This is a genomic window from Ohtaekwangia sp., from assembly GCF_036786105.1.
GTDB lineage: Bacteria > Bacteroidota > Bacteroidia > Cytophagales > Cyclobacteriaceae > Ohtaekwangia.
Genome location: NZ_DAIQRQ010000025.1, coordinates 1 through 40,604 on the forward strand (window position 1 = coordinate 1; position 40,604 = coordinate 40,604).

Sequence of the window (40,604 nt, forward strand, 5' to 3'; positions counted from 1 at the left end):
TAACGATTAACGTGTAACGGATAACTACAGCACAGAGCGTATCAACGCCACCATTCCCTCCGGGCTAACGCCAATCCAGAATAACGACAGCGCGAGTATAGCCATGGTAACACTGCTCACAATATATACCAGCGGACGAAGTTCTTGTACAGGGCGTGACTCCTGTTGCTGATCGAACATGACAGCAACCAATCGTATATAGTAATACAAACCGATAACGCTGTTTATCACCAACGCCACTACGAGTAGCCAGCGGTGTGTATGTATACCGGCGGCGATCACATAAAATTTACCGACAAAGCCTGCGGTGAGTGGTATACCAGCCAATGAAAGTAATGCTGCACTGAATACAATGGCGGTGAGCGGGCGTCTCCAGAGTAAGCCGCGGTAATCTTCGAGTCGTTCGGCATCACGTTCTTTGTCCGACAAGGTTGCCAATATACCGAAAGCTCCCAGCGTAGTGATAAAATACGCTACGAGGTAAAAGATCATCGCTTCTATACCGAGCTTTTCTCCGGCCAGAAATGCTACCAGTAAATATCCCAGGTGTGCGATAGACGAATAGGCCAGCAGGCGTTTGATATTGGTTTGTCGTAAAGCCAGCACATTGCCGATGAACATGGAAGATATAGCGAGTATGGTAAAGATCAGGGTGAAAGAGCTATACTGATAGCCGTTGAGTGCATTGAAGAAGCGCACCAGCAACGCTACCATCCCTCCTTTTGATACGGTAGCTATAAAAGCCGTTACAGGGGCGGGCGAACCTTCGTATACATCGGGCGTCCACATGTGGAAGGGTACTACACCGAGTTTGAAGCCGATCCCTACGATCATCATGCAAAAACCCACTACAACCATCAGCGGCATTTCATGTGCCTGTGTGAGCCACGCCGCTATACCGGAAAATTCCATCGATCCTGTGGTGGCATATACCAGCGCCATACCGAACAACAAAAATGCTGATGAGAATGCTGCCAGGATGAGATATTTTATACCGGCTTCGTCAGAACGTTCTCTTTTGCGCAGGTAAGCGATCAATGCATACAACGATACGCTGAGAATTTCGAGCCCGAGAAAGAGTGATACAAAGTGATTGCTGATTACCAGTATAGCAGAGCCCATGGCGGCCAGAATAATCAATATATAGTATTCTTCCTTTCGCTCTTCGCGTTGCTCAAAGTAAGCATACGATATCAATACCACTACGAGTGTTGTGAGCAATATAAGGCCAATATTAAATATACCGAAGCCATCGATGATAAGCAGCGGCTCCACAGACTGCAGGTGATGCCGGCTATACGTGGTGAGGAAGAAGAAATCGACCAGGAGTGAAAGCACGGTGATCACAAAAATTACTTTGTGATTTCGCTTTACCGAGATCGAAAAGAAAATGAGGATGGCGGCACTGGACAGTATCCACAGGGGAATGAGGCTTAGCAAATCACTTTTGTTCATGGCGGCTGGATTGAGTCGTTAATGCAGTTTCAAATACAGTGTGCTTATCAACAGCGCGGTGTAGCGCAGCATGATTGCCGGCATGCAGGTTGTTGGCAACGGTCGGTCGCGCCGTATCAATTACCGGCTGAGGAAAAAGCCCGAGCCAGAGTATAACAATACATAATGGCACCAGTATAAATTTCTCGCGAAGCGAAAGATCATGCAATGCATGGCCGCTCGCTTTTCCAAGAAATACTTTTTGCATAATGCGCAGTGAGTATGCTGTAGCAATCACCAACCCCGCTGTAGCAATAATGGTAAGGGTGTGGTTTGCCTGCCAGCTACCGATCAGTGTGAGAAACTCCGCTATAAAATTTCCGAGTCCCGGAAGTCCGAGCGAAGCCATGGCAAATATCATGGCGATAACGCCCATGAAGGGAGCGCGTTTCCATAAGCCTCCCATCTGTTCAAGATCGCGGGTATGGATACGTTCGTATAGCGCACCTGCGAGTATAAACAATGCACCGGTGCTGATGCCGTGCGTGATCATCTGCATGACTACACCCTGCATGGCTAGCTCCCGAAAGGCAAATACACCGAGGATGACAAAGCCCATGTGACTGACGCTGGTATAGGCGATGAGTCGCTTGAGATCGGTTTGTCCGTAGGCCTGCAACGCACCATATACTATACCGATTACACCAGCCAACATGGCCCAGGGTGCTATAGCGGCTGAGGCAGCAGGGAACAATGGCACTACAAAGCGAATCAATCCATACGCACCCGTTTTCAAGAGTAGGCCTGCCAGCAACAAACTTCCGGCTGTAGGTGCTTCCGTATGTGCATCAGGGAGCCAGGTATGCAGTGGCACTACGGGTAATTTCACTGCGAAGGCGGCAAGAAATCCCAGCATCAGCCAACGCGAAGTCTCTGGCGACATGGTTGTTCCCAACAACGTAAAGTAATCGAAACTATAGGTATTGGTCTGATCGCCATGAATGAAATATAGCGCCAGAATGGCAAGCAGCATCAACAAGCCGCTGGCTTGCGTAAAGATGAAAAATTTATAGGCAGCATATTGCCGGTTTTCATGGCCCCATATACCAATGAGAAAATACATGGGTATCAGCATCACTTCCCAGAAGAAATAAAACAGAAAGAGATCCATGGTAAGAAATACTCCGGTTATACCGGCCAGTACCCACAGGAGATTGAAATGAAAAAATCCGATACGGTATTGTATCTCATTCCAGGAGATCAACACAGCCAGCATACCGAGAAAGAACGTGAGCACCAGCATCAGCAGACTGAGTCCATCCAGTGCCAGGTGAAAATTTATACCGAAGCTCGGTATCCAGGGTATATATACATCACGCAGCCATGAATTTGTGAGTGTCATGGAGAGGCCTTCCTGTATCCATATCGTGAGAATGATCGCGAAGTCGGCTGTAACAGCAAGCAAGGAAAGCCAGCGGCATGCAGCAGCATTCCAGCGCGCTGCAATTCCGGCTGCGATTCCTCCCACCATGAGTATTACGATCAGCAATATCAGCATCATAACATTCGTGTTTTAAGGTTGAATGAACAGACTGATGGTAATGATCAGGATGGCGCCTGCTACAATACTCATAATATACCAGCGGAGTATTCCGTTCTGCGTTCGCACGAATGTGCTGTTAAAATATTCGGTAATGCGAACGATCAGGGTATAGAACTTGTCTATCACATCATGCTTATTCCACTGCGACAGGTATACGAAAGGGCGCACGAATACAATATCATACAGAGCATCTATATCCCAGCCGCGCAGCCAGAACTGATGCACACCAAGCGTGGCGCTCTTCAGTTCATCGGCAAGCTTCGGTTGCTTTATGTAAAATATATAGGCTACATATACGCCTCCCAGCGACAATGCCATCGCAATCAACTGTAAAGTCCATTCCGTGCTTTCCACACCTTCACGCAACGGTGCAGCAGGCAACAACGGACTGAGTATATCCGAGAAAATCGTAACGTGCCCTAATGTATGAGGCAGTTCGATGAAGCCTCCTGTCAACGATAGCACGGCAAGGATCATGAGCGGAACCGTCATACGCTTCGCCGGTCGATGACTTATGTGTGTTTTTGCCTCACCGAAAAAAGTGATGAACACCATGCGAAATGTATAGACTGCGGTGATGAATGCACCTGTTAACGCAGCGAGGAAGAACCAGAGATTGCCTTTCTCACCGGCCCAGGCAAGCCAGAGTATCTGATCTTTACTATAGAATCCTGCGGTAATAAAAGGCAGCGCAGCCAGCGAAGCCGCACCGATCAGAAATGTATAGTATATCACGGGCATCTTGTTGCGTAAGCCGCCCATGCGGAACATATCGTGTTCATGATGAAGCGCCATAATTACCGCGCCTGCTGCGAGGAATAAAAGCGCTTTGAAGAACGCATGAATCATAAAGTGAAATACAGCGGCTGACCACGCTCCCACGCCCAGCGCCAGAAACATATAGCCAATCTGGCTAATGGTAGAATAGGCAAGCACGCGCTTGAGATCGTATTGTGTTAATGCGCTACACCCCGCCAGTAACAACGTAACAGCACCAATGATGCCCACCCAAAGCTGGGCCAATGGCGCCAGTTCATATATACCATGCATGCGTGTTATCAGGTATACTCCGGCTGTTACCATGGTAGCAGCATGGATCAATGCACTAACCGGTGAAGGGCCAGCCATCGCATCGGGAAGCCAGGTTTGCAACGGAAGTTGTGCCGATTTACCAACAGCACCTCCCAGTAACAGAAAGCCAACAAGCACAGCGGTGGAAGCACCTACCGTCCACACCTGCGGTGCCTGCAAAAGTATATCCTGTATATTCAATGTATGAAAGACACTGAACAGTATAAATAACCCGATGGCCATGGCAGTATCGCCTACCCGCGTCATGATAAAGGCTTTGCGTGCGGCATAGCCGTTCTTCTCTTCGCTATACCAGAAGCCAATGAGCAGATAACTGCAAAGCCCTACTCCTTCCCAGCCAAGATATAGCAGCACGAGGTTATCGGCCAGCACGAGTATGAGCATGGAGCAGACGAATAAATTCAGGTACGCGAAGAAGCGTGTAAATCCTTCATCCGTCTCCATAAATTCTGTAGAGTATATGTGAATGAGAAATCCAACGAAGGTGATTACAAAAATGAACACCAGCGATAATGAATCGAGATAAAATGAAATTGCTGTGGACAGGCCTTCTACCTGGAACCAGTTCCATGCTGTAAATCTATAGAACGCCTGGCCGGAAGAAAGAAATTCATAGCCGGTAAGCAACGTGATTACGGCGGAAAGTCCTACACTGCCTGCCCCGATCCGCGCGGCAACACGATGGGATATCCGCGACCCGGTAATGATGAGAATCAATGCCCCGAGAAATGGCAAGGCGGGAATTAGCCAAAGTATATTGAGCATACACGATGATTTAGATCGAACTACTGCGTGCCATATATATTAAGTCACTCCTTACTATCCGTGCATCTTGTCGGCAGCATCACTGTCGAGTGTCTTCAACTGATGATAGATCTGAAGTATCAGCGCCAGGCCCACTGAAACTTCAGCGGCAGCCATCGTTAGTATAAAGATGAACATCACTTGTCCATCGGCTTGTACCCAGCGCGAACCTGCTACGATAAAAGCAAGACCTGCGGCATTCAGCATGATCTCCACTGAGATCAGCATAAAAATGATGTTGCGCCTGACCAACACACTGATCAGACCGAGCATGAACAACACACCCGCAAGCAACAATCCGGATTCTATTGGTAATGCATTCATTCTTCTACTTTTTCAAGAAAACGATGTACTACTTTTCTTCTTTGTCTTCCGAGGTGATAGGCACCTACTATACCGGCCATCAGCAACAACCCGCTAAGCTCCACACCTATAATATAGGGGCCATACAACGAAATGCCCACAGCCTTGGCGTCTACTGCCTGGTTTGCAATCGGCACCGTACCGGAAGATATCAGTACATATACCAGCTCTCCCAGTAACACGACCGAAAGTATACCGGGGCCAATCCATATATTTTTAGAAAACCATTTTTTCTCCTGCTCCACTGACTCTTCTTTAAGATTCAGCATCATGATTACAAAAATGATCAACACCACAATAGCACCGGCATAAATGATAACTTCCAACGCTGCTACGAATGGAGCGCCCAGCATAAAGAAAATTACCGCCACGGCCAGAAACGATACCACCAGGTATAGCAGTGCATGAATCATATTATACCGCGTAATCACCATGATGGTGGCGAGTATAGCGATGGCTGATGTAATGTAGAAGGTCATGGGATGTTCTGTTGGTTGCGTTAACTGCTTTAAAATGTGATTGTCTTTTAGGAGCTGCTGGCTTCTGGCTGCCAGCTGCTAGAGGTGTGGGAGTGAGGAAAGCCGCCAGCCACAGGCTACTCGCTTCTGGAGGGTGAGTGAGGTGAAGTGCATACGAGCTTTTTAAACTTTAAACCAAATCCTTATATCAAAAATCAATCGTATCCTCAGCACCAACTACTAGCAGCTAGCAGCATGAAGCCAGCAGCTTCTACGGAAGTATACTCTTCACGTCCACCGGCTCCAGTTCATTCTCGGCTTCACCTTTGTCTTTGCCTCCTATAGCCATACCGGCTACTTTGTAGTAATTATAGCCGGGATATTTACCCTGACTATTGATGAGTAGATCATTTTTTTCATAGACAAGGTTCTGGCGATTGTACTCTCCCATCTCGAAATCAGGGATGAGTTGTATCGCATACGTGGGGCATGCTTCTTCGCAGAAGCCACAGAAAATGCAGCGGGAGAAGTTGATGCGGAAAAACTCCGGATAACGTCTGCCGTTTTCATCTTCGGTTGCCTGCAAGGAGATGCAATCTACGGGGCACGCGGCTGCACAGAGGTAACATCCTACGCAACGTTCACCCATATCGGGATCACGCGTTAGTACGATGCGACCGCGCCACCGTGCCGGTAATTTTGCTTTCTCTTCAGGGTATTGAATGGTGGCACGTTTGTGAAACATGTGCAAAAACGTGAGCCACATGGTACGGATGATGCTGAACATATATAGCCTGCTGAATTTTTTATACTATATACTATTGCTCGTTCCAGAGAATGATACCGGCTGTTATCATCAGGTTAAGTAATGACAGCGGTAACAGTATCTTCCAGCCAAATTCCATGAGCTGATCGTAGCGCGGGCGCGGCAGCGAGGCACGCAGCAAAATAAAGAGCGCTATAAAAGCAAACATCTTTACTACAAACCACACAATGGGAGGAAGAAATGCCGGCCCGAGCCAGCCACCGAAGAACAGACAGGTTACCATGCAGGAGATGAGCATGATACCGATATACTCGCCCACGAAGAACATTCCGAACTTCATTCCGGAATATTCGGAGTGAAAGCCGGCAATCAATTCACTTTCTGCCTCCGGTATATCAAAGGGCAGTCGATGTGTTTCGGCTATACCGGCAATTAAAAAAATCACGAACCCGAGAAACTGCGGTATAACAAACCACATCCCTTTCTGTGCATTGACGATATCCTGTAAACTGAATGAGCCGGTCATCAACACCACGCCCATCAGCGACAATCCCATGAACACTTCGTAGGAGATCATCTGTGCGGCGCCACGCATGGCACCGAGCAATGAATATTTATTATTCGATGCCCATCCGCCCAAAATTATACTATACGCGCCCATCGATGACATGGCGAGGAAAAACAGTAAACCTATATTCAGGTCAGCCACAATAATGCCGGGTGAAAAGGGTACGATCACAAAGCTCATCAGTACACTGATCACAACTATAGCGGGCGCGAGTATAAATACTTTTTTATCGGAGAATGGTGGCACCCAGTCTTCCTTGAAGAAAAGTTTCAAGGTATCCGCCAGCACCACGAGTACTCCCAACGGGCCTGCGCGGTTCGGGCCATAACGGTCTTGCCATACGGCCAGCAGCCTGCGTTCCAGCCAGATCAAGCCGGGCGCTACAAGCAGTAACCCTCCCAGCACAGCAACAACAATTAATAATGGCGACATTACTTTACGTGTTTAAGTGTTTATGTTTTTATGTGTCTGGGTTGGGGAGTGGGTATATAGGTAGCGGTAGATGGGCGTGTGGTTGCCCACTCCGGCAACTCTGCATACGGTATACCTTCGAAGCCATAGGGAACGCCTGCCACTCCGTGTGGTATCTCCGTTGTTATTCGTACAGGTAGTGAGTAGGTATGCGCACCAATATGTAACGTGAGCAGGTCGCCATCCTGCAATTGCAGGTTTAAGGCATCATCCAAATAGACCAATATATAGGGCGCTTCAATGCGCTCCGCCACCGAAGGTGAACGCGCACTCAATTCTTCCGATCCGAAAATATGATATACCGGCATCACCCACAGGTGGTCTTCCATGGGACGAAATGCTTCGGGTATACCTTTGAAATACTCAACTATTTTTCCAGCTACCGGATTCAGCAATCGTATACCCGGATCACCACCGCGCAATGATGCGCCTATCTCCTGCTGATATTTATTAACAGCTTGAACCGAGTTCCACCCCGGTGACCAGAAGAAAGGTATCATGGAAGAAGGCGGTTGGCCTCTATAACCTTCCATGGTATACGAGAGTGGTGAATCAGGGTCTTCCGGTGGCCTGGGCTCGCTTACATTCTTGTTGGCATTCATCGCGGTGCGGCCACTATAGCGATGTGGCTCACGCGGTATACGTTGTCCGGCCAACCGGAAGCCGGGAGGCGGAGATATAGTTTCAATGCCTTTGAGCAGCGCCTCTTCAATTGCCATAGCATTGGTTACATCTTCATAATTCTTCCAGGCATTCATGCGTTTGTTACCGGCACTGCATCCTATATTGAGCAACCAGCGCCAGCTCTCCTGAATTACATCGGTGGCTTCATATACCTGGAAGAAGCGCTGTGCTCTTCCTTCGTTGTTTACCAGTATACCATCCGACTCGGCAAATGTACCCGCCGGTATTACTACTTCTGCACGTGCGGTAGTAGCATGTACAGAATGATCCAGTACAACAACATGTTTGCAGGCATTCAGAAAAGCATCTATATCTGCTGCGTGACCGTGGCGGTATAGATCGTTCTCTAACACAATCACAGTATCGGCATGACCGTTCAATACAGCATTGAATGCAGCATTCAGCCGGTGACCGCCCATCATGGCGAGTCCGAGGGAATTACATTCAAGCATGGTAAACACGAGGCCCGTCTCTGTATTCTTTTTATGAAGCGCTCCGGCAATGTTAGCAGCAGCTTTCATGAGCACATCGCTCTGGCATCCGGCACCGGATATAATGACAGGCTTTTTCGCAGCCGACAATGCCTGGGCTATTTGTCTTGCGAGGACTTCTATGTCTTCGGAAATAGACTCTACTTCCGGAGACTCATTATCTATAGCATGTGCAACGGCCATGCCGAGTCTGGCAATATCATCCGGCGTTGCATGATAGGTAGTGGTGGCCAGTTCATCTAATTTTGTTGTATGCAGGCTGGCTATATATAGCGGTCCCTTTTTATCCTGTACAATGCCACGCACGGCAGCATCATTCCACAATGGCACATGTATCTGTGCCGCAGCTTCCGATGGCTGCTGGCGCACCGCCTGTCGTACGGCCAGCGCCAGTATAGGAGCTGTGTTGGTTATATCTTCACCCAGAATAAAGATTGCATCGGCATCTTCCACTTCGCGCGTAGATGGTGTTCGCACGGGCCCTTCGCCCAATATGCGAATGGCAAGCTCTGCCAGGTCGTGTTCATTATCTGAAACACCGTGGTAAAAATTCTGATCGCCTACCAACGCCTTTAAAGTAAAATTAGCCTGCAGCGATGCACGCGGTGAACCTATACCAATGACGTTGGTATTTTTCAACAGCGCAGACACTTCTGTCAGCACCGCCTGCCGGTCAACAACCTGCTGACGAATGACTGGCTTCCGAATGCGCTCGCGTGTATTGACAAATTCATATCCGAATCGTCCGCGATCACACAGGAAGTAGCCGTTTACTTCACCATGGTAGCGGTTGGCAATCATTCGCAAAGTACCGTAACGTTCCCCCGCGATGGTGTTGCAACCGATGCTACAATGCTGGCAAATGGATGGCGCCATGGTAAGGTCCCACTTGCGCGTATAGTGTTGCTTGAGTGTTTTGTCTGTAAATACACCGGTGGGACAAACTTCTGCGAGGTTACCGCTAAATTCATTTTCAAGCACGCCATCTTCCGCCCGGCCAAAGTATACATTGCTGCGCGATGCAAATACATCGAGGTCTTTACCGCCTGCATAGTCTTTGTAGAATCGCACACAGCGATAACATTGTATACAACGATTCATTTCATGATTGAGGAACGGACCGAGATATTGATTTTGATGCGTGCGTTTCTTAAACCGGAACCTGCGATAGTTATGGCCGGTCATTACCGTCATATCCTGTAAATGACAGGAGCCACCTTCATCGCATACGGCACAGTCGTGCGGATGGTTGGTCATCAGCCACTCGATTACGGTGCTGCGAAATTCTTTCGCTTCAGGATCATTGACTGATATATACTGGTTGTTCGCAACGGGCTCCATACACGACATCACCAGTCTGCCCTTCTGGTCATTTTCATCTTTATATAGTTTTACAGCACATTGCCGGCATGCTCCTACAGAACCCATGGCAGGGTGCCAGCAGAAGTATGGAACATCGAATCCCAAAGTAAGGCACGTCTCCAGCAGGTTTTTGCCGGAAGGGATTTCGTAAGGTTTATGGTCAATGTATAGTGTCATGTTTCGGAAGTGTTGATGTGTTGGAGTGTTGAAGTGTTTGCGTGTGTGCGTGTTTAGGTGTGTACGTTCGGGAGATAAAACGTGTGTTTAGTCATCGCTATAGTTTAGAAATGTCGGTTATGAGGTTTTGTTTTTTGGGGAGGCCGGTGGTTAGGGATTGATTTTTCAGGGCTTCGGAAATATAGTCTTCGAAGTCTTTGCGAAAATATTTGATGGCACTTTGTAAAGGCTCCATGGCTCCGGGGGCGAGCGCACAGAAAGTGTTGCCGGGGCCTAAATATTTAGTATGAAACTCAAGCAGGTTTATATCACCTGCTTCTCCCTTCCCTTCCTGCAAAGCATGCAGTATCTTTTCAATCCACGGCAATCCTTCGCGACAAGGAGTACAAAAGCCGCACGACTCTTGTGCAAAGAAGTGTATCAGGTTTTTGACGAAGCCTACTACGGAAGTTTTATCATCCAGTACAATCATGGTGCCTGTACCCAGGCGACTGCCGGCGGCTGCAACCGAAGCATAATCCATCTTTACATCCAGGTGCTGTTCTACTAAAAAATCAGTAGAGGCGCCACCGGGTAAAACACCTCTGAATTTTACCCCGTCTTGCATGCCACCCGCATGCTCTTCGATCAGCTCGCGTACGGTAACTCCCATCGGTAATTCCCACAGGCCGGGATGTTTTACTTTACCACTTACGCCATATAGCTTGGTACCTGCATCATTCGTGCGACTTAATTTCTGAAACCAGTCGGCTCCTTTATTGACGATGTGCGGTATACAACTCACCGTCTCTACGTTGTTTACAATAGTAGGTCTTCCGAACAATCCACTCACTTGTGGAAAGGGTGGCTTAGCGCGTGGTGTAGCCCGTTTTCCTTCGAGAGAATTCAGTAATGCTGTTTCTTCGCCGCACATATAGCGGCCTACACCGGTATGCAAATGCATTTCGAGGTGATAGCCCGTACCAAGTATATTTTCGCCAAGGTAGCCGGCATCGTAGGCTTCCTGTATAGCAAAGCGCAATGTATTCGCAGCTTCCTTATAAGCCCAGCGTAAGAAGATAAACGATATATCAGCCTGCAAAGCAAATGCCGATACAATCATTCCTTCAATCAATTGATGAGGAGCACTCTCCAGCAGCAGACGATCTTTAAATGTACCGGGCTCCATTTCATCGGCATTCACAATGAAATATTTAGGCGATGGCGCATCCATCGGCACAAAGCTCCATTTCAGTCCTGTGGAGAAACCGGCTCCTCCTCTGCCCCGCAGATTCGATTCCTTCACTACAGTCTGTATATCTTTAGGAGTCATCTCTTTCAACGCTTTCCGCACAGACTGATATCCACCCATCTTCTCATACTCTCCCAGCGATAGCGGCCTGCGGTCGGCACGAATATGTTCTGTTAGCGGTCGTTCCATATTGAAAAATAGTTATGAGCTTTTAGCTGTGAGCTGCGAGAGTCTCATCTAAAACCTTTCTCCTTTGGAGAAGGGTTTTAGATGAGGCTACATTCGCTAAGTATATTTCTCCAGTATCTCTTTTACCTGTTCAACTTTTATATCACTGTATAGATCGTGATCGATCATCAGCGCGGGGGCATGATTGCATATACCGAGGCATGGATTCGGCAAGAGCGTAAAGCGATTATCGGCTGTCGTCTCGCCATACTTGATGGACAGCTGCTGCATGATAGCTTCGCGTATATTCTCGTATCCCATTACCCAGCATGATATACTGTCGCATATCAGTATAATATGCCTTCCTACCGGCTTGCGGAAAATGAGATTGTAGAATGTAGCTACTGAATCCAGTTCCTCTGCCGACATGTGCAGATACTCGGCTATATCTTTGAGACTATCATCCGATATCCACCTTCGGTGCTCCTGCACTACCTTCAGCGCCTCAATACAAGCCGCCTTCCGATACGGCACCACCCGAATCGCTTCTTCTATTTCGTGTACTTCTTCGAGGGAAAGCATTTCTTTATGTGTTGATGTGTTGGGGTGTTGAAGTTAGTGGTTTCGGGTATTTCACTTAAATACCTGAACACATCAACACTCCAACACGATTAACGGTCAATATCAGCAAGCACATAATCCATCGCTCCGAGGATGCTGAGCATGTCGGCTACGGTATAGCCTTTGCTGATGTAGGGCAGCATCTGCATGTGGGGGAATGATGGCGTGCGGACTCTTACACGATAGGGCGATGTGTTGCCATCACTTATCGCATAATAACTGTTGGCTCCTTTGGTTGCTTCAATGCAACTCATCGCTTCGCCTGCAGGAATAACCGGGCCCCAGCTCACACCGAGAAAGTGTGTGATGAGGGTTTCGATATCCTTCATGGTATGTTTCTTTACCGGAGGTGTTGCCAGCGGATGATCAGCTTTATAGTCACCATCGGGCATATACTTCAGGCATTGTTCAATAATGCGCAGGCTCTGGCGCATCTCTTCCACACGCACTACAGCCCGATCGTAGCAATCGCCGTTGTGCGCAATGGGTATATCAAAATTGAATTTATCGTAGCCGGAATAAGGTTGCTTCTTCCGGAAGTCCCATTCAAAACCACAGGCGCGGAGTCCTGGTCCGGTAACGCCCCACTCGATGGCTTCTTCTTTGGTAAATATACCGATGCCTACGGTACGGGCCTTGAATATACTGTTCCTCATGACCATGGCATCGTATTCTTTCAATCGCTTCGGGAAGTAGTCGATAAAGTTTTTCACTAACGTCTCCCAGCCTTTCGGCAGATCCTGCGCTACACCGCCTATACGAAACCAGTTCGGGTGCATGCGTCCTCCGCATACTGCTTCTACTACATCAAAGATTTTTTCACGATCGTTGAACATATAGAACACCGGAGAGAGCTGCCCTATATCCTGTGCAAAGGTTCCATACCACACCAGGTGACTGGCGATGCGAAAGAACTCACACATCATCACGCGAATTACCTGGGCACGCTCGGGCACTTCTATACCCGCCAGCTTTTCTACGGCAAGCAGGTAAGCCAGATTGTTATTTACACCACCGAGATAATCGACACGATCGGTATACGGTATATACGTATGCCATGATTGCCGCTCTGCCATCTTCTCTGCACCGCGATGGTGAAATCCTATATCCGGCACAGCATCCACTATATCTTCGCCATCGAGTTGCAATACAATGCGCAGCACACCGTGTGTGCCGGGGTGTTGCGGGCCGATGTTGAGGAACATGAAATCAGAATCTTCCTGTTGTGTTTTCATGCCCCAGTCTTCCGGACGGAATTGCAATGCAGCCTGCTCGCGATCCTGTTTCTCATCAAACAGCCGAAAAGGTCCCATCTCCGTTGCACGTGCCGGATGTTCTTTACGCAGCGGATTACCTTCCCACGATTCCGGCATCAATATCCTGCGCAGGTGCGGATGACCATCGAAGCGTATACCAAACATATCGAACACTTCACGCTCATACCAGTTCGCATTCGCCCACAGCTTCGTGATGCTGGGCACGGTAGGAAACTCTCCCTTGAGGGCAACTTTTAAGCGAATGAAACTATTCCGATCAAATGAAAAGAGGTGATATAACAAAGTAAAATTATCGGAGGGATAATCGGAGTCACGTTTACGACTTCGTTCGTCAATGGCCGAGAGATCAAATAACAATATATAGGGCTTGGGAATGCCCGTTTTCAGGAACTGTAGTATATCTTTTATTTTGCTGAACGGAATCCATACCGTAACGATATCGTCTTTTGCGGCTTGTACGGTAACGGCATCGTCACCAAACTGCCGCTGCAAAAGTTCTGTTGGATTACTGCTTGTTTCCATGGCGAAGAGAATTTTAAATTCACTCCGGCTGCGCTTAAGAAGAAAATTTTGCAAAGAGAAGATCGATCCTATAGACAAGCTTCAGTCCCCTCCTTGCAAAATAGATGGGCCGTATGTAGCGAAGTCGGAACGCTATATTTCCTCGGGTGTACGGAACGTTACCATTTGTTGCCGTGCTTCCCGTTTGGTTTCCTTCACTGATATTTTTTCAGGCTTGATTACACCTTGCTCGCCGATCACCCAACTCAATGGGCGTTTTTCTTGACCAACACTTTTTGAAAGCAACACCAGGCCTTCCATAAAAGCATCGGGCCGCGGAGGACATCCCGGTACATATACATCTACCGGCATAAATTTGTCAACTCCCTGTACTACACTATATATATCGTACATGCCACCGGAATTGGCGCACGATCCCATTGAAATTACCCAGCGCGGTTCCATCATCTGTTCATAGAGTCGCTTGATAATTGGTGCCATTTTGATGAAAACAGTTCCGGCAATGATCATAACATCTGCCTCGCGCGGTGTGCCCCGAATTACTTCTGCACCAAAGCGCGCCACATCATATTTAGGCGTCATGCTCGTAGCCATCTCCACAAAGCAGCACGATAGTCCAAAGTGAAAAGGCCACATCGAATTACGCCTTCCCCACGCCAACAGGCTTTGCATGCTGGTAAGCATTACACTTTGCTTTACCGCTTCTTCCATTGAGCTCGTGCCTTGCACGGCAGCACCGGAACCATTTCCATTTGTATGTGAAAGCCACCAGTTCATGTTTTTCTTGATAGTTCTATGTTCGTAGTAGTAACGTGTGGGGAAGCTGCTGGCTACCGGAGTATAGTTTTACATTCGTTGATCGGTGTTCCTTGTTCGTTATTCGGTTAAGAGCTGCTAGCTACTAGCTGCTAGCTTCTAGAGGTCCGAGCCAGCGGTATAGTGTGTGTCCTTGATATATATACTTCTACTTTCGTTGATCGATATTATTTGTTCAATGTTCAACGTTCACTGCACTATTCTTTTCCTCTCGCAGCTCATGGCTCAAAGCTCGCAGCTATTTCAAGCAGCCAGTGGCCTGTAGTCAGCAGCTACCTACTGTCCAGCGCTCATCTTCCTATATGCTTTCAATATCTTTTTCCCATCGGGGCCGAAGTCGAGAGCGCCTGCACGCCACTCGTATATAAGTACTACTACCAGCAGGATCAGGAATACGATCACGCCAGTATAGCCATACCATCCCAGTTCGCGGAAGGCTATTGCCCACGAGAAAATAAAAATCGTTTCGACATCGAAGATGACGAAGAGCATAGCAACCAGGTAGAACTGGGCAGAGAAACGGATGCGTGCAGAGCCGGTGCTGAGTATACCACCTTCGTACGGATCGTGGGTGGCGCGTTCGTTATGATGTTGGCCTAATATATAGGAGAGTCCGAGCATGGCTCCTACCAGACTCAATACGATCAGCCCGTACACGAATAAAGGCCAAAGCGAAGCACTATGTTCTGTTGGAGTTTCCAACGTAGTGGCTTTTTAAGAACCTTATACCGAATACTTTTTCGATCTGCGGGCGTATGTCTGCAGAGGGAAGTGCAAAAGAAAACGCGAGCAATTCAGATTACTCGCGTCACGTCAGGCTTACTGATGATGACCTGTGATGTAAAATTCCAGGTCTTCGATGATGCCACGTTGTTCCTCCATGATGAAACGAACAACGTCACCAATCGAGATCATGCCTACCAACTCCCCATCGTCTACCACGGGTAAATGACGAATGAAACGGTTGGTCATAGTCTTCATGCAATCTTCGATGCTGGTGTCGGGAGAAACCGTTACCGGGTTTTCAGTCATGATCTCTCCTATTAACGTATCTTTCGAAGATTTACCTTTCAGAATCAGCTTGCGGGCATAGTCACGTTCTGTGAAAATTCCCATCAAGTGTCCCTGAGCATCGGTGATCAGAAGTCCACCGATATTCTTGAGCGACATTAACTCTATAGCTTTATAGACAGTTACCGAAGGAGCAACGGAAAAGACAACACTTCCCTTGCTCTGAAGGATGTTTCTAACTTTTCCCATACGAGTGTCTGTTTGATTGGAGTAATTGAAGATAACACTTTTACAGATACTAATGCAAGCGTTTGAAATACTATATTTTCAGCGATTATACCATAATGCCCTGTATTCGTGCAATTCGGCACTTTGAATGCCCTGGCGTTGAGAAGTTGTTAGAACAGTAATAAGACTGGAATTAAATGCGGGAAGAAAAAGAGTAATGCCCAAGTCGGAAGTTTCCCACCTGACAGGTGAAGAATGAATGAACGTATGCAGAAGTCTCAACCCCTTCCAGCGGTTGGTAGCAAATAGTTCACAACTCAAAAAATTAACCAACGCAAAAAGTATACAGGGCCAACACACCACTCCCGGCTTGCCATTAACGGCCCTGCATTAAAATGTCAGGAAGCAGGCCAACAGGCCACACGTACATATCGGTTTACGTTATCATACTTAAATATATACCTCCATAGGCGGTACTGTTATGCGCACTATAGGTCTTCACAACCTCAAAACTTAGCAATGATGTACTTTTCCTTGTAAAACAGATTTTTTAACACTCGCCCTGCATTTTATTTTTATACCTTGGAAATTTAAATGTTATAACTAAGGTTTGAAGCATTTTTTGAATTTGTCTATGCAGCAGAAAACCACCACACCAGTACCATTCACACCTGTATTATCTACCGCGCTGGTAATTTTCCTGCTTATGGCTTTACCTGTCCTCGCAAAAGCGCAGGCTGAGCTGAACCCACAAGACACCATCAGCATTCTGGCGATGATTGAACAGGCAGATAATACCTTTCCGGTATCGCTTGACCAGGCTTTATTAATAAATGAATCAGCCTACCAGAAGTCAGTAGCTATACAATATCAAAATGGCATCGCCTGGTGCCTTACTCAAAAAGGATATATGCTCTCACGCGGTTTGTCGAAGCACGAAGAAGCCCTTGCATTATTTACACAGGCATTGCAGATCAATGCCTGCACGCCCGTTAAAATGAAAACGAAGCGCGAGATTGGCCGCATCTTCGCCAGACGCGGGCTGTATGAAGAAGCGATGCTTTATTCGCAGGAAGTGTTGCGTTATTCAATCGGGAAAAATGATGCCGATGCTGCCAAATATAAATCTGACATAGCTTTATGTTATTGGAAGATTGGCAATTTCCCCAAAGCCAAGAGATTGCTGCTGGAATCAACGGATTACTTTTCACATCGCAATTCTCCTTACGATATTCTCCGAACCAGCATCAACTACCAGAATCTGGCCGAGCTCTATACATTGATTAACGATGATGACAGTGCACGTATTTTTATACACAAGGTTGATTCGATCGAGAGTCTTCAGGGCAATCATCACCTCACTACTTCCACTAATCTTACGCTGGCCGATATACACTTGCGCGCGGGCAACCGCGACTCTACCCTCTACCATCTGCAAATTGCCAGGCATATTACGGCGGAAGAAAACTCTGCATCAATCTTCAATGCGCTGGCGTCATTTTATATAGGGCATCGGCCCGACAGTGCAATGTACTATAATAATAAAGCACTGGGGCTGGCCGATCGCGAACCTGATGATCACTATAATGCACTCAAAATCCGCTCACATTTATTTCAATCACTTAACAAGCCTGATTCAGCTATAGCCTATCTGTCCAAAGCAGAATCTTTTCAGGACAGTATATTGAACGTAAGACGAAAAGCGCTGAGTGATATTCTGCTGCGCACATCACAGCAGGAAGACCAGCTCTTCAGTCTCACCAGGTTGCAGGCACGCTCGCGCCAACATCTGTACTGGCTGTTGAGTGGTATTGTTGCTTTACTGCTCCTGTCTTTTGCACTGTACAGATTATTGAGGCGCTCGAAAAAAGAAGTAGAAGAAAAGCGTTTGCAATTGCAGACCGCTGCACTGGAGCTGATGGAGAAAACACGGCTGGTGGAAGAAGCACAGCGTAAGATCGAATTGCAGGAAGCAAAACCGAACGATGACGAAACTTTTCGCAAGTACAACCAGATTCTGCAAAGCAATATTATTACGGAAGAGGACTGGAATAACTTCCGCACACTCTTCGAAGAAATATATCCCGATTTCTTTTCGCGCCTGCGGTATCTGCATCCTTCCCTTACACGCGCTGATATGCGCCTGCTGGCCGTGCTCAAAATGAATTTATCAATGAAGGAAGCCGCCAGAATACTGGCTATCTCGCCCGACAGTGTGAAGAAGGCCAAGTACAGGCTCAAGAAGAAGCTGGGCATGGAGCAGGAAGAAAGCCTGGAAGATTTTCTGCAACAGGTATAGATAAATTCCATCATTCGTTTTCTTACCACAACAATCTCCCCGACATTGCAACGTTTAAATGTCGCAGATGAACCGGTATATCTTTTTAATTACATTACGTGGAGCGTTGCTATGCATGATGGTAATAACATGCTGCTCGCTGGGTTTCGCTCAGAAGAAACTGATACAGCGCGTACCTGAAAAAACGCGCATACTCTTTTTGTTTGATGGCTCGGGAAGTATGCTGGAGCCGTGGGGAAAACCCAACCAGATCAAGATTAACATTGCCAAGTCTATCCTGACACAAATCGTAGATTCACTCAGCCATAACGACAAGCTGGAGCTTGCACTGCGTATTTATGGTCACCGGTCGCCACGCGAAGCCAACAACTGTAAAGATACATGGCTGGAAGTACCCTTCAAGCCCAAGAACCACAAACTTATTATTGACAAGATCAACGAGATCAAACCAAAAGGTGTTACTCCCATTACGTATTCGCTGGAGCAAGCCGCAAAAGATTTTCCTGGCGGTATAGGCTATCGCAACATTGTTATACTCATTACCGATGGTATAGAATCGTGTGGTGGAGATCTGTGCGCAACCTCGCGCGAATTGCAAAAGAAAGGTGTATTCCTCCGCCCCTATATTATTGGTCTGGGGTTGCGTGCTGAAAAAACACTGGATTGTGCCGGTAAATATATCAGCGCTGAAACTCCGCAGGCCTTTCATGAAGAGTTGAACAAAGCGATACAAGCCACGTTCTCGAAAACAACCGTGAGTGTAGAATTACTGGATGCCCGTAATCAGCCAACCGAGACAAATGTCAACGTAAGTTTTGTGAACTCGCTTACCGGCATCAGCATGTATGACTTTGTTCATTACCGCGATTCGCAAGGTCGCCCCGACTCTGTGCAGATCGATCCGGTGGTTGATTATGATTTTGTAGTAAACACCATCCCGCCGGTAGTGAAGCGAAATGTAGCCATCGGGCTGGGCAAGCACAACACCATTCGTATACCCGTTCCGCAGGGAAATCTGCAGGTGCAGCAGGAAGGCCGCAAAGACAATAACCTTGAAGTGATTGTGCGTGAGAAAGACAAAACCAATATCATTCACGTGCAGCACAGCAATGAAACGGTTCGCTATATAACGGGTAAATACGAAATTGAAACGCTCACGCTGCCCAGAAGAAAGTTCACAGTCGATATTCAGGCGAACAAAACACAAAATATATACTTACCGGCACCGGGCATTGTAAACTTCAACACAATCTCTACCGGCTATGGAAGTTTATATGAAATGAACGCTGACGGCACCCAGCAATGGATCTGCAACCTCGACAACCTGAAAGCTAACTTTACTTTCACGATGTTGCCCGGCCGGTATAAAATTGTTTTCCGGGTGAAGAATGCTTCGGGCAGCAAGTTCACAGGCTTCAAGGTGTTTGACCTCACCCCGGGCGAAACAAAAATGTTGAATGTCTTTAACTGATTACAAGAGAATGATCCAGGGCAGCAATGCAAGTATCAGGGCAATGATAAACCAGATGATGAGCTTGCGGTCTGATTTCTTTTCTTCTGAGGATGAGGTGGATGAGTGGTTCATGGTGGAATGGTAACGATGTACTGAACGGATGAACCTACAGGCTGTTCGCCTCTTTTATGACTTTAACAAAACGTTAACAGTTTATGGATCAGCGTGCTGGAAGAACCAAAATTATTTACGACTTTCGCACTGCTTTCAATGTGCTCAGGTGTTGATGTGTTGGAGTGTTGAAGTTTTACAGAGCATATACTGATTTATAATTTGTACTTGATAACTATATGACCAAATTTACCTTCACTGAAAAGAAAGATACACGCTCTGGGTTTGGCGTGGGCCTGCACGAGCTTGGCAAAAGCAATTCGAATGTAGTAGCACTCACCGCAGACCTTACCGGGTCTATGAAGATGGATGCTTTCAAGAAAGATTTTCCGGAACGCTTTTACCAGGTAGGTATTGCTGAAGCCAACATGATTGGCCTCGCTGCAGGTATGACGATTGGTGGAAAAATTCCTTTCACCGGTACATTTGCCAACTTCTCCACCGGTCGTGTATATGACCAGATTCGTCAGTCTGTAGCATACTCAAACAAGAACGTAAAGATATGTGCATCGCATGCCGGCTTAACGCTGGGTGAAGATGGCGCAACGCACCAGATACTGGAAGACATCGGTATGATGAAAATGCTCCCGGGCATGACGGTAATTGTACCCTGCGACTATAACCAGACGAAAGCTGCTACCATTGCATTAGGATCACACGAAGGTCCTGCATACCTGCGCTTCGGTCGCCCGAGCTGGCCGATTTTCATGGGTGCAGACAGACCTTTCACCATTGGTAAAGCAGATAAGCTGATCGAAGGTAAAGATGTAACGATCTTTGCCTGCGGCCACCTGGTATGGCACGCTGTGGAAGCAGAAGCTGCACTTGCTGAAAAAGGAATCAGCGTTGAGCTCATCAATATTCACACCATTAAGCCTCTTGATGTTGAAGCTATATTAACATCGGTTGCCAAAACCGGATGTGTTGTTACCTGCGAAGAGCATCAGATCAACGGTGGCCTGGGCGACAGCGTAGCACAAGTATTGGCGCGCTTCAATCCTTCACCCATCGAGATGGTAGCGGTGAACGATTCGTTTGGCGAAAGCGGTACTCCTACACAACTTCTCAAGAAATATGGACTTGGTCCGGAGAATATTATAGCCGCCGTTGAAAAAGTACTGAAACGGAAAAAATAGAAACCGAAGAAGATGCCCCGCTGAAGCGGGGTATTTTTTTGCCCGCCACTTTTTACGTACTTGTCGCTATCAACGCTAAACACACCGCTATGGAGATGCTCGATAATTCGATAACGTGGTTTGAAATACCCGTGAGTGATTTTGATCGCGCCAAGAAATTCTATTCTGCTATCTACGATTACCAGATGCCTGAAACGATGGTTGGCCCTACACGCATGGGTTTCTTTTTATATGAACAGAAAGAGCAGCGTGTGGGCGGAGCAATCTGTTTTGGTAAAGGATATACTCCTACAACGGAAGGGGCACGGGTATATCTGAACGGAGGCAGTGATCTGAGCATGGTACTGGACCGTGTAGAGCAGGCAGGCGGCAAAGTAATTCTGCCTAAAACGCTCATCGCTCCCGAACATGGCTACTATGCACTCTTCCACGACACGGAGGGCAATCTGCTCGCACTGCACTCGCGGAAGTAACAGGCAAAACACCAGTTAGTAATGCATCGTTACGGCACACGGAGAAAGTGATACCGGTCAATTTAGCTTATTATGGGATATTATCGTAATATCACGATCCATGGGAGCATCCAAAATCGACAACTTTACACCAGCCCAGATACACCTGGCGATGTATGCAAAAGCGTTGGGGCATCCGGCACGTATTGCTATTGTTCAGTTTCTTGCGCAACGCAAAACATGTGTATGCCGCGACATTGTGAATGCCTTGCCGCTTTCGCAGTCTACTATATCGCAGCACTTGCGTGAACTGAAGAATGCAGGACTCATTCGCGGTAACATTGATGGACCCAGTGTATGGTATTGTATCGATGAAAAAATATGGAACCGCGCCAAACGCGCGCTGGGCAATCTCTTTGATAACTGCGATCCTGCTACGATGACAAACCGATTTCCTGAACTCCAAAAAAGCATTCACGTATGACACTCACCTATAAAACCATTAACGACCTCGAGAGCTTTGAAATATTTCGTTCGCTGTTGAAAGCTTCCGGATTGCCTGCCGATGATCTTAACTTCAAAAGAGATTTACTGGTAGGATATTATGAAGCTGATCAACTCGTAGGCACGGGAGCGTTGGAAGTATATGGTGACTATGCTTTACTCCGATCGCTTTCGGTAAAGCTTGGCATTCGTGGTAAATCAGTAGGCACTACCATTACGGATTACCTTATCGATGAAGCACGCAAGCGAAATCTGAAAGGTATTTACCTGCTCACTGAAAAAGCAAGAGGCTTCTTCCTTAAGAAAGGTTTTCTCGATACTACACGCGATGCTGTTCCCCAGGAGCTTCATGCCTCGTCTGAGTTCTCGCACGTATGCCCTACGTCTGCAGTGGTGATGCACCTCGCTTTGTAGTTAATCGTTAAGCGTTACCGGTTAATCGTTATCAGAAGAATCTATTTAACGATTAACGCTAACTGATAAGCGGTTACTTAAATGACGAGCCAGGACACCGATCAATGACTGATGATCTGATTGTGATCAGTTCAGATGACAGACTCTTCCTGATAGCGATTAACCTGTAACGGATAACGATTACCCAACAACGATCATCCGTTAGGAAAGAAATTTAGCCGTTCACCAAACTATAAATCGTAAATGATAAATTACATTTGCGCTTCATTTTCCAACCCCTTATGAAATTGAATAAATATTTTGTTATCGATTTCGACAGCACCTTCACGAAAGTAGAAGCATTTGATGTACTGGCCGACATCTCTCTTCAGGATCATCCTGAAAAAGAAGAACGCAAAAAACAGATTATACGGATCACCAACCAGGGCATGGATGGCTCGATATCGTTTCGTGAGTCGTTGGAAAAAAGATTAAACCTGCTGGCCCCCAGTCAGCATCACTTGCCTGCGCTCATCAACAAACTGAAAGGCAGTGTATCCGAATCGTTCAAACGCAACAAGGAATTCTTTCAACAGTATTCCGACAACATCTATATTATCTCCAACGGCTTCAAAGAGTTTATTGAGCCGATCGTTACCGAGTTCGGTATAAAATCTGAAAATATACTCGCCAACGAATTTCGCTTTGACGACAATGGCAAAGTAATCGGCTTCGATACCGAGAATCCATTATCAGCCAACGGCGGTAAAGTAACACAACTGAAAAAACTGAATCTCCCCGGAGATGTATATGTGATTGGCGATGGCTATACCGACTACGAGATCAAGCATGCCGGTCTTGCCAACAAGTTCTTTGCGTTCACTGAAAATGTAGAGCGTGAAAATGTGAAGAATAAAGCAGATCACATCACACCAAGCCTTGATGAGTTTTTATACCTCAATAAGCTCAACACGGCTATCTCCTATCCGAAGAATCGCATTAATGTGTTATTGCTGGAGAACGTTCACCCTGTAGCCGTAGAGTTGCTCCGCACCGAAGGCTTCAATGTGGAAACTTACCACGCAGCGATGACAGAGGAAGAGCTGATCCAGAAGATCAAGAATGTTTCTGTGTTGGGTATACGCTCTAAAACACAGGTAACAGCAAAAGTACTGGAGCACGCCAATCGCCTGATGGTGATCGGAGCGTTTTGTATCGGCACCAACCAGATCGACCTGAAAGAAGCAACAAAGCGCGGCATAGCCGTGTTTAATGCTCCGTTCAGCAACACGCGTTCGGTTGTTGAATTAGCTGTAGCAGAAATGATCATGCTGATGCGCAACATCGTAGACAAATCGGCCAAGATGCACAAAGGTGTGTGGGACAAGTCTGCAAAAGGAAGTTTTGAAGTACGCGGCAAAAAACTCGGCCTCATCGGCTATGGAAATATAGGTACACAACTTTCCGTTATCGCGGAATCGCTCGGTATGAAAGTGCTGTACTACGACACTGAAGAAAAGCTGTCGCTTGGTAATGCCATCAAATGCAAAACCCTGAATGAAGTATTGGAGCAGGCCGATGTTATATCGCTCCACGTAGATGGCCGTAAGGCAAACACCAATCTTATCGGTCCGAAGGAATTTGGTCTGATGAAGAAAGGTGTGATTTTCATTAACCTGAGCCGCGGCCATGTAGTAGATATACAGTCACTGCGCGAAAATATACTGAGCGGCAAAGTAGCGGGCTGCGCCATCGATGTGTTTCCATACGAACCGGTGAGCAACGATGAAGAGTTTATGAGCGAACTGCGCGGTTTACCGAATACGATTCTTACACCACACATTGGCGGTAGCACACTGGAAGCACAAGAGAACATCGGTAAATTTGTGCCCGGCAAAATGATGGACTATATCAACACGGGCAGTACATCCAACAGCGTAAATTTTCCGAACCTCACGTTGCCAATCCTGCAGGATGCACATCGTCTTATACACATTCATAATAACGTGCCGGGTATACTGGCGAAGATCAACCAGCTTCTGGCCGATCACGACATTAACATTGTAGGTCAATACCTGAAGACGAATGAATCTGTGGGATACGTTATCACAGATATTAACAAGCAATACGATAAAGAGGTGATCGCAAAACTCCGCGCTGTGGAGAACACGATCAAGTTCAGAGTGCTGTATTGATATACAGTATATCTCATTGCTATAAGAAACGCGCTGCAAATTGTAGCGCGTTTTTATTTCCCACAGAAGCAAACCGTTATTGGTTACAGGTTAACCGTAACCAGACTCTTCCGGATAACGATTAACCTGTAACAGTTAACAGCGCTCACAACGCAGTGTGCTATATTTAATTTACTACTAGAGAAGATCGTGCTAAATGAAATGGCGGGCAGAAAATAAAAAACCCAATGGATTTGGTGAGGTGTTTCTGAACCCCATAAAGACAAGTTTTGAGCTGCCGTCAATCGCAACCTTCTTCTGTTAACCTGCTTTTTGGGCGAGGTCCCGATAAATATCGGGATGAGGCCTGATTTTGGTTGAAAGCTTCGCTCGGTATTTGTTTAAATTGTTAGGTTCAGCAAACGTGTCCCAAATCCAAGGGTAATGCGAACTTAGGCAAAACACTTTTCCCTGCCAAGATTGATTAATAGTATTTTCTGCTACTTGCGCTAAAAGCCCTTCTCCAACGGTTACGTGCCATTTCAATCTTTAAATTGTTGTAAAAAATTGATTTCATTTTTAGGGAACTTTTAATCTCAGGCAGAGGCTGTGTACAATTGTATACATTATTTTTACGGGCGATTATGAATCCTAAGATTAATTTTACGCCCGGTCCTTCACAACTTTACTTCACAGTAGAAGATCACGTACGCGCTGCTTTTCGCGATGGCATTCCCAGTATATCCCATCGCAGCAAACAGTATGAAGCAATCTATAAAAAAGCCGCAGATGGCTTGCGCACCTTGCTCGGACTTCCCGCTAACTATCATGTACTGTTCACCGGATCAGCAAATGAGATTTGGGAGCGGATCGTGCAAAATCTGGTGGAAGAAAGTTCGCTGCACTTTGTAAACGGATCATTCTCTAAACGTTTCTTCGAGATCGCGCAGCTTCTCAACAAAAAGCCGATCAAAATAGAAGTACCCATGGGACAAGGCTTTAATTCTTCCGTGGTAGTCCCGGCAGGAGTCGAACTCATCGGTGTTACGCATAACGAGACAAGCACCGGAGTTTGTCAGCCACCTGAATTTATATACAACCTTCGCGCGCAGAGACCCGATGCGCTCATTGCAGTAGATGCCGTGTCATCGCTGCCCTACCCTGACTTTGATTACAATAAAGTAGATTCTGTTTTCTTCTCTGTGCAAAAAGGATTTGGCTTGCCAGCTGGTCTGGGTGTATGGCTGGTGAACGACCGTTGCATTGCAAAAGCAGAGCAGTTGCTGGCGAAAGGAATCTCGATCGGTTCATTTCACAGCATACCATCCCTCTACACGCACGCGCTTAAAAATCAGAATCCCGAAACTCCCAATGTGCTTGGTATATATTTACTGGCCGAAGTAGTTGACGACATGATTCGCAGAGGCATCAGCACCATTCGGAAAGAAACGGAATATAAGGCAACGCTGCTATACCAGGCACTTGAAAATCACAGCCTGTTAAAACCATTCGTACAGGATAAAAGCCTTCGGTCCAAGACGGTGATTGTAGCCGATTGTGGCGAGCATACGGAGAAAATCACGCAACTGCTCATCAGCAAAGGTATGCAGCCCGGCGATGGCTACGGATCGTTCAAGAAGACGCAACTGCGCTTTGCCAATTTCCCTACACATTCAAAAGAACAATACGAGCTCCTGGTGGATACCCTCGCAAATTAATGCCGTAGCGTTGGCATATAGTCGCGGAGATGCTATATCTTGCAGACTAAATTCCCCCATTTAAACCTTCGTTTTGAACTTTTGTCTAACATCCGATATCCACCAATCTCTACTTGGAAGATAAAGAGCTTTTAGAAAAAATCCGGAACGCAGACACGCGGAATTATGGGTTTAACCTGTTGGTGAGGGTCTATCAGCAACGGGTGTACTGGCACATCCGAAAAATGGTGATCGACCATGACGATGCCGATGATGTAACCCAGGAAGTATTCATCAAGATACACAAGAACATCGACAATTTTCGGGAAGACTCCCAACTCTATACCTGGATCTATCGCATTGCCACCAACGAATGCCTGAGTTTCCTTCAGCGTAAAAAACGCAGATTCTTTCTTCCCATTGCCGATGTCTCCAAAGAACTTAGTGCGAAACTGGACAGCTCTTCGCACGTTTCAGGAGATGAAATACAATTGAAGCTGCAAAAGGCATTGTTAAAGCTGCCCGATAAGCAACGGGTGGTTTTTAACTTGAAATATTTTGAAGATATGTCGTACGAGGAGATTGCAGCCATCACCAACACCAGCGTAGGTGCGTTGAAGGCAAGCTATCACCATGCGGTGAAGAAAATCGAAGATTTCCTTTCTGCATAATTAAACTTTTAAGAATTTCTAAAGTCGAAGAAGTAACATGAAACTTGAAGACCTGCCGAAAAAAGAGATTTTCACCGTACCTGACGGGTACTTTGATAAGCTTCCGGGCATTATCCAGGCTCGTGTTGCCAAAGGGCAATCTGCGCGCCCGGCGATGCGCTATACACTTCAATATGCTATTCCAGTTGTAGCCTTGATCGCGGTCGGCATCTTCTGGATCATCACCATTTCTACTCCTACTACACCGGAAGAAATGCTGGCGGAGATACATACTACAGACCTGGTGGCATACCTGGACGATGCCGATATTTCTACGGATGAGCTGATCGATCACACGGTATTGGATGAACAGGATGCTGCCGCCATTGAGTCGGCTGTATATGGCTACCAGCTCGACCAGGAAACACTGGACATAATAACAGACGAAATAGATTTAAATAATTTGTAATGAAGATATTAACCAACATCGTTGTATTACTGTTATTGTCGGCACCGCTGTTTGCGCAGGATGACGACATACAACAGGAACAAGACCCGCAGGTTAAACAAAAGATACAGGCTGCGCGCGTAGCCTATATAACCGATCAGTTAGGACTCACACCAGGCGAAGCCGAAAAATTCTGGCCGGTATACCGCGAGTTCTCCGAGAAACGTCAGCAGCTGTTAAAGCAGTATCGTCAGGCCAAGCGCAATCCTGATCCCAGTAAATCTACCGAACAGAATGATAAAGACCTGGTGGAGATGGGCCTGAAAGTAAAGCAACAGGAAGTAGACCTGGAGAAAGAGTATTCTGACAAACTTCTAAAAGTGATCTCTGCACAAAAGTTACGATCGTTACCAGATGCTGAAAAAAGATTCAGGCAAATGATCCTGGATCAGATACAACGCAGACAAGGCATGCAGGAAAGACGCGAGAAGATGCGCGACCGCCAACAACAACGACTGCAGCAGCGAAACAATTAATCTGGTAGTAACGCCGGTTGCGCTTACCACTACCATCAATCTCCGCAGCTGGCAATCCTGATGAAGTTAAAGACCCTTACCCTCCTCTGTACAATAACTTGCACTGCGCTCTTCGCGCAAGACAGGAATGCTATACTTCCGGATAGCGATTCGCTGCTCACCTATACCGATTCGCTCAACGTATTTGCGCTCATCGACAGCCTGCTGCAGATGAATGATATTGCCGGCTCTCAGCTGGCTGTACGCGTAGGCTATAACAGCAACGTAATGTCTGCAGGCCGTACATTGGGTATTGAGAACTTTGGTCTTGCACCTGGTATTTCCTATTATCATACGTCAGGCCTTTACGCCGATGTTACCGGCTATTGGAGCAAAGACTTTAAACCCTCGTATTACCTTACCGTAGGCTCTGTCGGTTACATGTATACTTTCTCCAAACGATTTTCGGCCATGGCCAACTACGATCACTACTTCTATTCTGAAACCGGCGATGATGTATATATACCGTACAAGAATACGCTGTCTGTAACACCAATACTCGAATTCAAACCTGTATCGCTCTCGATAAATTACTCGTATTACTTTGGCGATACACATGTTCACCGCATCATGCCGGGATTAAGTATCTCCTTGCAAAAGCATAACTGGAAAGGCATCGACCGCATCAGTATTATGCCCTCATTCTTTGCGTTGTTTGGCAATGAAGTAATTTCAGAGATTCAATACCCGGAGACTCTTCGCGAGCTTATCCGCAGGATCAGGCAGGGATTGCCGTGGTATGAAGTTATTAATCACAACGAATTTGGTATTCTCAACTACATGATCAGTGCACCCCTCAGCGTAAGTTACAAGAAGTGGAGTTTTACCTTTACCTATAGCTACAATATACCCAAAGCACTTCCCGGAGAAACACTCACCTACTCTGAAAGCAGCTACCTCTCCGGCAGCCTTACTTATTTTATCGACCTGCGGCCACATAAAACAGGTTTGTAATATTGAAGTCTTTGAATATTTTGCCTGATAATCATTAACCAAACATCATGCAGTATTGCAAGAAACTTCTTTTAGCGGTTCTCGTGTTGGGCACCTCGTATATGCCGGGCATTGCACAGGACTACCGCTGGCAACAACGGGTAGAGTATAGTATGGATGTACACCTCGATGTAAGAACTCACCATGTTACCGGTACTCAAAAACTAACTTATTACAACAATTCGAAGGATACACTTTCTAAAGTTTACTACCATCTTTACTTCAACGCCTTTCAGCCGGGAAGTATGATGGACGTTCGCTCACGCAACATTGCTGATCCTGATCCCCGTGTAAAAGATCGCATCTCCAAATTGAAAGACGATGAGATCGGATATCAGCACATCCTCGCATTGAAACAGGATGGGAAAGATGCTCAATATCGTGTAGACGGCACAGTGCTTGAAGTAAACTTACCGAAGCCGATCCTTCCGGGAGCCAAGACGGTATTCGACATGAAGTTCGAATCGCAGGTGCCGATACAGGTCAGACGTTCGGGCCGCAACAACAAGGAAGGTATAGCGTACTCCATGACACAGTGGTATCCCAAAATGGCAGAATATGATTTTCGCGGATGGCATGCATATCAATATGTAGCACGCGAGTTTCACGGGGTGTGGGGAGACTTTGATGTGAAAATCACCATCGATCCTACTTTTATTCTCGCCGGTACCGGTAAACTCGTCAATGCCGACAAGATCGGTTATGGATATGAAAAAACAGGTACCACGGTGAAGCGTGCCGATGGCGAGCTCACCTGGAACTTCGTAGCCAAAAATGTTATTGACTTCGCATGGGCAGCCGATCCTGATTATATACACGATCGTGCACAAGTACCCAACGGGCCGGAGCTGCATTTCTTCTACCAGAAGAACGACAAGATCATAGACAACTGGAAGAAGATGGAAAGCTACGCCGTAAAGCACTTTGAATTTATGAGCTCCACCTTCGGTAAATATCCTTACGAAAGCTACTCCATCATACAAGGTGGCGATGGCGGTATGGAGTATCCGATGTGTACGCTGATACTCGGAGAAGGAACCTTTGGCGGACTGGTGGGTGTGATGTCGCACGAAGCCGCGCATAGCTGGTACCAGGGCGTATTGGCCTCCAATGAATCGCTATATCCGTGGATCGATGAAGGCTTCACCGATTTTGCAAGCCAGGAATCAGAAGCGTTGCTTTTCAATACACCCATGAGCGATGCACATACGGGAAGCTATAATTCATACTTCAACCTCATCAAGCGAGGACTGCAGGAACCGATCAGTCAGCATTCCGATCACTACAACACCAACACTGCCTATAGCACTGCTGCCTATTCAATGGGTACTGTGTTCCTGCATCAATTAAAGTATATCATGGGCGAAGATAATTTTTACAAAGGCATGCGCCTGTACTACAACAGCTGGAAATTCAAACATCCGGAGCCGAATGATTTTATTCGTGTAATGGAGAAAGTATCCGGTCTGCAACTGAAATGGTATATGAGCTACTGGGTGAATACAACCAAGAAGATAGACTACAGTATCAAGACCGTATTGGAGAAAGACGGCAATACCTTTGTAACACTGGAGCGCCTCGGCGATTTCCCGATGCCGGTTGATCTGGTGGTGACCTATAAAGATGGCAGCAAAGAATTATACTATATACCATTGAATGAAACGCTGGGTGGTAAACCTGCAGAAGATAAGACAGTGAAGCGTGTTGACCTGGACGAATGGCCGTGGGTAAATCCATCCTATACCGCGCAGATCAATCGTAAGGCCAGCGACATCGCGACCATTGAAATTGACCCAAGCCAACGCATGGCCGACATTGAGCGAAAGAACAACAGCGTAGATATATCGCAGGGATTGAAGGCCTATCAGAATACTACTAAATAAGTTAACCGTTACACGTTAATTGTTATTCGTGAGCCTGAAATCAGGAAGACACAGAGAAACCTTTGTGTAACTTTGTGTCTTCTTTGCGTTTCTTTGTGCAACTGGATTTTTGTTTTCCACAGAATAAACCTGAACCATCGACACACACAACTTCACCTCCACACTTTCCAGCAGCCTGAAGCCTGAAGCCCATCTTCTCTCCTGCAACTCCCGCACACAACGCGCATCTAGTAGCTAGCAGCTCACAGCTTTTTCCTAAATTACAGCGCTTAATTTTTACGTATGACACCCTCACAAGCGCAGAAAGAAATACAACAGCTTACGGAAAAGATTCAGTATCACAACGATCTGTATTATCAGCAGAATAAAACGGAGATCAGCGATCAGGAATTTGATATGCTGTTGAAAAAACTCGAGCAACTCGAAAAAGAATTTCCGCAATTCAAACAACCTGACTCTCCTTCGCAACGCGTAGGCGGCACGATTACAAAAGAATTTGCCACAGTATATCATAAATACCCGATGCTCTCGCTCGGCAACACGTACAGCGAAGAGGAGCTGACGGATTGGGATGCGCGTGTAGCGAAAGGACTTGAAGGCGATACATACGAGTACTTCTGTGAATTGAAGTTTGACGGTGTATCCATGAGTCTCACCTACGAGAATGGATTGCTGGTACGTGGCGTTACGCGCGGCGATGGCGTGCGCGGTGATGACGTTACCAACAACATCAAAACAATTCGCTCTGTACCATTGAAAGTGAAAGGAAATGATATACCCGAATCTTTCGAAGTGCGTGGTGAAGTGTTTCTTCCGAAAGATGTCTTTGCCCAGCTCAACAAAGAGCGCGAAGACATTGGTGAAGAGCGTTATGCCAATGCCCGCAATACAGCTTCGGGCACAGTAAAGATGCAAGACTCTACCGAGGTAGCGCGCAGAAAACTGGACTGCTATACCTATGCATTGCTGGGCGATCATGCCGATACCCATGCCGATGCCATTCACAAACTGGAGCAATGGGGATTCCACGTGTCTCCAACATATCGCAAGTGTAAAAATATTCAAGAGGTAATCCGGTATATACATGAATGGGATACCAAACGCCAGGACCTTCCGCTGGAGACAGATGGTGTAGTGGTGAAAGTGAACAGCCTCGAACAACAGGAGCGCCTTGGATTTACCGCAAAGAGCCCGCGGTGGGCTATTGCCTATAAGTATAAAGCACAAAGCATCAGCACGCGACTGAATGGTGTTACATACCAGGTAGGGAGAACTGGTGCCGTTACGCCCGTAGCCGAACTGGAACCTGTGTTCCTTGCGGGTACAACCGTAAAGCGCGCCTCGCTTCACAATGCCAATGAGATTGCACGATTAGACCTTTGCATTGGCGACTATGTATTTGTAGAGAAAGGAGGCGAAATTATTCCGAAAGTTACCGGAGTCGATCTGGAGAAAAGGCATCCGGGGGTTCAACCGGTGCAGTATATCACGCATTGCCCGGAGTGTAACACGAAGCTGATCCGTTATGAAGGAGAGGCTGCGTTCTACTGCCCGAACATCAACGGCTGCCCTCCACAGATAAAAGGACGCATTGAACATTTTATACAACGCAAAGCGATGGACATTAACTCGCTTGGGGAGCAAACCATTCGTCAGCTGTATGACCTCGGATTGGTGAAGAGCCCTGCGGATTTATACAAGCTTACCCGCGAAGACGTGCTTCGCCTCGATGGTTTTAAAGATAAGTCGGCCAAGAATTTACTCGATGGTATTGAACATTCGAAAACCATACCGTTTGAAAGTGTGATGTTCGCTATCGGTATACGTTATGTTGGCAAGACCGTGGCAGAAAAGCTAGCGCGCTATTTCAAGTCGATCGATAACATCGCAAAAGCAACACCGGAAGAATTACTGAAGGCCCCGGAGATTGGCGATAAGATCGCTCAGAGTATATATCAGTTTTTCGGTAATCCGGAAAACCAGGTAGAGATCGCGCGACTTAAGGAAGCAGGACTACAGTTTGAAAGCAACGCCAAAGAACCTGAGAAAGTGAGCGATGTGCTGGGCAATAAATCGTTTGTGATTTCGGGAGTATTTCAGAAATATGAGCGCGAACAATTACAGGATATCATCGTACAGAATGGAGGAAGAGTGCTATCTTCCGTTTCGGGGAAGTTGGATTATTTGCTCGCAGGTGATAATATGGGGCCCTCAAAGCGCGAGAAAGCCGAAAAACTGGGCGTGAAGATCATCTCCGAACAAGACTTTGAGCAACTATTAGGACATACATCATAAATACCGGCAATGAGGCTTAACTTTCTGAAATTCAAAACAAATGCTCTTTTAAAGAAAAATAAAGCTTTACGCGCCAATGTAGGTTATAAGCAGGCAAAAACGGTGGGTATCATCTTCTCGGTAGAAGACAAGCAGAAGCACTTCATCGTAAAAGAATTTATCAAGAAACTGGAGCTGGATGAAAAAAATGTGCAGGTGCTCGAGTACCTGCCTGCCAAGCACGACAACTACGAATTCAAGTTCGATTTTTTCACGGAAAAGGATCTGTCGTTCTGGGGAAACATCACATCACACACCGCCTTGCAGTTTGCAGAAGCGCCCTTCGATTTTTTATTTTATATCGATCTTACTCCTAATCTGCTCGTGTTACATTTGCTGGCTAAAAGTAAAGCCAAGTGCCGCGTAGGAAAATTCTTTGATGATGGCCAGTTATACCTTGACCTCATGATTGAATCAGTAGCCAACACACAGGCATTGATCGACAGTATGTATAAATATGCGAGCCAACTGAAGTAAAAACATTCACGAATTTCAATACCTCTTTATGAAAAAGTTTTATGGAACCGGTGTAGCATTGATTACACCGTTCACCGAGTCGCTGGAAGTTGATTACAAAGCCCTCAAAAAATTACTGAGCCATACAGCGAAGGGTGCGGATTACTATGTTGTGATGGGCACAACGGGTGAATCGCCTACCGTAACTTCTGAGGAGAAGAAAAAGATATTGCAATTCGTAAAGGACAACAATAGTAAGAACCTGCCGATCGTGTATGGCATTGGAGGCAATAACACCGAAGAGATACTGGAGGCAATCCGTGAAGCAGACCTGAAAGGTGTGGACGCCATTCTCTCGGTGAGCCCATACTATAACAAGCCATCGCAGGAAGGCATCTATCAGCATTTTAAAAAGATAGCCGATGCATCGCCAGTGCCGGTTATCCTCTATAACATTCCGGGGCGCACCGGTTCGAACGTAACGGCCGAAATAACGCTCCGGCTGGCTGCGCACAAGAATGTGATCGGCATTAAAGAATCGTCAGGAAACCTGGAGCAATGCATCAAGATCGCCAAGTATATGCCGAAAGATTTTCTGCTGATCTCGGGCGATGATATGCTGGCGCTGCCGGTTTATTCCATTGGTGGTCAAGGTATCATTTCCGTGCTTGCCAATCCTTTCCCGGTGGTCTTTCGCAAGATTAAAGAATATGTGCAGGCGGGTAATTATACCAAAGCTGCACAAGAAGTATATAAACTCTCCGATCTCAACGGAGCAATGTACGAGGAAGGCAACCCTATTGGTGTAAAATATGTACTGTCGTTGCTCGGCATTTGTACACCGCTTGTTCGTTTGCCACATGCACCCGCTTCCGAAGGTTTAAGAAAACGCATCAGCACATTGTTCGAACAAATAAAGAAATGATATCTATCCGCAATGCTGGTGTAGCCGATATCGCCACGATACAGGAACTCGCGGAGAAAACCTGGTGGCCAACATATTCCGGATTGCTGTCGGATGAGCAGATTCGCTTTATGCTGAATATGATTTATTCGCATGATGCTTTGAAAAAAGTAATGGAAGACGGATCGCAGCAGTTTCTCCTGTTGGCTGATGAACACGGCATCCAGGGTTTTGCTTCCTACGGCCCACGCAGGGAAGATCCTGTTGTATACAAACTTCACAAGCTCTATATACTCCCCAACAACCAGGGAAAAGGTTATGGAAAACTGATGATCGAGGAAGTAACGAACCGCATAAAACACCAGAACAGCTACACACTCGATCTGAACGTAAAACGCGACAACCCTGCCATAACATTCTACGAGAAAATGGGCTTCGCCAAAATCTACGAAGAAGATATACCCATCGGCCCCTATTGGATGAAGGATTATGTAATGCGGAAGAAAGGGTAGCGTTTAACTATTCGTTATTCAACAATTAGCTTTTGCCTGTAAACGCTATTGCTAGTATATACTTGTAACAGATAAATACCTGGTACAGGCCTCTGAGATAAATGTACGGCCAGCACTCCACGTTCATTAGCATCTGCGTAGTATCCGCGGTATAGCTCTTCTCCCGATATCGTACTGATTGTTACCAGGTATGAACTACTGACAGATTGCACAGGAACAAAGAGCTCTGTTCCTGTTAGCGGATTTGGATAAGCCTGTGTTGCTGTCTTTTCTACTGTAACAGACCGCAAGCCAAGAAATTCTGTCTTACCATCCAGATCGGTCTGCTTAAGCCGGTAATACGACAATCCTGTGAACGGTTCGTAATCGGTTAAAGTATAATTATGTTTTACATTGCTGTTCTGTGCACCGGCTATACTCGCTACTTCTTCGAACGCGGTGCCATCGGCTGAACGTTCTACTGTAAAGAAATCGTTGTTCCGCTCCGAAGCCGTAGCCCATTGAACTACTACATCATTATCAGCAGTATATACATTCAGTGATGTCAGCTCCACAGGCAAAGGCGTTTGCACGGAATTGCCGGTGGCCAGTGTAAATCGCATATTATTACCGATGGCGCTTACCCCTGTAAAGGCATATATATTGCTGCCTAATGAGATTGCACCCGTGATAGGAGTCTCATCCGCAAATAAACCATCATTGTTAGTGTCCACCAGCAACTTCAGGTCTGTTGTAACCACTGTTCCCAGATTTGATAAATCGAATTGCAGATCTACACTGCCCACATCTACTGCAGTACCTGAAGAGCTTACCTCACTTACTCGCCATACTCTGCCAAACCTGGCCGTTACACCACTGGGTACATCCGTAGTGTTATTGGCTTGCAAGGTTCCATTGTTATGCCCCCAGATAAAAAATTCATCATTACCCAGATCGGTAGGATTGAGTATGCGCAGGATCGATGTTCCCTGTGCATCATTGTGAATGTTGGAGGCATCTACCCTTCCTATACCGGCTACTTCATAATCGAAATCACTCCCCGCATTATCTTCATCATACACATCGTAAGTTGATAAGGTAAGACCATATTTGGCAGCGAGGTAATTTTCAATGATGATCCGCTTCGCACTGTTGATGGCCTCGCTATAAAGTATCAGCTCCGCTACCTCTCCCTGAAAACTTCTCCCTGAATAGTTGGCAGAACCTATTGAAAATCCACTGGTAACGGCCCAATCAAGATGATCACCGGTTGTGTTTATTATATTCTTGTCATCATTCCAGGCATTAACGCTGGTTCCATTCTTGGCAATCACTCCAACATGCCATACACTTTGCGTTACTGAATTGACAGCAGAATAAGCATTGGAAGTAAGATTTCGCAAGCGCAGCCTGTCATTTGTTACTGTAAAGGATCCATAGTCAACTGAAGTACCAGTTGATGTCCCCATGATCTCACAGTTATTAAGATTGGCTGTGAATCTAAAGACATAAAGAAACGTCCGATTATCAGAAGTTCCTATTGAAGAAATCGTGTTATTTAAATTCAATCTTTCGAAGTTCGATTGAACAAATTGCACTGCTCCATGGCTGTTTATTAAACCTGATACAAATTCAGGATCCTTACTTCCAGGACCAACCATGTTTAATCCATTTCCTGATTGATCTGCCCAATTGCTTACATCATTTGCGCTTCCACCGGAAGCTGAATGATCAACCGTGGAAATTCCTTTGTCTATATCCAACCAAAGTTCCAAAGTTGATGAGCCATCACGTAAACCTATGCCCCCAGGACCGGTTTGAGATAATGCAAAATGAGGCAAAAGAAAAATTACTACTGAAAGCAGTGACCAAACTCTAGACATTGACATAAGCCGACTTTATGAATCAAAATTATGCAACGAAGTATTCATTCGCCTCTGTATAAAACCGTAGAATCCAATACGTATTTTCACGTATATCTATGATCTGTTAATCCATCTTATCCCCACGATATTCAAACTATCTGCAGGCTTCTTATCCGAAAAGCACTTGCATAACCAGCTTGGGAATTGTTAATTGCTGATTGTAAAATCGTTTGTAACGTGGATTGGTATCGTGATTTAGGAATAACAGAAATTATCTTCATCGCGCTGTTCGCGATATTGTATGCACTGTACCTGGTGCGTGTGATCCGCATTGGAAAAAGTCTGAACACCCCCTACTCTACGGTGTTCATTAAGCTGATATTGCGAACGCTATACTTTGCATTGTTCCTGGTCGCTTTACTGGGCCCCTCCTTTGGTGGTTCAAAGAAAGAAGTGAAGTCGGTGGGAAAAGACATAATGATCTGCATTGACCTTTCAAAATCTATGGACGCTTTCGATGTGCAGCCCACGCGCCTGGAGAAGATTAAGTTTGAAATGAAGCGACTGGTGAACGCATTCAACTCCGATCGCATTGGCATCATTATTTTCAGCTCCGAAGCCTTTATGCAATGCCCGCTCACGTACGATCAAAATGCATTGAACCTGTTTATTGAAACGATGAATTCCAGTCTTGTGCCCAGCTCCGGAACTGACTTCGGTCCTCCCCTGCGCATGGCGTTGAAGAAACTGGAAGATGAGAACGGTCCGCCTACACAATCAAAATCCAAGATCATTATCCTGATCAGCGATGGCGAAGATTTTGGAGAGGAAACGGAAGATGTTACCCGTGAGATTGAAAACAAGGGCATCAAGCTCTTCACACTGGGCGTTGGCACAGATGCCGGTGGCAATATTTACGCTGGCCGCGGATTAAAGACCGACAGAAACGGGAAACCTGTACTTACCAAGCTCAATTCACGTTCGCTGAAGGATCTGGCCAGCAAGACCGATGGCCAGTATTTCGAAATCAATGAAACTAAAAACGATGTTTCGCGATTGATCAATACAATTGGCAAGATTGAAGGTGAGTTGCGCGATAAACGTTTTATGGATGTTACCGCTAATAAGTATTTTTACTTCCTGGCAGCAGCGGCAATCTTGCTGGTGATCGATATAATGTTGAACATCCCTACGTTACGGATATAAATGATTTCGTGAGCATGAAGTATATCGTAGTTTCCCTGTTCCTGATTGCATTTGTAACCGATCCGCTCCGGATTGGCAAGATCAACCGTGCCAAATCAGAAGCGCGTGACGCCTATACCTCAGGCGACTATAAAGCAGCGATACAAAAATATCACTACCTCATCGACTCCATGAAGGTTGCTGAAGATGAGCTGAAGCTGAATTTAGCCAATGCTTATTTTCTGTTGAATGATACTGCGAATGCTATCACGAATTACCAATCACTTACTGCCAGCAAGAAGAACGAAGTGCGATCAAAGGCACATCAGCAGCTCGGTATCATTAACTACAGGAAACAAAAGCTTGAAGAGGCATTGAATGATTTCAAGCAGGCTATTAAAGCACATCCTGATAATATGGATGCCCGCTATAATTATGAATTGTTAAAGAAAAAACTGGACGAGAAGAACAAGAAGGATCAGCAGCAACAGCAAAATAAAGATCAGAAACAGGATCAGAAGAAAGATCAACAGAATAAAGACCAGCAAAACAAGGATCAGAAAGATCAACAGAAAAAGGATCAGGAAAAGAAAGATCAACAAAACAAAGAGCAGCAGAAAAAAGACCAGCAGCAGAAGGAACAAGAGCAGAAAGAGAAAGAGCAGCAACAAAAAGAAAAAGAACAACAACAAAAGGATCAACAGAACAAAGATCAGGAAAAGAAAGATCAGCAGGATAAAAAAGACCAGCAGTCAGAACAGAAAGACGAGCAGCAGAAACAGGAGAAGAAACCTAATCCGCAGCTCTCTGAAAAGCTGGAGCAGATGAAGATGAGCGAAGAGAAGGCACGCATGATTCTCGAAGCTATGAAGAACCAGGAAGTACAATACCTGCAACAGAATAAACGCAAGGCTACTAAACCGCGCGACAAAGGCAAACCGGATTGGTAATCTGGTTACCGCTATATCACCAACAAAGCTATAGCTGTACGTTGTTTATAGATAGCTCCAAACACAACCAGAAACTCATTAACCCATGAAAGAAGTATACATCATTTCGGCCGTGCGCACTCCGATCGGAAGTTTCGGCGGAAGCCTGTCATCACTCACAGCTATAGCTTTGGGCTCTATCGCTGTGAAAGGTGCTGTTCAAAAAGCTGGCATCGATCCTAAACTTATCCAGGAATTATATATCGGTAATGTGATCTCGGCCGGGTTGGGTCAGGCTCCGGCTACGCAAGTAGCTGCCGGCGCTGGGCTCGGTTTTGAAATTCCATGCACACTTGTAAACAAAGTATGTGCTTCCGGTATGAAAGCCGTGATGCTCGGAGCGCAGTCCATTATGCTGGGTCAAAACGATATCGTTGTGGCCGGCGGTATGGAAAGCATGAGCAACATTCCCTATTACCTGATGAAGGCACGCTATGGGTATAAATATGGCAACAGCGAACTGATCGATGGTTTGCAACACGATGGTTTGACGGATGTATATAATCATATTGCCATGGGCGTATGTGCTGACAATACGGCGAAGGAGATGAACATCTCGCGTCAGGATCAGGATAACTATGCTATCGGATCGTATAAACGCTCGGCTGCATCGTGGGCGGGCGGTAAATTTAAAGATGAGATTATACCGGTAGAGATCACCGATCGCAAAGGAAACGTGACTGCCTTCGCCGAAGATGAAGAATATAAAAATGTAAACTTCGACAAGATCCCTGCATTGAAGGCAACGTTCACGAAAGATGGAACCGTAACGGCCGCCAATGCCTCTACACTGAACGATGGTGCCTCTGCGCTGGTGCTCATCAGCAAAGAGAAAGCACAAGAGCTTGGCATTAAACCCATCGCGAAGATCAGAGGTTTTGCTGATGCAGCACAAGACCCGATGTGGTTCACCACCGCTCCTTCCCTGGCTATACCGAAAGCGATCAAGCATGCGGGCATCGATAAAAAAGATGTTTCATACTACGAGATCAATGAAGCGTTCTCCGCAGTAGCCATCGCTAACAACATCAAGCTTGGTCTCGATCCGGAGAAAGTAAATATCAACGGAGGTGCTGTTGCGTTAGGTCACCCGCTGGGTGCATCCGGTGCGCGCATTACTACAACGTTGATCAACGTATTGAAACAGAATAACGCTGGTATAGGTGTAGCCGGAATCTGTAACGGTGGCGGAGGAGCTTCCGCGATTGTGATTGAAAATATGTAAACAAAAAATCCCGGGAAACCGGGATTTAGTTTTTTATAGTATCACGCGAATGATGGCGTTTCAAAAGTTCGGCATCGCGATTTCCTTCCCGGTAAAAATGAATGGCAAACGCTATAGCAAAACCTGTAATGGTGCTCAGAAAAACGAATGCGTATATAGTTACAAAGTCGAAGGTCATGG

35 protein-coding genes are annotated in these 40,604 nt (G+C 46.3%); 20 read left to right on the forward strand and 15 right to left on the reverse strand.

Annotated features, from left to right (window positions below; genetic code table 11):
- Positions 1-24: 24 nt before the first annotated feature.
- The 14 genes from V7Q33_RS12235 to V7Q33_RS12300 form a co-directional block, all read right to left on the reverse strand.
- A complete protein-coding gene (locus V7Q33_RS12235; protein ID WP_331982906.1) occupies positions 25-1,455 on the reverse strand; it encodes an NADH-quinone oxidoreductase subunit N in 1,431 nt (476 codons plus the stop codon).
- Positions 1,442-2,995: an NADH-quinone oxidoreductase subunit M gene (gene nuoM / locus V7Q33_RS12240; RefSeq protein ID WP_331982904.1), complete on the reverse strand. Its 1,554-nt coding sequence runs from the start codon at positions 2,993-2,995 to the stop codon at positions 1,442-1,444. Before nuoM ends, V7Q33_RS12235 begins: the two co-directional genes overlap by 14 nt.
- 12 nt (positions 2,996-3,007) lie before the next feature.
- Entirely contained in the window at positions 3,008-4,894 is a 1,887-nt protein-coding gene (gene nuoL, locus V7Q33_RS12245) for an NADH-quinone oxidoreductase subunit L (RefSeq protein ID WP_333820019.1), read from the reverse strand.
- 54 nt (positions 4,895-4,948) lie between these two features.
- Positions 4,949-5,257 (reverse strand): NADH-quinone oxidoreductase subunit NuoK, encoded by a 309-nt coding sequence (nuoK, locus tag V7Q33_RS12250; RefSeq protein ID WP_331982900.1) that lies wholly within the window; start codon positions 5,255-5,257, stop codon positions 4,949-4,951.
- Positions 5,254-5,775, reverse strand: a complete 522-nt coding sequence (gene nuoJ, locus V7Q33_RS12255; RefSeq protein WP_331982898.1) for an NADH-quinone oxidoreductase subunit J — start codon at positions 5,773-5,775, stop codon at positions 5,254-5,256. Before nuoJ ends, nuoK begins: the two co-directional genes overlap by 4 nt.
- A 250-nt stretch (positions 5,776-6,025) precedes the next feature.
- Positions 6,026-6,541, reverse strand: coding sequence for an NADH-quinone oxidoreductase subunit NuoI (gene nuoI, locus V7Q33_RS12260; protein WP_331982896.1), 516 nt, complete (start codon positions 6,539-6,541; stop codon positions 6,026-6,028).
- Between the two features lie 31 nt (positions 6,542-6,572).
- On the reverse strand, positions 6,573-7,520 hold the full coding sequence (gene nuoH / locus V7Q33_RS12265; RefSeq protein WP_333820020.1) for an NADH-quinone oxidoreductase subunit NuoH: 948 nt from the start codon (positions 7,518-7,520) through the stop codon (positions 6,573-6,575).
- A gap of 20 nt (positions 7,521-7,540) precedes the next feature.
- Entirely contained in the window at positions 7,541-10,273 is a 2,733-nt protein-coding gene (nuoG, locus tag V7Q33_RS12270; RefSeq protein WP_333820021.1) for an NADH-quinone oxidoreductase subunit NuoG, read from the reverse strand.
- Positions 10,274-10,370: 97 nt separating this feature from the next.
- Positions 10,371-11,693 (reverse strand): NADH-quinone oxidoreductase subunit NuoF, encoded by a 1,323-nt coding sequence (nuoF, locus tag V7Q33_RS12275; RefSeq protein ID WP_331982890.1) that lies wholly within the window; start codon positions 11,691-11,693, stop codon positions 10,371-10,373.
- A gap of 96 nt (positions 11,694-11,789) precedes the next feature.
- A complete protein-coding gene (nuoE, locus tag V7Q33_RS12280; RefSeq protein ID WP_331982888.1) occupies positions 11,790-12,254 on the reverse strand; it encodes an NADH-quinone oxidoreductase subunit NuoE in 465 nt (154 codons plus the stop codon).
- A gap of 89 nt (positions 12,255-12,343) precedes the next feature.
- Positions 12,344-14,092, reverse strand: a complete 1,749-nt coding sequence (gene nuoC / locus V7Q33_RS12285; RefSeq protein ID WP_331982886.1) for an NADH-quinone oxidoreductase subunit C/D — start codon at positions 14,090-14,092, stop codon at positions 12,344-12,346.
- A gap of 132 nt (positions 14,093-14,224) precedes the next feature.
- Positions 14,225-14,869 carry an NADH-quinone oxidoreductase subunit B gene (locus V7Q33_RS12290; RefSeq protein WP_333820022.1) on the reverse strand — a complete coding sequence of 215 codons (645 nt, stop codon included), beginning with the start codon at positions 14,867-14,869 and terminating at the stop codon, positions 14,225-14,227.
- A gap of 315 nt (positions 14,870-15,184) precedes the next feature.
- Positions 15,185-15,610, reverse strand: coding sequence for an NADH-quinone oxidoreductase subunit A (locus tag V7Q33_RS12295; RefSeq protein WP_333820023.1), 426 nt, complete (start codon positions 15,608-15,610; stop codon positions 15,185-15,187).
- A gap of 117 nt (positions 15,611-15,727) precedes the next feature.
- Positions 15,728-16,168, reverse strand: a complete 441-nt coding sequence (locus V7Q33_RS12300; protein ID WP_333820024.1) for a CBS domain-containing protein — start codon at positions 16,166-16,168, stop codon at positions 15,728-15,730.
- A 685-nt stretch (positions 16,169-16,853) separates the two neighbouring features.
- Between V7Q33_RS12300 and V7Q33_RS12305 the strand changes: the two genes are divergently transcribed.
- The 17 genes from V7Q33_RS12305 to V7Q33_RS12385 all read left to right on the forward strand — a co-directional run bounded on the left by V7Q33_RS12305 (position 16,854) and on the right by V7Q33_RS12385 (position 35,181).
- Positions 16,854-18,446: a tetratricopeptide repeat protein gene (locus V7Q33_RS12305; protein ID WP_331979515.1), complete on the forward strand. Its 1,593-nt coding sequence runs from the start codon at positions 16,854-16,856 to the stop codon at positions 18,444-18,446.
- 67 nt (positions 18,447-18,513) lie between these two features.
- Positions 18,514-19,917: a vWA domain-containing protein gene (locus V7Q33_RS12310; RefSeq protein ID WP_333820025.1), complete on the forward strand. Its 1,404-nt coding sequence runs from the start codon at positions 18,514-18,516 to the stop codon at positions 19,915-19,917.
- Between the two features lie 332 nt (positions 19,918-20,249).
- Positions 20,250-21,206 (forward strand): transketolase family protein, encoded by a 957-nt coding sequence (locus tag V7Q33_RS12315; RefSeq protein ID WP_331979511.1) that lies wholly within the window; start codon positions 20,250-20,252, stop codon positions 21,204-21,206.
- An 89-nt stretch (positions 21,207-21,295) separates the two neighbouring features.
- A complete protein-coding gene (locus V7Q33_RS12320) occupies positions 21,296-21,679 on the forward strand; it encodes a VOC family protein (protein WP_331979509.1) in 384 nt (127 codons plus the stop codon).
- Between the two features lie 100 nt (positions 21,680-21,779).
- Positions 21,780-22,142, forward strand: coding sequence for an ArsR/SmtB family transcription factor (locus V7Q33_RS12325; RefSeq protein ID WP_331979507.1), 363 nt, complete (start codon positions 21,780-21,782; stop codon positions 22,140-22,142).
- Entirely contained in the window at positions 22,139-22,576 is a 438-nt protein-coding gene (gene arsN2, locus V7Q33_RS12330) for an arsenic resistance N-acetyltransferase ArsN2 (RefSeq protein WP_331979505.1), read from the forward strand. Before V7Q33_RS12325 ends, arsN2 begins: the two co-directional genes overlap by 4 nt.
- A gap of 281 nt (positions 22,577-22,857) precedes the next feature.
- Positions 22,858-24,750, forward strand: coding sequence for a phosphoglycerate dehydrogenase (gene serA / locus V7Q33_RS12335; protein WP_333820026.1), 1,893 nt, complete (start codon positions 22,858-22,860; stop codon positions 24,748-24,750).
- Positions 24,751-25,373: 623 nt separating this feature from the next.
- Positions 25,374-26,447, forward strand: coding sequence for an aminotransferase class V-fold PLP-dependent enzyme (locus V7Q33_RS12340; RefSeq protein ID WP_333820027.1), 1,074 nt, complete (start codon positions 25,374-25,376; stop codon positions 26,445-26,447).
- A 113-nt stretch (positions 26,448-26,560) separates the two neighbouring features.
- Positions 26,561-27,097, forward strand: coding sequence for an RNA polymerase sigma factor (locus V7Q33_RS12345; RefSeq protein WP_331979499.1), 537 nt, complete (start codon positions 26,561-26,563; stop codon positions 27,095-27,097).
- 37 nt (positions 27,098-27,134) lie between these two features.
- Positions 27,135-27,545, forward strand: coding sequence for a hypothetical protein (locus V7Q33_RS12350; protein WP_331979497.1), 411 nt, complete (start codon positions 27,135-27,137; stop codon positions 27,543-27,545).
- Positions 27,545-28,060 (forward strand): hypothetical protein, encoded by a 516-nt coding sequence (locus tag V7Q33_RS12355; RefSeq protein WP_331979495.1) that lies wholly within the window; start codon positions 27,545-27,547, stop codon positions 28,058-28,060. Before V7Q33_RS12350 ends, V7Q33_RS12355 begins: the two co-directional genes overlap by 1 nt.
- Positions 28,061-28,120: 60 nt before the next feature.
- Entirely contained in the window at positions 28,121-29,053 is a 933-nt protein-coding gene (locus V7Q33_RS12360; protein ID WP_333820028.1) for a hypothetical protein, read from the forward strand.
- Between the two features lie 47 nt (positions 29,054-29,100).
- Positions 29,101-30,975, forward strand: a complete 1,875-nt coding sequence (locus V7Q33_RS12365) for a M1 family metallopeptidase (RefSeq protein ID WP_333820029.1) — start codon at positions 29,101-29,103, stop codon at positions 30,973-30,975.
- A gap of 282 nt (positions 30,976-31,257) precedes the next feature.
- A complete protein-coding gene (ligA, locus tag V7Q33_RS12370) occupies positions 31,258-33,270 on the forward strand; it encodes an NAD-dependent DNA ligase LigA (protein ID WP_331979489.1) in 2,013 nt (670 codons plus the stop codon).
- Positions 33,271-33,279: 9 nt separating this feature from the next.
- The gene (locus V7Q33_RS12375) at positions 33,280-33,786 is read left to right on the forward strand and encodes a DUF6913 domain-containing protein (protein ID WP_331979487.1); all 507 of its coding nucleotides are present in this window, start codon (positions 33,280-33,282) and stop codon (positions 33,784-33,786) included.
- Between the two features lie 28 nt (positions 33,787-33,814).
- Positions 33,815-34,690, forward strand: a complete 876-nt coding sequence (dapA, locus tag V7Q33_RS12380; protein ID WP_331979485.1) for a 4-hydroxy-tetrahydrodipicolinate synthase — start codon at positions 33,815-33,817, stop codon at positions 34,688-34,690.
- Positions 34,687-35,181, forward strand: coding sequence for a GNAT family N-acetyltransferase (locus tag V7Q33_RS12385; protein ID WP_331979483.1), 495 nt, complete (start codon positions 34,687-34,689; stop codon positions 35,179-35,181). Before dapA ends, V7Q33_RS12385 begins: the two co-directional genes overlap by 4 nt.
- 14 nt (positions 35,182-35,195) lie before the next feature.
- Here V7Q33_RS12385 and V7Q33_RS12390 read toward each other — a convergent pair whose 3' ends face one another.
- Entirely contained in the window at positions 35,196-36,629 is a 1,434-nt protein-coding gene (locus V7Q33_RS12390) for a T9SS type A sorting domain-containing protein (protein ID WP_333820030.1), read from the reverse strand.
- Between the two features lie 633 nt (positions 36,630-37,262).
- On the opposite strand from V7Q33_RS12390, the gene V7Q33_RS12395 reads away from it, so the two are divergent.
- The 3 genes from V7Q33_RS12395 (at position 37,263) to V7Q33_RS12405 (ending at position 40,424) form a co-directional block, all read left to right on the forward strand.
- Positions 37,263-38,231, forward strand: a complete 969-nt coding sequence (locus tag V7Q33_RS12395; RefSeq protein ID WP_331979479.1) for a vWA domain-containing protein — start codon at positions 37,263-37,265, stop codon at positions 38,229-38,231.
- Between the two features lie 14 nt (positions 38,232-38,245).
- Complete coding sequence (locus tag V7Q33_RS12400; RefSeq protein WP_333820031.1) at positions 38,246-39,160, forward strand: tetratricopeptide repeat protein; 915 nt, start codon at positions 38,246-38,248, stop codon at positions 39,158-39,160.
- 85 nt (positions 39,161-39,245) lie between these two features.
- On the forward strand, positions 39,246-40,424 hold the full coding sequence (locus V7Q33_RS12405; protein WP_333820032.1) for an acetyl-CoA C-acyltransferase: 1,179 nt from the start codon (positions 39,246-39,248) through the stop codon (positions 40,422-40,424).
- Positions 40,425-40,604: the final 180 nt, after the last annotated feature.

Bases quoted from the DNA above. Each gene is read 5' to 3' on its own strand.
- V7Q33_RS12235 (WP_331982906.1), bottom strand. From the start codon at position 1,455: ATGAACAAAAGTGATTTGCTAAGCCTCATTCCCCTGTGGATACTGTCC.
- nuoM (WP_331982904.1), bottom strand. From the start codon at position 2,995: ATGATGCTGATATTGCTGATCGTAATACTCATGGTGGGAGGAATCGCA.
- nuoL (WP_333820019.1), bottom strand. From the start codon at position 4,894: ATGCTCAATATACTTTGGCTAATTCCCGCCTTGCCATTTCTCGGGGCA.
- nuoK (WP_331982900.1), bottom strand. From the start codon at position 5,257: ATGAATGCATTACCAATAGAATCCGGATTGTTGCTTGCGGGTGTGTTG.
- nuoJ (WP_331982898.1), bottom strand. From the start codon at position 5,775: ATGACCTTCTACATTACATCAGCCATCGCTATACTCGCCACCATCATG.
- nuoI (WP_331982896.1), bottom strand. From the start codon at position 6,541: ATGTTCAGCATCATCCGTACCATGTGGCTCACGTTTTTGCACATGTTT.
- nuoH (WP_333820020.1), bottom strand. From the start codon at position 7,520: ATGTCGCCATTATTAATTGTTGTTGCTGTGCTGGGAGGGTTACTGCTT.
- nuoG (WP_333820021.1), bottom strand. From the start codon at position 10,273: ATGACACTATACATTGACCATAAACCTTACGAAATCCCTTCCGGCAAA.
- nuoF (WP_331982890.1), bottom strand. From the start codon at position 11,693: ATGGAACGACCGCTAACAGAACATATTCGTGCCGACCGCAGGCCGCTA.
- nuoE (WP_331982888.1), bottom strand. From the start codon at position 12,254: ATGCTTTCCCTCGAAGAAGTACACGAAATAGAAGAAGCGATTCGGGTG.
- nuoC (WP_331982886.1), bottom strand. From the start codon at position 14,092: ATGGAAACAAGCAGTAATCCAACAGAACTTTTGCAGCGGCAGTTTGGT.
- V7Q33_RS12290 (WP_333820022.1), bottom strand. From the start codon at position 14,869: ATGAACTGGTGGCTTTCACATACAAATGGAAATGGTTCCGGTGCTGCC.
- V7Q33_RS12300 (WP_333820024.1), bottom strand. From the start codon at position 16,168: ATGGGAAAAGTTAGAAACATCCTTCAGAGCAAGGGAAGTGTTGTCTTT.
- V7Q33_RS12305 (WP_331979515.1), top strand. From the start codon at position 16,854: ATGGCTTTACCTGTCCTCGCAAAAGCGCAGGCTGAGCTGAACCCACAA.
- V7Q33_RS12310 (WP_333820025.1), top strand. From the start codon at position 18,514: ATGAACCGGTATATCTTTTTAATTACATTACGTGGAGCGTTGCTATGC.
- V7Q33_RS12315 (WP_331979511.1), top strand. From the start codon at position 20,250: ATGACCAAATTTACCTTCACTGAAAAGAAAGATACACGCTCTGGGTTT.
- V7Q33_RS12320 (WP_331979509.1), top strand. From the start codon at position 21,296: ATGGAGATGCTCGATAATTCGATAACGTGGTTTGAAATACCCGTGAGT.
- V7Q33_RS12325 (WP_331979507.1), top strand. From the start codon at position 21,780: ATGGGAGCATCCAAAATCGACAACTTTACACCAGCCCAGATACACCTG.
- arsN2 (WP_331979505.1), top strand. From the start codon at position 22,139: ATGACACTCACCTATAAAACCATTAACGACCTCGAGAGCTTTGAAATA.
- serA (WP_333820026.1), top strand. From the start codon at position 22,858: ATGAAATTGAATAAATATTTTGTTATCGATTTCGACAGCACCTTCACG.
- V7Q33_RS12340 (WP_333820027.1), top strand. From the start codon at position 25,374: ATGAATCCTAAGATTAATTTTACGCCCGGTCCTTCACAACTTTACTTC.
- V7Q33_RS12350 (WP_331979497.1), top strand. From the start codon at position 27,135: ATGAAACTTGAAGACCTGCCGAAAAAAGAGATTTTCACCGTACCTGAC.
- V7Q33_RS12355 (WP_331979495.1), top strand. From the start codon at position 27,545: ATGAAGATATTAACCAACATCGTTGTATTACTGTTATTGTCGGCACCG.
- V7Q33_RS12360 (WP_333820028.1), top strand. From the start codon at position 28,121: ATGAAGTTAAAGACCCTTACCCTCCTCTGTACAATAACTTGCACTGCG.
- V7Q33_RS12365 (WP_333820029.1), top strand. From the start codon at position 29,101: ATGCAGTATTGCAAGAAACTTCTTTTAGCGGTTCTCGTGTTGGGCACC.
- ligA (WP_331979489.1), top strand. From the start codon at position 31,258: ATGACACCCTCACAAGCGCAGAAAGAAATACAACAGCTTACGGAAAAG.
- V7Q33_RS12375 (WP_331979487.1), top strand. From the start codon at position 33,280: ATGAGGCTTAACTTTCTGAAATTCAAAACAAATGCTCTTTTAAAGAAA.
- dapA (WP_331979485.1), top strand. From the start codon at position 33,815: ATGAAAAAGTTTTATGGAACCGGTGTAGCATTGATTACACCGTTCACC.
- V7Q33_RS12385 (WP_331979483.1), top strand. From the start codon at position 34,687: ATGATATCTATCCGCAATGCTGGTGTAGCCGATATCGCCACGATACAG.
- V7Q33_RS12390 (WP_333820030.1), bottom strand. From the start codon at position 36,629: ATGGGGACATCAACTGGTACTTCAGTTGACTATGGATCCTTTACAGTA.
- V7Q33_RS12400 (WP_333820031.1), top strand. From the start codon at position 38,246: ATGAAGTATATCGTAGTTTCCCTGTTCCTGATTGCATTTGTAACCGAT.
- V7Q33_RS12405 (WP_333820032.1), top strand. From the start codon at position 39,246: ATGAAAGAAGTATACATCATTTCGGCCGTGCGCACTCCGATCGGAAGT.